Source organism: Acidaminococcus hominis (assembly GCF_022484025.1).
Taxonomy (GTDB): Bacteria; Bacillota; Negativicutes; order Acidaminococcales; family Acidaminococcaceae; genus Acidaminococcus; species Acidaminococcus hominis.
This window is the reverse complement of the sequence record NZ_JAKVMG010000001.1, coordinates 2,758,580-2,813,316: the sequence shown is the minus strand read 5'-3', so window position 1 is coordinate 2,813,316 and position 54,737 is coordinate 2,758,580. Positions and strand designations below refer to the sequence as shown.

The 54,737-nt window shown below is 52.5% G+C and carries 64 protein-coding genes (2 of these 64 running past the window's edge); 7 read left to right on the top strand and 57 right to left on the bottom strand.

Annotated elements, in window-relative coordinates; genetic code table 11:
- From LKE88_RS12860 to LKE88_RS12835, 6 genes are all read right to left on the bottom strand, one after another.
- Positions 1-3,825: the 5' portion of a hypothetical protein gene (locus LKE88_RS12860; protein WP_276803852.1), read on the bottom strand. It extends 26,523 nt beyond the left edge of the window; only the first 3,825 of its 30,348 coding nucleotides appear in the window; it begins with the start codon at positions 3,823-3,825; its stop codon lies off the left edge, out of view.
- A gap of 292 nt (positions 3,826-4,117) precedes the next feature.
- Positions 4,118-4,321, bottom strand: a complete 204-nt coding sequence (locus LKE88_RS12855; protein ID WP_276803851.1) for a hypothetical protein — start codon at positions 4,319-4,321, stop codon at positions 4,118-4,120.
- A 131-nt stretch (positions 4,322-4,452) separates the two neighbouring features.
- Positions 4,453-4,911, bottom strand: a complete 459-nt coding sequence (locus LKE88_RS12850; protein ID WP_276803850.1) for a peptidase M24 — start codon at positions 4,909-4,911, stop codon at positions 4,453-4,455.
- 12 nt (positions 4,912-4,923) lie between these two features.
- Positions 4,924-5,520, bottom strand: coding sequence for a peptidoglycan recognition protein family protein (locus LKE88_RS12845; protein WP_276803848.1), 597 nt, complete (start codon positions 5,518-5,520; stop codon positions 4,924-4,926).
- The gene (locus LKE88_RS12840; RefSeq protein ID WP_276802412.1) at positions 5,480-5,833 is read right to left on the bottom strand and encodes a hypothetical protein; all 354 of its coding nucleotides are present in this window, start codon (positions 5,831-5,833) and stop codon (positions 5,480-5,482) included. The genes LKE88_RS12845 and LKE88_RS12840 overlap by 41 nt, the downstream gene beginning before the upstream one ends.
- Positions 5,806-6,087 carry a hypothetical protein gene (locus tag LKE88_RS12835; protein ID WP_026385459.1) on the bottom strand — a complete coding sequence of 94 codons (282 nt, stop codon included), beginning with the start codon at positions 6,085-6,087 and terminating at the stop codon, positions 5,806-5,808. The genes LKE88_RS12840 and LKE88_RS12835 overlap by 28 nt, the downstream gene beginning before the upstream one ends.
- A 56-nt stretch (positions 6,088-6,143) precedes the next feature.
- On the opposite strand from LKE88_RS12835, the gene LKE88_RS12830 reads away from it, so the two are divergent.
- Positions 6,144-7,112, top strand: coding sequence for a tyrosine-type recombinase/integrase (locus LKE88_RS12830; RefSeq protein ID WP_276802410.1), 969 nt, complete (start codon positions 6,144-6,146; stop codon positions 7,110-7,112).
- 311 nt (positions 7,113-7,423) lie between these two features.
- Complete coding sequence (locus LKE88_RS12825; protein ID WP_276803847.1) at positions 7,424-7,669, top strand: hypothetical protein; 246 nt, start codon at positions 7,424-7,426, stop codon at positions 7,667-7,669.
- On the opposite strand, the gene LKE88_RS12820 is transcribed toward LKE88_RS12825, so the two are convergent.
- From LKE88_RS12820 to LKE88_RS12770, 11 genes are all read right to left on the bottom strand, one after another.
- Complete coding sequence (locus tag LKE88_RS12820; RefSeq protein ID WP_276803845.1) at positions 7,666-8,316, bottom strand: phage baseplate protein; 651 nt, start codon at positions 8,314-8,316, stop codon at positions 7,666-7,668. The genes LKE88_RS12825 and LKE88_RS12820 overlap by 4 nt on opposite strands.
- Positions 8,313-8,444, bottom strand: coding sequence for a hypothetical protein (locus LKE88_RS12815; protein ID WP_276802404.1), 132 nt, complete (start codon positions 8,442-8,444; stop codon positions 8,313-8,315). The genes LKE88_RS12820 and LKE88_RS12815 overlap by 4 nt, the downstream gene beginning before the upstream one ends.
- Entirely contained in the window at positions 8,419-8,886 is a 468-nt protein-coding gene (locus LKE88_RS12810) for a hypothetical protein (protein WP_276802402.1), read from the bottom strand. The genes LKE88_RS12815 and LKE88_RS12810 overlap by 26 nt, the downstream gene beginning before the upstream one ends.
- A 272-nt stretch (positions 8,887-9,158) precedes the next feature.
- The gene (locus LKE88_RS12805) at positions 9,159-10,361 is read right to left on the bottom strand and encodes a phage baseplate protein (protein WP_276803844.1); all 1,203 of its coding nucleotides are present in this window, start codon (positions 10,359-10,361) and stop codon (positions 9,159-9,161) included.
- Between the two features lie 16 nt (positions 10,362-10,377).
- On the bottom strand, positions 10,378-11,151 hold the full coding sequence (locus LKE88_RS12800; protein WP_276803842.1) for a putative phage tail protein: 774 nt from the start codon (positions 11,149-11,151) through the stop codon (positions 10,378-10,380).
- The gene (locus tag LKE88_RS12795; RefSeq protein ID WP_276803840.1) at positions 11,144-12,184 is read right to left on the bottom strand and encodes a baseplate J/gp47 family protein; all 1,041 of its coding nucleotides are present in this window, start codon (positions 12,182-12,184) and stop codon (positions 11,144-11,146) included. The genes LKE88_RS12800 and LKE88_RS12795 overlap by 8 nt, the downstream gene beginning before the upstream one ends.
- Before the next feature lie 2 nt (positions 12,185-12,186).
- Complete coding sequence (locus LKE88_RS12790; protein ID WP_026385467.1) at positions 12,187-12,645, bottom strand: DUF2634 domain-containing protein; 459 nt, start codon at positions 12,643-12,645, stop codon at positions 12,187-12,189.
- Complete coding sequence (locus tag LKE88_RS12785; protein WP_026385468.1) at positions 12,645-13,070, bottom strand: DUF2577 domain-containing protein; 426 nt, start codon at positions 13,068-13,070, stop codon at positions 12,645-12,647. Before LKE88_RS12785 ends, LKE88_RS12790 begins: the two co-directional genes overlap by 1 nt.
- Before the next feature lie 10 nt (positions 13,071-13,080).
- A complete protein-coding gene (locus LKE88_RS12780; RefSeq protein WP_276803837.1) occupies positions 13,081-14,472 on the bottom strand; it encodes an XkdQ/YqbQ family protein in 1,392 nt (463 codons plus the stop codon).
- A complete protein-coding gene (locus tag LKE88_RS12775) occupies positions 14,456-15,181 on the bottom strand; it encodes a hypothetical protein (RefSeq protein WP_276803836.1) in 726 nt (241 codons plus the stop codon). Before LKE88_RS12775 ends, LKE88_RS12780 begins: the two co-directional genes overlap by 17 nt.
- Positions 15,181-17,052 (bottom strand): phage tail tape measure protein, encoded by a 1,872-nt coding sequence (locus tag LKE88_RS12770; protein ID WP_276803926.1) that lies wholly within the window; start codon positions 17,050-17,052, stop codon positions 15,181-15,183. Before LKE88_RS12770 ends, LKE88_RS12775 begins: the two co-directional genes overlap by 1 nt.
- 169 nt (positions 17,053-17,221) lie before the next feature.
- On the opposite strand from LKE88_RS12770, the gene LKE88_RS12765 reads away from it, so the two are divergent.
- Positions 17,222-17,416 carry a hypothetical protein gene (locus LKE88_RS12765; RefSeq protein WP_276803835.1) on the top strand — a complete coding sequence of 65 codons (195 nt, stop codon included), beginning with the start codon at positions 17,222-17,224 and terminating at the stop codon, positions 17,414-17,416.
- Here LKE88_RS12765 and LKE88_RS12760 read toward each other — a convergent pair.
- The 30 genes from LKE88_RS12760 to LKE88_RS12615 form a co-directional block, all read right to left on the bottom strand.
- Entirely contained in the window at positions 17,413-17,829 is a 417-nt protein-coding gene (locus LKE88_RS12760) for a phage tail assembly chaperone (protein WP_276803833.1), read from the bottom strand. The genes LKE88_RS12765 and LKE88_RS12760 overlap by 4 nt on opposite strands.
- 10 nt (positions 17,830-17,839) lie before the next feature.
- Positions 17,840-18,277: a phage tail tube protein gene (locus LKE88_RS12755; protein WP_276803832.1), complete on the bottom strand. Its 438-nt coding sequence runs from the start codon at positions 18,275-18,277 to the stop codon at positions 17,840-17,842.
- Between the two features lie 14 nt (positions 18,278-18,291).
- Positions 18,292-19,374 carry a phage tail sheath subtilisin-like domain-containing protein gene (locus LKE88_RS12750; RefSeq protein ID WP_276803830.1) on the bottom strand — a complete coding sequence of 361 codons (1,083 nt, stop codon included), beginning with the start codon at positions 19,372-19,374 and terminating at the stop codon, positions 18,292-18,294.
- Positions 19,375-19,378: 4 nt separating this feature from the next.
- On the bottom strand, positions 19,379-19,834 hold the full coding sequence (locus tag LKE88_RS12745) for a phage tail terminator family protein (protein ID WP_276803829.1): 456 nt from the start codon (positions 19,832-19,834) through the stop codon (positions 19,379-19,381).
- A complete protein-coding gene (locus LKE88_RS12740; RefSeq protein WP_226828564.1) occupies positions 19,827-20,252 on the bottom strand; it encodes an HK97 gp10 family phage protein in 426 nt (141 codons plus the stop codon). The genes LKE88_RS12745 and LKE88_RS12740 overlap by 8 nt, the downstream gene beginning before the upstream one ends.
- 4 nt (positions 20,253-20,256) lie before the next feature.
- Entirely contained in the window at positions 20,257-20,622 is a 366-nt protein-coding gene (locus LKE88_RS12735) for a phage head closure protein (protein ID WP_226828565.1), read from the bottom strand.
- Positions 20,619-20,927 carry a head-tail connector protein gene (locus LKE88_RS12730; protein WP_276803823.1) on the bottom strand — a complete coding sequence of 103 codons (309 nt, stop codon included), beginning with the start codon at positions 20,925-20,927 and terminating at the stop codon, positions 20,619-20,621. The genes LKE88_RS12735 and LKE88_RS12730 overlap by 4 nt, the downstream gene beginning before the upstream one ends.
- Positions 20,928-20,959: 32 nt before the next feature.
- Positions 20,960-22,135 (bottom strand): phage major capsid protein, encoded by a 1,176-nt coding sequence (locus LKE88_RS12725; RefSeq protein ID WP_226828567.1) that lies wholly within the window; start codon positions 22,133-22,135, stop codon positions 20,960-20,962.
- Between the two features lie 28 nt (positions 22,136-22,163).
- Positions 22,164-22,736: an HK97 family phage prohead protease gene (locus LKE88_RS12720; RefSeq protein WP_276803819.1), complete on the bottom strand. Its 573-nt coding sequence runs from the start codon at positions 22,734-22,736 to the stop codon at positions 22,164-22,166.
- A complete protein-coding gene (locus tag LKE88_RS12715; protein ID WP_276803817.1) occupies positions 22,702-23,946 on the bottom strand; it encodes a phage portal protein in 1,245 nt (414 codons plus the stop codon). Before LKE88_RS12715 ends, LKE88_RS12720 begins: the two co-directional genes overlap by 35 nt.
- A gap of 15 nt (positions 23,947-23,961) precedes the next feature.
- Positions 23,962-25,434, bottom strand: coding sequence for a terminase large subunit (locus LKE88_RS12710; RefSeq protein ID WP_276803924.1), 1,473 nt, complete (start codon positions 25,432-25,434; stop codon positions 23,962-23,964).
- Positions 25,435-25,616: 182 nt separating this feature from the next.
- The gene (locus LKE88_RS12705; RefSeq protein ID WP_276803815.1) at positions 25,617-25,955 is read right to left on the bottom strand and encodes a hypothetical protein; all 339 of its coding nucleotides are present in this window, start codon (positions 25,953-25,955) and stop codon (positions 25,617-25,619) included.
- Between the two features lie 116 nt (positions 25,956-26,071).
- Positions 26,072-26,392 (bottom strand): HNH endonuclease, encoded by a 321-nt coding sequence (locus tag LKE88_RS12700; protein WP_276803812.1) that lies wholly within the window; start codon positions 26,390-26,392, stop codon positions 26,072-26,074.
- A gap of 322 nt (positions 26,393-26,714) precedes the next feature.
- Positions 26,715-26,972 carry a hypothetical protein gene (locus LKE88_RS12695; protein WP_026385480.1) on the bottom strand — a complete coding sequence of 86 codons (258 nt, stop codon included), beginning with the start codon at positions 26,970-26,972 and terminating at the stop codon, positions 26,715-26,717.
- 175 nt (positions 26,973-27,147) lie between these two features.
- Positions 27,148-27,681: a hypothetical protein gene (locus tag LKE88_RS12690; protein WP_248604836.1), complete on the bottom strand. Its 534-nt coding sequence runs from the start codon at positions 27,679-27,681 to the stop codon at positions 27,148-27,150.
- 16 nt (positions 27,682-27,697) lie between these two features.
- The gene (locus LKE88_RS12685) at positions 27,698-28,327 is read right to left on the bottom strand and encodes a DUF3310 domain-containing protein (protein WP_211219243.1); all 630 of its coding nucleotides are present in this window, start codon (positions 28,325-28,327) and stop codon (positions 27,698-27,700) included.
- Positions 28,328-28,505: 178 nt separating this feature from the next.
- Positions 28,506-28,730 (bottom strand): hypothetical protein, encoded by a 225-nt coding sequence (locus LKE88_RS12680; RefSeq protein ID WP_026385481.1) that lies wholly within the window; start codon positions 28,728-28,730, stop codon positions 28,506-28,508.
- Complete coding sequence (locus tag LKE88_RS12675) at positions 28,727-28,969, bottom strand: hypothetical protein (RefSeq protein ID WP_051201282.1); 243 nt, start codon at positions 28,967-28,969, stop codon at positions 28,727-28,729. Before LKE88_RS12675 ends, LKE88_RS12680 begins: the two co-directional genes overlap by 4 nt.
- A 129-nt stretch (positions 28,970-29,098) precedes the next feature.
- Positions 29,099-29,440: a hypothetical protein gene (locus LKE88_RS12670; RefSeq protein WP_276803809.1), complete on the bottom strand. Its 342-nt coding sequence runs from the start codon at positions 29,438-29,440 to the stop codon at positions 29,099-29,101.
- Positions 29,441-29,643: 203 nt separating this feature from the next.
- Complete coding sequence (locus tag LKE88_RS12665) at positions 29,644-31,704, bottom strand: AAA family ATPase (RefSeq protein ID WP_026385483.1); 2,061 nt, start codon at positions 31,702-31,704, stop codon at positions 29,644-29,646.
- Positions 31,691-33,298, bottom strand: coding sequence for a DEAD/DEAH box helicase (locus tag LKE88_RS12660; RefSeq protein WP_276803806.1), 1,608 nt, complete (start codon positions 33,296-33,298; stop codon positions 31,691-31,693). The genes LKE88_RS12665 and LKE88_RS12660 overlap by 14 nt, the downstream gene beginning before the upstream one ends.
- Entirely contained in the window at positions 33,299-33,823 is a 525-nt protein-coding gene (locus tag LKE88_RS12655) for a hypothetical protein (protein WP_016459815.1), read from the bottom strand. It abuts the gene before it with no gap.
- 12 nt (positions 33,824-33,835) lie between these two features.
- Positions 33,836-34,936 (bottom strand): ATP-binding protein, encoded by a 1,101-nt coding sequence (locus tag LKE88_RS12650; protein ID WP_276803803.1) that lies wholly within the window; start codon positions 34,934-34,936, stop codon positions 33,836-33,838.
- Positions 34,929-35,159 carry a hypothetical protein gene (locus tag LKE88_RS12645; protein ID WP_014128634.1) on the bottom strand — a complete coding sequence of 77 codons (231 nt, stop codon included), beginning with the start codon at positions 35,157-35,159 and terminating at the stop codon, positions 34,929-34,931. Before LKE88_RS12645 ends, LKE88_RS12650 begins: the two co-directional genes overlap by 8 nt.
- Positions 35,159-36,436 carry an AAA family ATPase gene (locus LKE88_RS12640; protein WP_276803799.1) on the bottom strand — a complete coding sequence of 426 codons (1,278 nt, stop codon included), beginning with the start codon at positions 36,434-36,436 and terminating at the stop codon, positions 35,159-35,161. Before LKE88_RS12640 ends, LKE88_RS12645 begins: the two co-directional genes overlap by 1 nt.
- Positions 36,437-36,538: 102 nt before the next feature.
- A complete protein-coding gene (locus LKE88_RS12635) occupies positions 36,539-36,664 on the bottom strand; it encodes a hypothetical protein (RefSeq protein WP_276802345.1) in 126 nt (41 codons plus the stop codon).
- On the bottom strand, positions 36,654-36,962 hold the full coding sequence (locus tag LKE88_RS12630) for a hypothetical protein (protein ID WP_276803797.1): 309 nt from the start codon (positions 36,960-36,962) through the stop codon (positions 36,654-36,656). The genes LKE88_RS12635 and LKE88_RS12630 overlap by 11 nt, the downstream gene beginning before the upstream one ends.
- Positions 36,952-37,302 (bottom strand): helix-turn-helix domain-containing protein, encoded by a 351-nt coding sequence (locus tag LKE88_RS12625; protein ID WP_276803795.1) that lies wholly within the window; start codon positions 37,300-37,302, stop codon positions 36,952-36,954. Before LKE88_RS12625 ends, LKE88_RS12630 begins: the two co-directional genes overlap by 11 nt.
- A gap of 110 nt (positions 37,303-37,412) precedes the next feature.
- Entirely contained in the window at positions 37,413-37,709 is a 297-nt protein-coding gene (locus LKE88_RS12620; RefSeq protein ID WP_276803793.1) for a helix-turn-helix domain-containing protein, read from the bottom strand.
- Positions 37,710-37,752: 43 nt separating this feature from the next.
- Positions 37,753-37,950, bottom strand: coding sequence for a helix-turn-helix transcriptional regulator (locus LKE88_RS12615; protein ID WP_276803791.1), 198 nt, complete (start codon positions 37,948-37,950; stop codon positions 37,753-37,755).
- A 143-nt stretch (positions 37,951-38,093) separates the two neighbouring features.
- Between LKE88_RS12615 and LKE88_RS12610 the strand changes: the two genes are divergently transcribed.
- The 4 genes from LKE88_RS12610 (at position 38,094) to LKE88_RS12595 (ending at position 40,485) form a co-directional block, all read left to right on the top strand.
- A complete protein-coding gene (locus tag LKE88_RS12610) occupies positions 38,094-38,456 on the top strand; it encodes a helix-turn-helix domain-containing protein (protein WP_276803789.1) in 363 nt (120 codons plus the stop codon).
- Positions 38,457-38,461: 5 nt separating this feature from the next.
- Positions 38,462-38,719: a M48 family metalloprotease gene (locus tag LKE88_RS12605; RefSeq protein ID WP_276803788.1), complete on the top strand. Its 258-nt coding sequence runs from the start codon at positions 38,462-38,464 to the stop codon at positions 38,717-38,719.
- A 14-nt stretch (positions 38,720-38,733) separates the two neighbouring features.
- Complete coding sequence (locus tag LKE88_RS12600) at positions 38,734-39,297, top strand: hypothetical protein (RefSeq protein WP_276803785.1); 564 nt, start codon at positions 38,734-38,736, stop codon at positions 39,295-39,297.
- Between the two features lie 63 nt (positions 39,298-39,360).
- Complete coding sequence (locus LKE88_RS12595; RefSeq protein WP_276803783.1) at positions 39,361-40,485, top strand: site-specific integrase; 1,125 nt, start codon at positions 39,361-39,363, stop codon at positions 40,483-40,485.
- On the opposite strand, the gene LKE88_RS12590 is transcribed toward LKE88_RS12595, so the two are convergent.
- The 10 genes from LKE88_RS12590 to LKE88_RS12545 form a co-directional block, all read right to left on the bottom strand.
- A complete protein-coding gene (locus tag LKE88_RS12590) occupies positions 40,427-41,218 on the bottom strand; it encodes a leukotoxin LktA family filamentous adhesin (RefSeq protein ID WP_276803781.1) in 792 nt (263 codons plus the stop codon). The genes LKE88_RS12595 and LKE88_RS12590 overlap by 59 nt on opposite strands.
- 12 nt (positions 41,219-41,230) lie before the next feature.
- Positions 41,231-42,907: a ShlB/FhaC/HecB family hemolysin secretion/activation protein gene (locus tag LKE88_RS12585; protein ID WP_118286967.1), complete on the bottom strand. Its 1,677-nt coding sequence runs from the start codon at positions 42,905-42,907 to the stop codon at positions 41,231-41,233.
- Between the two features lie 1,530 nt (positions 42,908-44,437).
- Positions 44,438-45,583, bottom strand: a complete 1,146-nt coding sequence (locus tag LKE88_RS12580; RefSeq protein ID WP_118286968.1) for an aldo/keto reductase — start codon at positions 45,581-45,583, stop codon at positions 44,438-44,440.
- A gap of 2 nt (positions 45,584-45,585) precedes the next feature.
- Positions 45,586-46,161 (bottom strand): flavodoxin family protein, encoded by a 576-nt coding sequence (locus LKE88_RS12575; RefSeq protein WP_118286969.1) that lies wholly within the window; start codon positions 46,159-46,161, stop codon positions 45,586-45,588.
- A gap of 1,064 nt (positions 46,162-47,225) precedes the next feature.
- Positions 47,226-47,882, bottom strand: coding sequence for a flavodoxin family protein (locus tag LKE88_RS12570; RefSeq protein ID WP_118286970.1), 657 nt, complete (start codon positions 47,880-47,882; stop codon positions 47,226-47,228).
- Between the two features lie 1,001 nt (positions 47,883-48,883).
- Positions 48,884-49,915, bottom strand: a complete 1,032-nt coding sequence (locus LKE88_RS12565; protein ID WP_231086898.1) for a hypothetical protein — start codon at positions 49,913-49,915, stop codon at positions 48,884-48,886.
- A 1-nt stretch (position 49,916) separates the two neighbouring features.
- Entirely contained in the window at positions 49,917-50,171 is a 255-nt protein-coding gene (locus tag LKE88_RS12560; RefSeq protein WP_231086896.1) for a hypothetical protein, read from the bottom strand.
- Between the two features lie 13 nt (positions 50,172-50,184).
- Positions 50,185-50,940 carry an outer membrane protein assembly factor BamE gene (locus LKE88_RS12555; RefSeq protein ID WP_231086893.1) on the bottom strand — a complete coding sequence of 252 codons (756 nt, stop codon included), beginning with the start codon at positions 50,938-50,940 and terminating at the stop codon, positions 50,185-50,187.
- Between the two features lie 13 nt (positions 50,941-50,953).
- Entirely contained in the window at positions 50,954-52,276 is a 1,323-nt protein-coding gene (locus LKE88_RS12550; RefSeq protein ID WP_276803779.1) for a hypothetical protein, read from the bottom strand.
- Positions 52,277-53,062: 786 nt separating this feature from the next.
- Positions 53,063-54,737 carry the 3' portion of a YadA-like family protein gene (locus tag LKE88_RS12545; protein WP_118286975.1) on the bottom strand. Its footprint extends 848 nt past the window's final position, so only the last 1,675 of its 2,523 coding nucleotides appear in the window; its start codon lies off the right edge, out of view; it ends in the stop codon at positions 53,063-53,065.

Below are 54,737 nucleotides of genomic sequence, written 5' to 3'. Positions count from 1 at the left end.
AACCGCACCAACGTTATTGATATTGCCTGCCGAGTCTTGCGTAATCGCCCCTGTTGTTGCCTTAATAGTGGAACTATTGGTAATGCTAGTCACAGCATCCTGATCAATACCAGTAGCTTGGACAGCGCCCGTATTGGTCAGGGTGGTATGTGCATCCTGGGTAAGGGTTGTACCGGCCGTGACGGTAGTATCATTTTGGATTTCCGCACCGGTAGAGGTCATCTTAACGGTGGTTCCAGCGCTGACAGCTTTCTCGTTCCACAGCTTGCCTCCAGCTTTCTGTTCAATGGCACCAGCAGTTGCCGTAACAGCACCTGTGTTGGTCAGGGTGGTACCAGCAGTTTCCGTTACGTCCTTACCTGCGCTGACAATATCCGAGTTGGAGATTGCACCAGCATCAGTATTCGTAGCAGTCATGCTTACAGAGCTATTATCGCCAATAGCCTGAACAGCACCAGTATTGGTGATGCCTGCATTGGTTGCAGTCATGGACACGGAACCAGCATTAGCCGTAACTGCAGTATTAGAGATAGATGTACCGGCATTCATGGTAACGCTTGTACCAGCGCTGATGGCTTCGGAGTTGGAGATGGCGCCAGCAGAACCGTTCGTGGCGCTCATGCTTACAGAACTGGAAGCACCGGTTGCCGTAACAGCACCGGTATTGGTGATGCCTGCATTGGTTGCAGTCATGCCGATGGAGCCGCCAGTAGCCTCAACGGTAGAACCGTTGGAAATACTGGTGCCTGCTTCCATGGTTATGCCAGTGGCTGCCTTGACGGCACCGGTATTTTTCAAGGTGGTTTCGGCTTTTTCCGTTAATGCTCCGCCTGCGGTAACAGCGCCGGTATTTTCGATACTGCCAGTCCCACTGGTTGCCGTATCCATGGAGATAGAACCGCCGGTGTTAACAATGTCATTGATAATACTTGTGCCAGCGGTCAGGCTGATGTCGCCACTTGTGCTGCTGACGGTGAGGTTGCTATTGCTGTTGTCAATGGCAGTGGAAGCCCCCATAGTAATGCCCGTGCCTGCAGTAACGTTAGCATCGTTCTGGATATCTGCACCCGTCGAGGTCATGTCGATGGTGCTTCCAGCTTGAACGGCTACCTTGTTCCACAGCTTGCCACCAGCATCTTGATCAATAGCGCCTTTAGAAGCCGTGACGGCGCCTGTATTGGTCAGGGTGGTACCAGCAGTTTCCGTTACGTCCTTGCCTGCGCTGACAATGCCGGAGTTGGAGATGGCACCGCTAACATTATTGGTGGCGGTCATGCTTATAGAGCTGGAATCACCAATAGCCTTAACATCGCCATTATTGGTGATACCTGCATTGGTTGCAGTCATGGAAACGGAGCCAGCATTACCCGTAACGGCAGCATTAGAGATAGATGTGCCGGCGGTCATGGTAACGCTTGTACCAGCGCTGACGGCTTCGGAGTTGGAGATGGCGCCAGCAGAACCGTTCGTGGCGCTCATGCTTACAGAGCTATTATCGCCAATAGCCTGAACTGCACCGTTATTGGTGATGCCATTATTGGTTGCGGTCATGGACACGGAACCAGCATTAGCCGTAACAGCGTCGTTGGTGATGCTGGTTCCGGCGGTCAGGGTAATGTCGCCGCTTGTACTGCTAACGACGAGGCTGCTATTGCTGTTGTCAATGGCTGTGTCAGCAGTCATGGTAATGCCATTGCCTGCTGTAACATTTGCATTGTTTGTAATAGCGCCAGCAGAACTATCCTTAGCAGTCAGGTTTACTGTGCTGGAAGTACCAAGAGCCTGAAGAGCACCATTATTGGTAATATTGCCCTTATTGGCAGTCATGGACACAGAGCCAGCAGATGCCGTAACAGCATCGTTGGTGATGCTGGTGCCTGCGGTTAGGCTGATGCCGCCCTTTGCACTGCTGACAAGAAGACTATTATTGCTGTTGTCAATGGTCGTGCCAGCAGTCATGGTAATGCCATTACCTGCCGTAACGTTGGCATCATTTTGGATGGCGCCAGCAGAAGTGTTCGTGGCACTCATGCTTACAGAGCTGGATTCACCTGTTGCCGTAACAGCGCCAGTATTGGTGATGCCGTTATTCGTTGCCGTCATGGCAATGGCGCCGCCAGTAGCCTCAACGGTAGAACCGTTGGAAATGCTGTTGCCTGCTTCCATGGTGATGCCAGTGGCAGCTTTGACGGCTGCGCTGTTGGTCAGGGTGGTTTTGGCTTTTTCCGTTAAAGTCCCGCCTGCCGTCACAGCGCCGGTATTTTCGATAGTGGTGCCGTTGTTTGTTACCGTATCCATAGATACAGCGCCACCTGCATTAACAATATCATTTTTGATATTTGTTCCGGCGGTCAGACTGATGCCGCCGCTTTTGCTGCTGACGGTAATCGGACTGTCATTGCTGTTATCAATAGCCGTCTTGGCAGACATGGTGATAGTACCTGTGCCTGCAGTAACGTTGGCATCATTCTGGATATCTGCATCGGTGGAAGTCATATCGATGGTGGTGCCAGCTTGAACGGTGTTTTTATTCCAGATTTTGCCGACCGCATCCTGGTCAACTTTACCGTTCTTTGCCTCGAGGGTGGAATTATTGGTCAGGGAAGTTTTTGCGTTTTGGGTAATGTTCGTCCCTGCATAAACAGCACCGGTGTTTGTAATGGTAGTGCCGTTATCGCTGTTTGCCGTATCCATGGTGATAGAGCCGGCGTTGGCGGTAACCGTATCATTGGTGAGGTACGTGCCAGCGGTGAGGCTGATGTCGCCCGTTGTACTGCTGACGGTAATATCACCTTCTGTGCTATTGTCAAGGGAAGTTCCAGCGGTCATGGTAATACCGTTGCCCGCGGTGACATTATTTTTGTTGAGGATATAGCCGTTAGAAGTGTTCTCCGCCGTCATAACTATGGAGCCCGTACCGGCTTCTACAGTGGAGTCGTTCCGAACACCATTGCCGCTGGAGGTCATTTCTATGCCGACTCCAGCGCTGACAGCAGCTTTATTCCACAGCATGCTTCCAGCTTCCTGATCAAGGGAACCAGCTGTTGCCGTGACGGCACCTGTATTCTGCAGGACGGTACCGGCAGTTTCCGTTACGTCCTTGCCTGCTTTGACAATGTCCGCGTTAGAGATAGAACCATTATCAGTATTTTTGGCGGTCATGCTTACAGAACTGGACTCACCTTTTGCTTCTACAGCGCCGCTGTTTTCGATGCTCGCCTTCGTTGCAGTCATGGACACAGAACCGGCATTAGCCGTGACAGCAGCATTTTTGATTTTTGTGCCTGCCTCTATGGTAACGCTTGAACCTGCGCTGACGGCATCTTTGTTTTCAATAGCACCGCTCGTTTCGTTCGTGGCACTCATAGTTACAGAACTGGAAGCACCTTTTGCCGTAACAGCGCCAGTATTGGTGATGCCGTTATTCGTTGCCGTCATGCCGATAGAGCCGCCAGTAGCCTCAACGGTAGAACCGTTGGAAATGCTGTTGCCTGCTTCCATGGTAATGCCGGTAGCTGCTTTGACGGCTGCGCTGTTGGTCAGGGTGGTTTTGGCTTTTTCCGTTAACGTTGTTCCTGCGGTCACAGCGCCGGTATTTTCGATACTGCCACTTCCATTGCTTGTATCCATGGAGATGGCACCGTTGGTAGCGGTTACGGCATCGTTGATGATGCTGGTGCCAGCGGTCAGGGTAATGTTGCCACCAGAACTGCTGATCGTTATATCGCCGCCTGTGCTGTTATCAATAGCCGTGCCGGCATTCATGGTGATGGCACTGGCTGCACTGACGTTGGCATTGTTGGTGATGGTGCCCGTAGAATTCATGGACACGGACCCGCCAGCGGTAACGGCTTCATTATTAGTGATAGAATTGGCAGCGGAAAGGATAATGTCCCCGGTGGTGGATAGGGTGACGGTTGTGTTATTTTCTCCTAGTATGCCCGTACAGCCTCGTTATTTCCTATGATTCTCTGGAACCGCATAAAACCTAGTTGTTTAAATTAATCACGAGTTTGCCATTTTCCGTAAGACACGGTATTTCACGGCGAATTTTTGCCGTATTTTTGCCGTTTTGGGGTCAGGAAGATCCCCGCACCGCAAGGCACGGGGATAGAAATTACTGGAAGTCGGCAACGGCATCGAGGTATTGGGCTACTTCTTCCAGATGTTTTGCACGGTCAGTAAGGTATAGAGCCTCGAATCGCAGGATTTCCTCCTGTTCTTCTTTGGTTTTGGCCTTCGCATAGTCGTTGGCAAAGGCTTCCATGACCTTTGCTGTGTTGTGCAGGTTGTCGACGAGTTGACTTTGGATTTTCTTCATGCTTATCATCCTCCTTCACTAGTAATAGGACAGTAGGATGATAGTTAAGTACTACTTTCCCAATTTTTTCTATGCTTTAAACAAAAAAGTACCCGTAAAGCCAGGCGTTTCCTGACTCTACGGGTTTTTCTTCATTTCGCTGCCCAGGCAAGTAAGAGCCCTGCGGCTACCGCTTCCCACGTATTGCGTTGCGCCTTAATGCGCAGCCTGGTCCGCTTTTCCTCTCTGGCGTACTCTTTCAAGGATTCGTTGGCTTGAGTCAATAAGGCTTCCTGCCTGGTCGATTTGGCCTGCAGCTCTGTCAGCTGACTCTGTAATGTCCTGGACAATTCCTCTGCTTTCGTCAATTTCACTTGTAATTCTGCCGCTTTGATCTGCTGCCCGCTGCAGGCCGTCCGTAATGCTTCGTTGATTGTCTTCAGCTCGGTTAAGTTGGTCTGTAACTGTGTCAGCTCCGTTTCCGTGATCGTATACGTCGGTTCGGCCGGCGTTGCGGAGGCCGCAAGCGTAACCTGTGCCGAAGCACACAGCAGCAAGCAGAGCAATAAGAGCCCAATGAGGGATACGGTCAATCTGCGTCTTGATTCCATTGAGTCTCCCCCTTATTTTCTCCATTCGTTCCTGTACCAATTTGCCTTCCCCCTCAACACGTTGCCGCCGGTATGGGGATCATTGTAGTCGGTAGTCCACTCTGGGCTCTCATCGGTGCCCAGGTACTGGAGATCCCACCGCTCGCAGGTGGTCTGGGGCCCGTACTCGTCACCCACGGGCAGCAGACCGTCGACGTTGTCCGCTGCCTCCGCATGGGTCAGCACCCGGTCCCGGTCAATGGTCAGCCACAGGGTCTTGGCCAGGACGGCCACCACCTGGGCCATAGTTTCAATCTGGGCCACCGTGGGCGGGTAGCCCCCCAAGTCGTCCGTAGTAGCCCCGTAGGCACAGCACAAGGCAACGCCGATAGCAGCGGTGTTTCGTTGCCAAGTATGGGCCAGGGTTTCGCCGAGGTCGTCCGTACTTGCCCAAAGGCTTCCATCTTCATCGATATTGATATGGTAGTCGTTAAACTTCTGGTCATACCGCCCCGCCGTCCAGTGCAGATATACCTTGACGTCACGGTCCATGTTCCGGGCATCCTTCCAGAGCTGAGCACGTGCAGCCTCAGCCATCGTCTGGATGTCTTCCAGCGTTACTTTTTTCATCAGATTTTTCCTCCTTTTCGTCCAGATCCGGGATCCCATCGCCGTTGGAGTCGGTCACCCGGGGCACGATGTTAAGCAGCCCGGAGACAACGGCTGGCCCCAGGACCTGATTCCCAATACGTAAAGCGGCGTCGATCATCTTAAAAAGCCATTCCTCGTGGAGACCTGTTACTAGGGCGAATACCCACAGAAAAAGGGACAGCGTAAAAGGCGCCAGCCCAATGAAAACGATAAAACGAAAAAGCCATACGGATTGAATCGTAAAGCGCAGCTGTTTCAGGCTCTTCAATTTACGAGAGATTTGTTCAAGCATTTTTTCTGTTGTTCCTCCAGGTCGTCAATCCTGTGAGTGTTACTTTTCCCCCTGGCTTCAATTGCTTCCAGCCGGATTTCAATCTGTTCCCGCCTGGCACGCTCCTTGCTGAGTGTTTCATCCAACTTGTCCAGGCTTTGTACCACCCGGTCCAGCAGGACCTTGAGTGGGCTAATGATCACGTGGATTACCCACACGAGGGCTCCGCCCAGGAGAGTCAGTACAGCTACAATGTCACCTAGTGATACATCCATAAGCCGCCTCCTTTTCGGTATAATGCTCCCTATATGAGATATAAGGAGATGTTTTCATGAGATTACCAAATGGTTATGGTTCCGTTTATAAGCTGTCAGGGCATCGGAGGCGACCGTACGTCGTCAAAAAGACCATCGATGGACGGCAGCGTGCCCTGGGATATTTTGAGTCGTATCAAGCTGCGTTTGAATTTCTCGTTGAGATTAATCACTGCACACCCACCCATCAAGTCACGTTTTCCGCCGTCTATGCCGCATGGAGTCAAAGGCATTTTCCGGATGTATCCCTGTCCAGCCGTCAGGCCTACTCCATCAGCTACAGGCATCTGAGTCCGCTCCATGCCATGCCTTTCGGCTCCATCTCCTATTCGGATTTACAGTCAGCCATTGACGCTGTCCCTGCTGGGTATTGCACCCGTAAGAAATGCCGCGTCCTGCTCTCACAGCTGTACAAGTACGCCATCAAAAATGGCATCGTCGACGCAGATTTGAGTCCCTACGTCGAATTGCCTAAGCATGTGCCAGTGTTTAAGAAAAAGCCTTTTACTGCCCGACAAATTGGCAAGCTCTGGCGCTCAACCGACGTCGACGGCGTTGTGGATGTCCTCATCCTCATCTATACAGGGATGCGCGTCGGTGAGTATCTCGCGCTGACTCCTGCCGACATCAAGCCGCGTCAGCGATACATCGACATCAAACACAGCAAAACGGCGGCAGGCATCCGCAAAATCCCCATCCATCACAAAATCTTACCGTACCTCATCGAGCGGAAAGCAAGCGGCCAGATTTGTCCTTGTGCGACTTATGACAGCTTCCGCCGTCTCTGGGATAGAGCCATGAACGCCGTAAAGATGAAACACACGCCGCATGAATGCCGCCATACGCTGGCTACCTTGCTTGACCGGGCAGAGGTCAACGAAACCACCATCCGGATGATATTGGGGCATGCCAGGCCTGGAATCACCAAAGGAGTCTACACGCATAAGACTCTGGCGGACCTGAGAAAGGCCATAGACCGTGTTTAATGCGTGAGTAACCCGGGCTAATAATATAGGTAGGAAACCGCTTTGGGATTAGCTGTGGCTGTGTGCTTAATACGGTTTTAACTGTCACTTGTCAAGGGGATAAAGTGAGATGAAATTGACATAAAATTGCTTTCTCAGGTATCCACCGATGAACTACCAGTCCCGTTGAATCGCATCAGATACAATGACGATTCGAAGTTTCACCCGATCTGGGAAGCTGACCCCAACCTGGAAAGCGTAATCGCAAATCGGAATTTGACCACAGCATCAGTGGCCCATGAAAACCTGCCTCCCTGTACAGCCGCTTATGCTTGGAAAAGAACGGCTTGACCACCGATGAGTTGCCCCAATTTACGCCAGCGTTTGATGGTGGTGGGACTGCACTTGTGGCCAATAATACAAAGCATACAGACACTACGGACGGTTTTACTAAAGGGTTGCTGTGGGGTAACACACCCAAAACACTAATTGCCCCTTTTAGCTCTATCGGTAATAATGTTCCTCACAACAACGTTCAGCCTTCTATCTGTGCCTACTGCTGGAAACGCACGGCCTAGGCGGTCCTGCGCCAGCCGTAGGAGGCAATCACGGGAGGGATGTTGTTGTGGGGTTGGTCGCCGCCAGTATTATCTATATTAAGGCTATGCTGATGATTTCCGGCTGTACTAGTAGTTCTATCGGTACTGCCAATACAATAGCCATCATAACTGTTCCCGTTTATTTTCCCGAAGCCATTAAAGGTTGTAACAGTATGGGAATGATCACCATTTGTGCTGGTTGATCCTGAATGCCCATGGGAGGCCTGTTCCTCGGTGGTGAGCTGATGCTTTCTCTCACCATATTTTTGACCTGCTGTATAGGTAAAACTCCCGAAAGAGTCGCTCCCGGAACCCTGTGCAATTAGTGTGTAACCGGGCGGCAGGGCTTCCCACGTGCCGCCAAACAGCGTGGCCGGGCTGGTGCTGTCGTTGCTCCAGTAGTAGGACCCAACGGGGTGGGCGTCCAGTTTGGCTTGTTTGTAGATTTCATCTTTCGCAGTCTTTATGGCATCAGCAACAATCGCCTGTACCCATGCCGTAGTTGGCACCTGGCCGCTGTTCTCCCCGCTGGCCGGGTCAGACGAGTAAATGGCGCCCCATTTAGCCGTAGAGGTGCCCAGGGAGCCTTCCCCATCGCCGTTCGGTACGATTGCTCTCGTTGTCATTTTGACTCACCTTCCTTCTTATCTTCAGCGGCCTTTTCTGGCTTGTAAGCGATGCAGGCCGGGTTGACGCACTTTCCATCCACCAGCTTATGGGCGCAATACTCACAGCGTTTCGGAATTTTGAACATTTTCAACCGCCTCCTTGTATGCTTTTTGCAGGTCAGAAAAGTCCGCCCGGATGCTCTCCTGGGCCGCAGTGTCCCCGGTCAAGAGGGCCACAGCCACGGAGTCAGTCAGCTCTTTGACAGCGCTGTCGTAGTCGGCTTTAAGGCTGGCTTTCTGCTCCTCTTGTCGCTCTTCTTCCGTCGGTTCAGTCGGTGGCACGTAGGTACGTTTAGTCTGGGTATCCAGCAGGTCCTGGATGCGGTCACAGTAGCCGCTGTAGGTGCCGTTGGGATAAGCTCGGAAATCGCCGTCTACAACACAGCACTCCTGGTCGTCGTCGTAGACTACTGATTCCGGGACGGATACTGCCCCGGCGTCGAGCAAAAAATTGTCGACGGTATCCGTATAGGTCCTGGAACCGTCGATGATCAAAACATTGTTTTTTAAAATCTGAAAAACACTCATTGGATCAGTCCTTTCTCTGCTGATGAGATGCCCAGTCATAATCACCTTGCCAGCTGTAGCACCAACGGCAATCACTATCATGGCTATAGCCGAACGACTACGGCGAATCCGGATAATGCGGCAACAGGTTCTAGTGCTGGGCACTGGGAAACCGTGGACACAGCCGCTGCAGGGAACCACTCTCATACAATCACAATCGCTTCTACAGGCGGCAACGGATTTCATGAAAACAGGCAACCGTACGTCGTGGTAAGCTTTTGGAGACGCACGGCCTAGGCGTTCCTGCGCCAGAAAGACACCACTTGATAAGGCATACGGTTTTCATGCAGGCCGTTTCCGCCGGTGCTGCCCATCGTTCCGGTTGGCGTAATTCCCTGGCTAAAGCTCAGCTCATCACGATACCAGGAACCAGCAGAAGAAGGCTCTACTGCGTTGCCAGAGTTGTGTTCTTTTCTAGTTACAACAGTGTTGCTCCCAGCGATTACGTTGGCGGCATCTTTAGATTGGGAGCGGATGGAGAAGCTGAACGAAATATTTTTAGTACCAAAGGCAAAGCTGTGGCTATGCGACGGCATCTCATCAGCAGTGAGTTGGTGTTTTACTTCGCCGCCGGTGGACCCGTTGGTGTAGGTGTAGGTCGTGCCATTTTCTACGTAGTTTCCGGCGCCCATCAGCACCCGGCCTGCAGCGTAGCGCTCCCACGTAGTGCCTGCCCACATCTGGTTCGGGTTCTGGTTGCCGGTAGTCGTATATACGCTGCCCACCGGATAGATGATGTCGATGATATCCTTGACGGACCGCTGCTTGACCTGCTTCCAGGAGCCGTCTGCGCCCAGATAATAGTTATCCTGCATGCCTTTTTTAGGCTGAGGAACAAACCCTCGGACGCCGTCGGACGTGATTGTGCAGCCGACCACATCGGAGTGGGCGTTTTTATCTGTCAGATGGGCGTTAAAGTCGGACCTACTGACGTTGTCTTCCTCGTTGATATAGACCGCAATGTTGGTGGCATTGGATACGGTAAAATAGGCACCCATCTGCAGGTCGTCCGTGGGCGTATCTTTGGACGGCAGCCAGTCTTCTTTCCCGGCGTCCGCATAAAAATAGCCGAAGAGCAAATTCTCTCCGGCATAACCATTCCAGCCGCTGTCCTGGTAATAGTTTGATTCGACGTGGGCAATCACGCCGACTTCCGACAATTTAAAGCCCGTTGTCACAGTGCTGTTGCTGTATTTGCCCAGAATGCGATAGCGGGCTTCGCTGACGTCTGCATTGGTGACCACTCCGATATCGGAGATGGACGCCTCGATGCGCTTGCTGACCACAGCGGTCAGGGACGCCATCTTGCTGGCATCCGTGGGTCTGCTATCCCCGATATCCATGCGGTCGAACACCAGGGGCTTCTGCATGGCGCTGGCCAGGGCTATTAGCTTCATTCCGTCATTGGTGACGGTAATATTATGGAATTCAGCCATTGTCTCACTCCTTTTTCTAGCTAATCGTTTTAATGTTCCCATCTTCGCTGACGTAGAAAATCCCGTCTGTGGCTCCGATGGGAGCGGATGAACAGGGGCTGATGGTCGTAGGCGTGGAATCCAGAACGGGGTTTGTCTTGACTCCATCCGGGGTTGTCTGGATTTGCCCATCCCCGTTGACGTAGTCGATGGATTGGTCCAGCCGGAGCACGCTCTGACCGGTCAGCTTGTCACCTTTCAGCCTGCCCATCTCCATGATCGTCCGGGCCGGACGGAGCACAGCCCCGATGTACTGGCTGCCGTTGACGTAGGTCTGATAGATGTATCGCCAGCCGATATGCGCTGGCATAAACGTCCGGATGGCCTTGTCCATCTCCTCAAAAGACAGCACGCCGCCGTTGGGCAGGTAGATATCAACGCTGTACTGGTCTGGATGGTCTACAACACGGCTGGATTTATCGGATGTGAAACTGTTGATGGTCCGTTCCAGGAATTCCTTGGTTACGGTCTGCGTGCCGTTCATCTTTGCGATGATTGCCGCCCGTCTCACTGTGTAGGACAGCTTTTCGTCCGTGGGAATTCCCAAAAAGGTTTCCCAGTCAGACAGGCCCCATGTGGCCTCATTCACGTAGAACTGCTTCCAGGCGTCGATGATGTCCAGCCAGATGCGCTTATGCTCCTCGCTCTGGGTATCCAGCCAGGCCTTGAAGGTGGGGTCGTTGATGAGAAACAGCGGGAGGTACCGGCTCACCTCCGGATCACTGTCCCTGAGCAATTTAAAGTTAGGCATTCAGCACCACCTCCACGACGCTCGGGATTTTGTCAGTATCTACACCGATATTGGCTGTGGCTCCATTGATGGTCAAATTATCGTAGTCTTCCACCTTGGTGGTGGCGGCGTTGTCGATGATGAGCTGGCCCACCTTGGCATAGCTGACCTTCTTCTCCGTGTATTGGCGGCTCAGGAAATAAGCATTCAGCACCTTCTTGATGGCCTCTGCGTCCCCGCCGCCCTTCGTAGGCGTGAGCGCAATGGTCAGGCCCAGGACGGACGGAGCGATAACGGACACGTCAGCCCCGATGGGGTGCATACTTTCCACTTTTTCTGTCACCCTGGACAAAAGGTCCGGGCTGGCCGGTTGGCCGTTAGAGTCAGTCACCAGCAGCTTCACAGTCCCATTGCCGTTCCAAAGAGGGACAACCGTGATGTGCCCCACGCCTTCCACGCTGGTTCCCCACTCGATGTAGTCGTTTATGTTGCCAGAGGTAGCCGGTTGGCGCACCTTAAACAGCAGCCGTTCCCGGAGCTCATCGTCCGTTTCTTCGTCAAATCCATCGTATGTGGCTTTGGCATTGGTTACCCGGGTGATGCCGGGGATGCTCATGGGGATGATCGTAATGGCCCCGGCGGCCGTGTTGCCTTTGGCACCATACTCCACAGCTTTCACGGGGATGTCTGCCATGGTGGTGACCTTGACGGTCTCCGTGGCCGTAAATTCCGTGCCGTCCTGGGTCTGGAACAGTGCACCCTGGGAGACAGTACCCGTGCCGGTCACAGTGACAGTTCCGATGGCCTGGACAGCTGCCCGTCTAAAGACGCCATGTTCTTCAGCGATGTTTTCCAGATAGTCTCCCCAGCTGGTCTGGGCAAATCCTGCCTGGTTCACCAGGGAGAGCTCTGCATAAGTTTTCTCAAATTCCACGCTGGTAGCATTAATGACGTCCCTGCCGAAGCTGCCTTCGATGGTGCTGTTTGGGTTCATGGCGGAAAGGTCCGCCGCCATGCGTTTCTGGATTTCGTCCTTGCTTTGTGTTTCAAACAATCCTATTCACCTCCTACTGTGATGGACGTACTGCCGTAGACGCTTGTCAGATTGACAGTCAGCGTCAGGTTTTCTCCATCCCTGACGGTTGTCTCGATGGCGTCCACGCTCTTGATGTATGGATTCACCAGGAGCCCATCTTTGATGTATCTCTTGATTTCCGTGGCGCTGATTTCGGAGTTGGACCTTGTGCCGATGAAACGTTCCAGTTCTGTACCATAGTTACCTTCGGCGTTGTAGTCGCCGTGGAGATAGGCCATGTAGCGATAGCGCTCCGTCTTCAGGGCTTTGTAGATCCAGACCTTCAAAGCCTCGTTCCCTGTGACCGTTTTCAAGCGGCCATCATTGTCGTGAACGAAGGTATCATGGGTAAAGTCCCATGCCAGTTCCTGGAGCTCCGGCAGGTTCGCCGTGTAGCTTTTGGCGGTCTGGGTGATAGGCCCGGCGATGAAAGGGTTCATTAAAATGCACCTCGATTCGGACGGACGATTTTGTCCAGGATAATGTATGTCTGGCTGGTGCCATCTTCGGATTCACACGGCATGATGGCAACCTTGTCACCAGGCTTCAGTGTATCCGTTGTAATCCAGGATTCCGAGTAGTAGTGATTGACTGTGTGGGCATGGCTTGCATATTGAGCGTCACCAGATCCTCCTGCTGCGTTTTCTGTGATTGTTTTTATATTCCCTTCTGCCGATCTCTTATATTGGGTCAGAAGATATTCACTTATATAACATTCGGCAGCTTCCAGAATGATGCTCTTGTATCTCACCTTGATGTTGGGCGGTGGCTCCAGGATGGTCCCGATCTGGATAACCGGGCTCTGGTTATTTCTCCCCACGCCGTTCATGATTCCAAGGAGCTCACTGTATGGGTTTTTCTTCATTGTGGCCTCCCTACATTCTCGACGTCTTGATGATTTTGCTCGGGGTCAAGTCGCCCATTTCGTTATAATCCGATCCATGGATGACCATATCCTGGCTGCTGCTGTTTCCAATGTAGCCGCCCTGGCCATCGTAAATGACCACATGGTCATTGTCTCCATAAACGATAACGTCGCCTTTTTCCAGCTGTGATGCGTCAAAATCGATTACTTGATCACCAGCATCGGCGCACAGCGTATCCACGTTGACAACCCCCGCTTGCTGCTCCTGTGCCAGGAACGGGCTGTAATAGCTGCCGACTTTCGTTGCTGCTTCCACACATCCTTCCGTTCCGTTATCCATGGTGGTTCCCAGCCAGGCATCAGCCCCCGTGTCTAATCCATCCGCATTTACAGTCGTACCACCAGTGCTTCCTTCTGTGGTGATCTCTAGACTTGCTTTCGGATCCAGATAACGCAGCGTCAGCTTCATCATGTGCCGATTACTCTCGATGGTATGGGAGTCAGACACGATCAGAAAGGTGCCTTTGAGCTGCTCTTCCTGGATTTCAACCGCATATCCGGCGATGCACTGGATGTTACCCAGGGCTTCTACTTCGCTATGCTCAGACACACTCTTGAGCATTGCTTTGGCGCTGGCCTGGGTGTCCTGTTTGTTGTCCACCTTATAAACGCCCTGGATAGTGCCGTAGGCTTTGACGTCATTGGAGTTGGTCACAGCTCCGATCACATGGCCGTCCTTGTCAGTGATTTCTACCCGGTTCACCATGTCCTCGATGCTGGCGCTGTGGCTGGCTGTAGTGAGGTTGGTCATATCGGTGATGGCATAGCCCTGGATGATTGTGTCAGCTCTGACGACGTTCAGCTTGTCCTGGGCATCCAGATAGATGTGATAGCTTTTTCCGGATTTTTTCCGTCCCTGTTCCAGGGCCTTCTTGATGATTTCAGTCCCGGTCATTCCATCGGCCACAAAGTCGACGGTATAGGTCAAATCATCGGCCACACGGCCCAGGGTCAGGCCAGCCTTGCTGGCCACCGTGGAAAGGACGTCCTTCACAGGCGCTTTTGAAAATTTCAGCGTGTATTTGGACTTCGCCAGATAAATCAGTTTATCGTAGGCAACAAATTCCATTTCATAAGAGCTGGATTCCCGGCTCTGCATGAAGATTTTCCCGTGGAAAAGGTCAAACTGCCCGCCTGCTGTAGGGTCGATACAGTAAAGCATAATCTCGTCCCCCAGGTTAATAGCTGGGTTCATCCAAGCATTATCTTTTGTCGTGTAGGCGATCTTAAAGTTAAGCTTCCGGCCTGCCTGTTCCAGGTCCCCGGACCACTCATAGGAAATGATCCAGGGAGTCAGGTCCACACCGGTGGTTACGTCGAGGAGATTAAATGATTCGGTCATTGACCATCACCCCCGATGCGGCCACCTTGATCAGATCACCCGGCTTCACGCCGCCTTTTTTACAGGCTCTCATGGCCGCTTCGATACAGCCCATGGGAGACGTCGTGCCGAATCTTACAGCACTGCCGATAGCCCGTCCAATATTCCCGGCCATATCTGTGCCGCTGGTTGCGGTCGTGCCGATGATACCACCAGTGCCCACCATGGTGTCGGGACGGGATTTGAGACCGGTCAGCCCGTTGATTTTGTCATTTGAAATCCCGGCGATGTAGCGATACTCACGGAAGGAGATGCTGAAATAGATGTCATGGGTTCCATCTTTGTATCCGTATTTCAGAGATTCGATTAGGAACGGCAGGTCGATGGGGCTGTCCGGCACAGTCAGCTGTACTACCTGGGCAGTTGACCGCCAGTTTTCCAGCTTATAAACATAGTCTTCCGGGCTTTCCGGGATAACATCCACGAAGCTGTAGTTCTGAGCCGGGAAAATCCCATCCAGGCTGATCTCATGGAGTCCCGTCTTGCCTGGCATGTTGTAGTCGCCATCAGCATTGATGGTCACAGTGCCGTTGTTCTGGGAGACGCTCGTTTCCACCGTTTCCGGCATGATCGGGAGCGTCATGGAGTCTCCATTGGCGCTCAGAATCACAGAGTTGACGTTCCCGGAAATGAGTCCGGCTATAAGCCCGCTCCAAAATTCATTCGCCATTAGATCGCCCCCTCCATGCGGTTGATGCTGAACTGCTTCAACTTAAATACAAGTTTTTCCATGATTCGGTCGACGTCTGCATCTTCCCGGACCACAATCTGATCAGCCAGCTTCGGGATGGTGATGCTCATGCCGCCTTTCCCGCTACCTTCTTTTCGGCCTCTCGCATATTCCTGCTTCAGGCTCTCAGAATGAGGAATAATTCGAGTGCCGGTGGGCAGGTCCATAATTTCGGGCCCTTGCTCGTGAATAAAAGTAGTTCCACCAGGAAGGCCCATAGTTCCGGTAGCGTGTCCTCCTAGGCTGAAGCTCGGCAGATGAATGCTGGACACGGCGCTCTTGATGCTCTCCACTTTGTCCAGGATCCAATCCAGCGCCCTGTGGGCTATCGTGGAGATCCCGTCAAAAGCCCCTTCGAAGATGGCTTTCATGGTGTTCCACCCATTGGTCCACATGGGGATCAGCGTCCCCGTGATCCAGTCAATCAGGGCGCTCAGTTTGCTCATAACGTTGGACACAACGCTGGTGACGACGGCATAGACCTGCGGGAAATTCTCCTTGACGTAGCTGACGATTTCATCCCAGTGGTTGTAGACAACAACAAGCAGCATCACCAGGGCTGTCAGGGCGAAGAAAACCGGGTTTGCGGCGACGGCAGCAGCGATACCACTCATGGCCGTTTTTACGATTCCAGCCATGCGCAGGAAGCCTCCGCCTACGAGACGAAGGGCGCCGGGAATGACCCGAAAGCCTTTCCCGATGAGGGAAGCAGCTCTCTGGATGTTTTTAAATGTCCGGGGCAGCCGGCTGATGAAGATGCTGAACCGCCCCAGTGCACTGATGGCCTTGCCGGTGGTCAGGGTAATTGCGCCGAAGGCAGCCACGGCCTGGATGGCGTGGACAACGAAGGTCTTCTGTCCGTCGCTGAGCCCGTTCCACCAGCCGGCGAAGGCTTTTACAGCCTGGGCTGTAGCCATGACGACGGGAGCGACAACACCACGGAGATCCATGAGGGCGTTCTTCATCTGGTTCATTGCGATCTTGTTTTTCTCCGCCGGGGTCAGCATCTTGTTGAATGCCAGCTCTGTAGCGCCCATAGAGTTACCCATGGCCGCCTGTGCATCTTTCAGCTGCCCCAAATCTTTGGTTAGGACTTTGAAAGCATTGGCCGCTTCGACACGTCCGAACAGGTGCTGGATGGCCGTCTGATCATCGCCGACTTTCGCTTTGACTTCTTCCAGGAATTTAATCCATCCGACTTGTCCCAGGTGTTCCGGCGTGAAGTCAATCCCCAGGGCTGCGGCTGTTTTAACCGTTTGCTGACTCTGTTTGGACACGGCGCTCAGGATGCCCTGGAAGCCAGTGAATGCCTCGGACGTCTGTACGCCGTTTTTAGTCAGGATGGCCATGCTGGCGAACAAATCGTCTGTGCTGACTTTGGCCAGGCTGGCTGCCGTGGCCACGGAACCAATGCCCTGAGCCAGGTCGCCGAAGGTGGTTTTGCCCAGGTTCTGCGTCATTAGCATCTGATCCGTGATTTTCCCGGCGTTTTCAGCACTCAGGCCGTAGGAGTTGAGCACTGTCGTCAGTCCGTCAATAGCCGTCGTCGTGTCGGTGAAGCCAGCCTTTGCGGCAATGGCTGCTGTCCGAACGAAGTCGGTCACGTGGGCCGTGTCAACGGAAGCGGAAATTGCCTGATATTCAGCTTCAGCCAGTTCGGTCACGCTCATGCCGGTTTCATCGGAGATCTGGCGAATCCCATTGGACAGTTGCTGAAGGCTGACTACGTTTGTATCCACCAGCGTGCTGACTTTAGCCATGCCACGTTCGAAGTCGCTGTGGAGCTTCAACCCGGCAGCGGCGGCAGCCATAATGGGCGCCATGGCCGTTGAAACCGTCGCTCCGACAGAAGACATTGTTCCGCCGATGCTCTTCAAATTCCTGCCGAATCGGTTTGTCATCTTTTCCGACTCCGTCAGGCTATTGCTGACTTGCTTCAGCACAGGGCTGAACTGATCATGGAGCCGGATGATAGCGTCAATGACTCGTGCCATGATCGTCCCCTCCTTTCTTCAAAGATTCTATTTCTGCATTTCGCTCTGCTATTTCGTAGGCGGCGAATGCCAGAAGGACCTGTTTCTCCCGGATTGGCATGCGTTCAACCCGGGCCGGGTCCATATCGTGGAACCGGAAGAGGAAGTACATCCTTTCGACTTCCCCGTCCGTCTCTATTAGTTTTTTACAGTTTCATCCGTTTCGTCCTGGCTCGTGTAGCCGTTGACCTTGCTAATTTCCTGGGAAATGTCGCTGATTTCACCAGCCAGGAACAGCTTTTTTACCAGGTCGTTAGGAGATGCCGCTCCGAATTTCTTCATCAAGCCCTTGTCTTTCATCGACGGGTCCTTGATGCCTTCGACACAGGTCCGAACGGACAGCGCATAGGTGTCGATGCTCTTCAGGCCGCCTTTCTTGTCCAGGTTTACAGCGCTTTCCTGGATCTCGGAATAAAGTTCCGGGTCGATTGGTTGCAGCTCCAATTCAAAAGGAGCCCCCAGGGCTGCGGAGAGCCTGGGGATTTCCATCTTTTTAGTCTGCTTTTCTTCAAATTTTTTTACGTCTGCATTAAGCAGCAGTGCGAGTACGCTCATGCTTTTCTCCTTATTCTTCGTCAATCAGGTCAAGCAGGTCGAAATCCTCAAAAGTGAAGTTCTGAGATTCCTCGCCAACCTTCCCCAATTCCCAGTTGATCAGGTCTACGGCGTCAAACATAACGCCGTACAGAGCAATCCGTTCAGCGCCCAGGGCGTTCGGGTCGTCCAGTTTGCTGATCAGCGTAAATTTTACCTGCTTCCCTTCCTTGATGGCCGGGGCCAGCTTTTTAATCAGGTAGGAGCTGACTTTGTGCAGCTTGATGCTGCCTTTGGCTTCGTAGCCAGTGGTCTTATATCCGTCAACCAGGTGACGGCTGCGCTTAATGGCCGTCTTTTGAGCGGTCAGGGTAGCCTTGCAGGACTCGATTTCTGCGATTTCGTCGCCGTCCAGCCATACCTGGCCATAGGAGCCATAGACGACTCGCTGAGTATCAACTTCGTGCATGTATGGTCACCTCCTCACTGAATCACGTTAGCCACTTCGATGTGTTCAATGGCATCCAGCATGGAAATAGTGGATTTAATGAACACATTCTCGCCGATGTTTGCCTTCTTGATGGCCAGATCGGACATGCTTTCCAGTTCGTCTCTCGTGTATTTCCCGTTTGCTTCCAGCCAGTTCTTCGTGGCCTCGATATCGATTTCCGCCAGGTTCTGGCCGACTTCCAGGAGCCCTTCTTTTTCCAGCTCATGGAAATAGCCGTTGATGGCGGTCACCAGCAGGCACCGGTTGTCGTAGCTGTTGGCGTATTTACCAATGTAGGAGTCGTGGCCAGTCTGTTTGATGTCGTCGTGGATCATGTCCATCAGATCCACCAGCTTGATTTTCTGGTAGGAGTTCAACTTCCCCTGGACGGTAGATACATAGGAGTTGACGCCCTTGCAGATCTTGATTTTTTCTCCGTCGTTAAAGAAGAACAGTTCTCCCTTGCCCACCTTGTCATCCCGTTCATCGCTGGTGTAGCTGTCGCATGCGATCAGCTCGGGAGCAGGGGCGTAGGTGCAGGAGATGGTCATGGGCGTGCCGCAGATGATACCGGCTACACGGGAGCAATACTGGGCGGCCGTATAGGTCTTGGTCTTGGTCTGAAGGGATGTGTTGGTAAAGTTCACCACGCCTTCGAAGTCAGCAGCTTCGTTGGGCAGGACAGCTTTCACGGCTTTGTCCTTGACGGTCCGCATGGATTTGATCCAGCTGGAGACAGTTTCCGCATTTTCAGCGGTGATTCCCGGGATAACCAGCCAGTCGAAACGGACGTTTTCCAACGTTTTGAGGATGTCCGTGTAGGTGGTGTCATTTACGGCATAGACCAGGATCTTTCTGGGGCTGGTCTGGTAGCCTTTCAGTGCTAACTGGATCTGCTCAATATTGTCGGCGGACAGCCCGGATTCTGGGATGTCGTCTACAGAGTAGATGGTCAGCGGATCCAGCGGTTGGGTTTCGGTCAGGATCATGGCCAGGATGCCACGCTGACTGCGCTGGATGGCCGTGATCCCACGTTCCTTAAACGTCACGATGACGCTAGGTGCTTTTTGAGCCATTTTCTCACTCCTTTAAAAGTTCAATATCTTGTTCGAGATTTCCGATGGTTGGGGGATCTTCTTCCGTGTCCTTGATGACGTCGTAGAAGGAAAAACTGAGAGTCGCAGAGAGGATATCTGCGTCTTTCCCATTCGTTTCTGTCTGAATTCCGTCGAAATTGAAGACCCTGTCGCCCACCTGGAGTCCGAAGGTAAAAAGTTCCCGGAGACGGCGGCGGACCTTATAGAGATCCACGGCAGAATTCCGGTTCTTCTGGGTAAAATAGTCGATGTGTAAGGTGCAGGACCTTTTCAGGCTCCTGCTGTAAACCATTTGAGGGCTGTCAAGCTCGAAGAAACGAAGGAAGAAGCACGGCAGCCGGAAGGACCTCTGGACATCGTCCAGGTTCACGTCCACGTCCGGCCACGCCGCCTTCAGCTGAGCTCTGACGGCCTTCAGGATATCTGTGTCGTCAATCATGAGCAATCTTCCTTTTAATTTCTGCTATGAATCTGTCCATCTCCTTGCCGACTTCATCCGATGCATTGAAAGCGTCACATGCCTTTTCAAAAAAGTGCCGCCCCTGGACGAAGCCGATGGTTTTTCCCTTCCGGGTTACCAGCTTGTGTCCCCGTTCCACCAGGTGATAGTGGGGCGATGTGTTCCGTAGCTGATATTCCAGGCTGTCAACAGTCATGCCCTCGATTTCCGATTTCCAGGACTTACTAAGCTTTCGCTTGTGATCGGTCCCAGAATCCGGGGTTTTCTCGATGGCTTTCTTTTTTAGCACATCACCGGTCTTTTTGAGGTGCTTTTCAACCTCTTTCGGGTAATGCTGAGCGGCTTCCAGGATATCGGTGTTTAGTTCTTCCATGCCCTTGATCGCAAAATCAGCCATAGCATCACGGCTCCCATCCATCCTGGACAGATTCCGGAGGATCACCACGAAGCCGTTCCACGCACATCAGCTCCAGGGATTCATGCTGCATGTCCGGGTCAGAAATGTAGGTCACCAGGTAGTGATGGTCTTTATATCGAACCCAACAGCCGTCCGTGATTCCCTTGCGATAGCGGATCACGATCTTGACAGTGGCGTCGTTCCGGTCGGTCCCATCCTCCTTGTACTGAAGGCCCCGGACAGGAGCGATCCAGGCAGAAACGTTGGAATACAGCACTCTATCTGTCTGAATGTCAAGGTCGGTCCCTGCCGTTACCGTTGGCCGATAGATGGTCACCTTTCTATTCAGTAGCCCAGGATTGCAGATCATTCCGTCCTCACCGCCTTTTCAGGGTATGCATCAGACATCTCAATCAAACGCAGCATGCTCGTAATGCTGTGGTTGTATTCCTGGACGTTGGATTTTGACACCAGTGCCCGGTCAGAGTACCAGTGCGCCACCAGGAGCTTAGCACAGGTCAGCATCAGAGGAGTGTCTGCGCGTTCCGTCCATTCCTTCCCCGTGCTGTTCACAATGTATTCTTTTGCAGAAGCCATCAGGGATTGGATGAGAGAGTCATCGTCCGTCAGATCAGAGTCGACATGGAGATAGTTTTTGAAATCTTTGAGTTCCATTCTCTTCCCTCCTCAAAAGAGGCGGGAGAGGGTTAGGCCCCCGCCTTGTTGATCAGCACCAGGCCGTTGGCGTCAACAACTTTGCCGTCATACAGGCCAATGCTCTGATAAATGCGGTTTCTGGTGGCGTTGTCGACGTAGGACACAAGGTCCATGGCATAAGCTACGTTCAGGATGTATTTGCTCATGTCAAAGGCAAAGGCAACAGTGTTCCCGGCTTCGGCGGTGTCCAGGGACGGCAGGAAGTCGGTGAAGACAACCGGCTTGCCCAGGATCCGTGCAGCAGGAGCGCCGTCGATACCGTAGTTGACGTGGGCGATGGGCTGGCCAGCGGTATCGGTGATCCCGGCAAAATCCAGGAAGGTGGATTCATTCATCACCAGCACAGAGCCGCTCTTGTATGCGGAAGGAATGGACTTCAGAATGCTGATCAGGAATTTGTAATCCGGAGCTTTGGTGGTCAATTTCGCAGCAGGAGTAGCTTTGATGATGCCGGTGGGCTTGCCAGTGCCGTCGCCGGAAATGATGGCTTCTTCTAGAGCCAGAGTCATCGCCTTAGATACGTCCTGGACCAGGGCCTGCTCGAAAATGGCCATGCTCTTGATTTGAGCCTGGAATGTCAGGCCGACAGCTGCAGCCAGCTGGTACCCAGCGAATGCCACGGAAGTGGTCTTTTTCCCGTCAGCAGCAATGGTGGCGCCTTCGTCTACCCACTTAGCAGTTGCTTCCAGAGTGGATGTAGGAACGGTCATACCGGCAGGATAGTTCAGGTGACGAACCAGAGGCAGGATGTTCCCGTATTTCATCATCTTTTCTACGATTTCGTTCAGTACGGGCACGGGGATCACAGCGCCGTTGTTTGCGGTAGTCGCAACAGCCCGGAACATGGGGTCCATCTTTCCTTCTAGTACATAGTCCATAAATGCCTGGCGATATTCAGGCGTGCTGGCGAAGGTTTTCGCATTCACAACAGGTGCCTTTTTCGGAGCACCTACATCAGCCAGGATGTTCCCGGCATAAGCACCGTTGTCCATCTGACTTGCGATGCTGTTTCTCAGCATTTCTGCATGCTGATCTTCCTGGGCCTTCTTCAGCTCAGCGTTCAGGCCTTCCATTTCCTTCTGGATGTTCTTCAGCTGTTCGACGGTTGCAGTCTTGGAGCGTTCCAGCAGTTCAGTTTTTTTCTGGATGATTTCAGTGATAGTCATTAAGCATTCCCTCTTTCTTTTTCAGGCATTAAAAAAGCGCTGCGATCTGGATCCGCATGCGCTCTTCAATCAGATTTTGTTCAGTTTTTCTAGCTTCTTCGAAGCTTCGCTGGACGGCCGCTAGGGAGGTCGCCTCATAGGCAGGAAAGTCAACGGCAGAGACGTCAAAAAGGTTCCGCATGGTCTTGATGTGCCGCACGTGGTTGTCCAGATCATAGTCCACCTCCTGGCTGTAGCCGCCGAAGCTCATTTTGTTGACATCGCCCCTCTTGATCAGAGCATACAGGTCCTTCCCGGCAGTTGTAGGTGCCAGTTTTGCCCGGATTTTCAAGCCGTTCTGGTCCGGAGTCACCTGCAGCGTGCCGTTTGTGGTCCTTGCCAGGACCATGCCTTCCGGGCTGTGGTTGTACCTCAGCACCACGTTGGACAGATCTGCTGCGGAGAACGCTCCTCTTTCAATGACCTCTTTGTACTGGGTGCCGTCTTCATCGGTCCATAGGACTGTAGGAGAGTCGTAGACAGCAGCATAGCCTTCAATGACCATGTCTTCGTCAGATGGTTTGACATCAATCTGCCGGATCATCAGTTGGTCCTTGTTCATCCTTCTCACCTCCCTTCTGGGACTGGCTCATCTGATACTGGCTCACGATATCCGTGTTGGCCACGTTCAGCGTCTGGACACGGTCGTCGCCGTCAGCGATGGGCGGCAGGTTCATGATTTCCAGGCTCTGGTTTGTTGTCAGAATGCCCAGAGGACGAAGCTGCCGGATCAGTTCCACTTTGGTATCCGTGCTGGCGTAGGTCAGCCGGTTGGCGTCGAACACGATTTCATTCCCAGCGGCAATCTCATCCGGAGTGAACAGCTTCCTGGTGAATTCTTGGCTCATCTGGATGGAGAATGGTTCGATGACGGATTCGAAGAATGCGCTCCAGGATGTTTCATCGTAGATGCCCTCAGCGATGGGTTTGGACACGCCAAAGTAGCGATAGATGTTGTCCCTGACGAATTCCAGCTGGGCCGTATCGGCCGCCTTCGGTTCGCTATCCACAGGAGTGAATTCCATAGTGCCATCAGTGACAACCATGCCGCCCTGGGCCGGGTCCTTCAGGTTTTCGTTGAGCATTTTGGCCTTGCTTTTCCAGGCTTCCGTCCCTGCCTGACCGGCAATCTTAGCGATGCCCCGGATCCGCCCAGAATTTTCCACCACATTTTCAAAGCTCTGCCCCAGCTTAGTCAGCAGGGCCATATGAGTCGCCAGATTATCGTCTGTATCGGCGAAAATTTCGCCCTGCTGGAACATACTCCGGAGATGAATCAGATCCGTGTATGGAATCGTCCTGGTGGAATGAGTACCACCATATCGGAACATAATGTAGAGATTTCCATGATCGTCTTCTCGGGCTTCACAGCTCTGGTATTCCATTGGCCACAGGCTGATAACATTTCGCTGTCGGTCTCTCTTGATGTAGGCAAATGCATTCTTGTTTGCCACAGCCTTCGTGGCCAGGTTATACAAGAAGCTGTAGGCATTCATATACGGGTTCGGGCTGAGGGCCAGCAGAGTTTGAAGCTGGCTGTTTTTCGCCGGTTGCTTCTTTCCCTTCTTCATTACCACATGGTTCGGGTGCAGCTTCGCCACATGAGTGGCTACACGGTCGATGCAGGTCTTGATCAGGATGTCTTTGGAGTAGTCTTCCATTGGAACGAAGACGTTGCTCCATCCGTTGATCATCTGGAACTGCGTGGTGGTCTTTGGCTCTTTAGTACCTCCGAAGACAGCATCAAAAGCGCTTCTCAGGATTCCTTTCATAGTCTCACCTCCTTCCTAGATTTCATCTTTATGGTCTAGATACACACAAAACGCATCCAGCAGGCTGCTGTAGCCGTCGATGCGTTTCCTTAAATTTCTGTTTTTATACGGTTTGACGTTTCCCTGTGTGTCCGTAACCGCTTCTGTATTGAGCAAGCACCACAGGAGCACCGGGTTGTAGTTGTACACGATTTTCCGCTTCTTGAACCAGGCTTTTGAGAGGTACATCTGCGAAGACAAGCCCTTGAAGTTCTGCTGGACTTTTTCTGTTAGATCCTTCCCGAAGTTTTCTTCCAGGTCTTTGGTCAAGTACTGGGCGTTGTAGGCATCGTAGCCTATTTTATAGGCGTATACATTGTGCTCTGCCTGAAGTTCCTGGAACCAGTTGACGACTTCTTTTTGGTCAATAACATTCCCTGGGCAGGTTCTCACCCATCCGTTGCGGATCCAAACGTCGTAGGGCACTTTATCCTTTTCGATGTGCTCCTGAAGGGTATCTTCGGGGATCCAATACATCTGATGAACCATCAGCTTGGGTTCATCCGTCTCCGGATCATTCACAGGGAAGGCAGCGGTCGCACATGTGAGGTCAGTGGTCTCGGACAGGTCGACGCCGCCAAAGAAATACATCCCTGAGAGATCGTCCAGGTTGAATGTCTCTTTGTTTTCCACATCTTCCAGGTTGAAGAAGGTATCCCGGGCGTTCTCCCTGAAGTTGAACTGCTTCACCAGCAGGTCACGCATGGTTTTTTCATCCAGGGTTGCACGGTTAAATTCCCGTTCCAGCTGCTCTGGATTCTTGCTGACGCCCAGGTTCGGGTTGGCCTTTATCCAGTTGGACGGATCCACGACTTCTTCTTTGGAATCCAGCTCGTAGATGATCGGAAGGGTTGACTCGTCGACATATCTGCCGGTGCTGTAGCCGTCGATAATACTCATGTATTCGCTGTATTTGGTGTCGAACAGGCTGTCCTGCTCGTAGTAACCGCCGGTTGACATGATTACAGTCAAAGGCTGGCTCCGTGCGTAGGTGCCGCCCTTCAGGACGTCGTACATATTCCGGTCCTTGATGGCATGGAGTTCATCCAGAAACATTCCGGAGACGTTTAGCCCATCCAGGGAGCCGGAGTTCTTTGACAGCGGGACGAATTTTCCGCCATTTTCCTTGCATTCAATCAGATTGACCTTGGGCCGGAGGTATTTTTTTAAGCTGGCGTCATGGTTGATCATCGAGATGGCGTATTCCCAGACCACTTTCGCCTGGGATCTGTCCGTCGCTGCCGTATAAATTTCCGGTCCATCTTCGCCATCAACTAGTAAAAGATAAAGGGCCATAGCTGCGCCCAGGATTGATTTTGCGTTCTTTCGACCGATAAAAAGAAAAACCTCTCGGTATTGCCGGAGGTTCTGGTCATCGACGAAGCCGAACGTCGCTTCCACCAGGGCTTTTTGCCAAAGTTCTAATTTAAATCGAGGGGTTCCCCGCATCTTTGGAATGCAGCAGAAAGTCTCGATGAATGTCACAGCTCTGTCAGCTGCCTTTTGGTCAAAATGGAATTTTCCAGGATGCTGGATGTTTTTCGCCAAATGTTGATAGACTGCTTTCAGCTTTTTACAGGCCTTGATTTTTCCTGATTGGAGCACATCATTGTATTCCTCAATTGCGGATGTCATTTGTTCAAGAAAGCTTTCAGCTCATCTGCCCCTTCCTGGCTCGGAGCGATGTCTTCCAGTTTCTTCAGCGTGGCCAGGAGGCCATCCATGGATAGCTTGTATGCTTTGAGGGATGCCGATGCCATCGTACCGGATTGATTCCGTCCGTTTTTATATACGTCGACATACCCTTCTTTCTGGATGATGTGCTCCAGCTCATCCAGAGATGCCAGGAAAAACGCTGCTCTTTTGATGAGGAGAACCGCTTCCGCTTGTCTCGGGGATCCGCTGAATATTTTTTTCAGTTGATTGATATATCGTGTTTGGGCTCCTCGCCTTGTTTTCTCGTCCGCCATCCATTTCGCCTCCTTTCACGTTGATTACACCCCCTCCGGAAACTGCCTGTATCGCACGCAAGAGTGGGGCGCGGGTCGTTTTGCCCCCGCCGAAAAAGCTACCCCGGGGGGGTGGGTCAGCGCCGCCGCTCCTTTTCCCGAACAGCCACCACATGCCCCTCGCTGTCGTAGCTGTAGCTTCTGCTGCTGGCTCCCTGCTCGAAGCGATGGTGCAGCTTGTTGTGGCAGTCGTTGCAAAGCAGCATCAGGTTCCTCGGGTTGAGGCTGATGCTCGGGTTGTTGATGTTGTCCGGAGTCAGCTCAATGATGTGGTGCACCTGATGTGCTCCAGGTCTTCCGCATTTATCGCAGATAAAATGTTTCTTTTCTCGAATCAGCCTGGCTAAATCCTTCCACGCTTTTGAATCATAAAACCGTTTTGAAAAATCTCTTGCCATTTTCTTTTCCCAAAAAATCCTTTCTAAAAAATCCCTCCACGAAAAAAACCCCCGCAAATGCGAGGGCCGTTTCCGGTACGTTGCTTAAATCTTAGAAAGGAGGTGAACATCATGCGAAGCAGGGACGAGGGTCGTTTTGTCTCTCAATTCCACAGCTTAATGATATCACGAGAGACTACTACGATTCACTACGCACTTTTTCTCTCTCATCAAAAATCCTATCAAAGACATTGAGTCCTTTTTTGTGGAGCAGATAAGTCTGGCTCTCTTCATAGCCAATTCGCCGCCCTGGATGTTGTCTCCACCGTTGCCAAAGCAGTCATCAAATCTTCCCTATCTTCTTACCTTCAGCTTCAATGATTTCCAGGATGAGAGTTTGCAGTTTCTCGTATTGTTTCCTCAGTTCATCATCAACCAATGGATATCTGGCTATAGCTTCACTCATATCCAGCAGGATGCCAATCCGTTTTCCGGAGCATTTGGCTGTCAGCCATTGCTCTGCTTTCACTTTGTCCATCATGTCCATCTCTCCCGTCAAGGAAATAAAAAAGACGCCCTGACGGACGTCTTCAATAAGCATATGAAGAAGGGGCCCATGCCAGGCCCCTTTCCTCCTAGGTTGTGGATCTCAGGAGGCATTGAGTAGGAAGTGCAGGAGCTCGGCAGATTTCAAGTCTGCTGCCCCCCAAACTTTCACACTACTATTGTACCATGTTAAAAGCGGCATTTCTGTCGATTTCTGTCGAAATGTGTGCCTAGAGAATTTCACCCTGTTCCTCGCTGGTATCCAGCTCCAGTACTCCCTGGATAGGAGAAGCCTCTGCCCCGTAAACAATTCCCGTTAGGATGTCCAGGGCCCTGCTGTACTGTCGCCGACAGTAGCTGGTGTCCTCTTCTCCCAGCCGGTTGGCGATCTGTACCCAGGTCAGCCGGCGGGTCTTGTATCCGCTCTTCCATCGAAGAATCCTGGCATAGTCTCCCGGCATCCGTTGGAGGCCTTTGTCCACCCGTTCCATCAGCAGCTTTTGGTCATAGAACTTTTTCTTTTTGGCTTCCAGCCGGGTTTCCAGTTCTTCCTGGCGCAGGCAGAAGGATTCTTCCGGGCTGGCCTTGGAACCCCCGCCATTTTCGCTGTCAGGGCCATATCTGGTTGTTTTCGGTCCCGGGATAGTATGGAGTGCAGCCGTATCCTGGATGATTTCTTCCTTGAGGATCTCCAGATTGGCTTGCAGTTCATAGCTGCATTCCAGGGCATATTTGATTCTCTTTCGATATTTCTCCTGCACCATCCTGGGGATGCACCTCCTATTTTTTGTCTTCTTTGCCGTACAGATATTCTCGCAGCATCTTGATACACTGGATGGCTTTGTCCAAATCCTGCTTCCCGTTTTTACGGGGATAGCGGTACAGGTATTTGACCGCGCATCCCAGTAGGTAAGCCTCCACACCGGTGGCCGTAGACGTCATGATTTTCACCACTTCGATGGCTTCCACTCCACGAAAGGTATAGTGATCCGGGTGCTTGATCATATCCCCTTCCCGTTTTTTCGGGGGGTCGGTATATTCTTCCCGTAACATTTTAATGCACTCAATCGCCAGGTCCAGGTCATGTGTTCTGTTCCTTCGAGGATAGCGGTAGAGCAATTTTATGATGGCTCTCATCAGATAGCCATCTTTACTTTCGGCTTCCCCGTCCATGATTCGGACAGCCTCGATGGCTTCCCTGCCCCTGAAAGTGTATTGGTCCGGGTGCCGGATTAAATCTCCCATAGGCTTTTTCATCTTGAGATGGTAGGGACATTTGGCCGCAGCCTTCTGGATGGTGTCCCGATAAATCCGACAGCGATAGAGGACGCAGAGCCTCTTGCCGTCCCAGAAGAAATCTTCAAGGTCACAGTAGTCACATTTCACACAGCGTTCCTGTTCAGTGTTCATCGAATATGATTCCTCCTCATAAAATCCCGCATGCACCGGTAGGTGCAGAATCTTTTTACCTGGCGCATGTAGTAAATCCTCCAGGGCCATTTGCCTGTAGTACCTTCGAAGTAGGTCAATTGGCAGTTGGCACACTGGTGGAAAGTACCCACATAGCTCAGCTTGTAAGGGTTTTCACTCATAAGCAGCTCAACTCCCTTGAGATGACATTCTCCTCATTTTTCAACCTTTCCCGCAGCTTGCTGATCCGGTCCAGTGCCTGGATTAGCACGTCATGTTCCTGGCTCCTGGTGGCCGTTGGATTAATTTTCATGGACAGATAGGCAAACTCTGCTTCCGCAGTCCCCAATGCATTGCTAATGTTTTGAAGATTGACTTTGAGTTCCAGAAGGGTATCATTCATTTATTTTCCTCCTTTGCAAATTCAGCCATAACCTTTGCAATATGGTCAGTCACCCTCTTAAGCCGGACGTCCCCGAACCCGAATTCCGCCCTCAGGGCATCCCGGCAATCACTGATGCCCAGGTTATAGATCTGGCTGCTATACTCAAGCAGCCAGAGGCGGAACGCTGGCAGGCTCATAGCCTTGATACGCTTCAGCTCCTGACGGCTCACGCCGGGGATCCTGATTCCCTGTTCCATTATGACAGCGCCTCCTTCATTTTCCGCCAAACAAAAGGAAAAGGACCAGAAAGTCCATAATGATAAACCATAGGACCAGCAGCGCAACGGCTGCTGCAGCTATTATGGGCATCCATTTCCAGCATTGATTCATGGCTTCCCTCCCGCTTCCCATTCCCGGTAGAGCCGGAACCAGTCATCGGCTCCCATAGTCACCTTCCAGCTGGTCCCGTTTTTCCGGTGGAACACAGCCGGGATGTTTCCAGTAGTCTTCCCTGCGTCTCTGGAAGCCTGGGCCAGAGCATCGTCAATGTTGAGGTGCTCCACACGCTTAACCTCGATATGGATACCGGGCAGCCCAACCACGTCAGCAGTGCCTTCGGGATTATTACCACAAAACTGAGCTGAGCGGCGGGCGTCGTACCCTTCGGCCTTACATAATCGTACGACCTCAAGTTCCCCGTACTTGCCCTTCCTCTTTCCATTTGTCATTGCTACACCTTCATTTCCTAGTTTTTAACTTCTGTTTTGACTTTTAAACTTTTAAAATTCAATTCAGAACCACTGTCCATATGTCTGAAGAAGTAGGGAGAGGGGAAATGTGTGTGGGAAACGTAGTCCCACACATTTACCCCCTACTTCCTGACATATGCAGTAATGGAAACACTATATATATAACTGTATTTCCAAATTCTTTAGCACTCTAAATCGCTAATTCTTTCAACGAGCCCATTTTTAACTTTGAACCCACCATTTTGGTTTATATAATTTTTCACGGTTCGTTCAGACTTAGAAAAATACCTTGCCATATCCGACAGTTTCGCTTTCCCCGCCTCGTTCGCATACGCTTCAAAAGCGATTTCCACACTGTCAACATTCTTGGCGGCTTCTTCCTTCTTCGCCTTGTTCGACTGTTCCCTACCCTTGTGATAGACATCAGCCAGGCTGCCCTCTTCCATGGCGTCCTTGAGCATGCCCGCGTCATCAGCCACATGGACGGGATAGCGAAAGAAAACATTGACTGGAGGAAAGGACGGAAACTCTCTTAGCGTCCCTGAGATGCGCCAAGCCGTCGCAATATCGTCCGGGTCCTGGTCCTTCACCTTGAGCTGGATCATGTCCAGCATGGCGTCCGGATCACGGGCGAAAACGCCGGACCCGCTGGCGCGGTCCATGGACTTCTTGAGCCCTTGACCGCCCTTGCTGTGATGGTGGCAGTAAATGACAGCACAGCCGAGTTCCGTGCAAATTTTGTCAAATTGGTTGCAAAAATGGGCCATCTGGTCAGCGCTGTTTTCGTCCCCTGTAATGACTTTATAAATGGGGTCAATGATGATGGCTATGTAATCCGATTCCTGCGCCCTGGCAATGATTTTGGGCGCTAGCTTGTCCATCGGGACACTTTTCCCGCGCAGGTTCCAAATTTCAACGTTATAATCAGCCTCGTGACCAATGCCAAGGGCCTTCCCCACAACGTCAAAGCGGTCAAAGCAGGATGGCTCATCAATCTCAAGGTTGACGTAGAGGACCTTTCCTTTTTCACAAGGAAAATGTCCCAGCCACGTCGTACCCGATGCGATGGCCATGGCTAGCTCGATGAGGGCAAAGCTCTTTCCGGCCTTTGAAGGTCCTGCAATGAGCATCTTGTGTCCCTGCCTCAAAACCCCGTGGATGAGTTCGTCTGCTTTGGGTGGAAGCCCCTTGTCTTTTGCCTCTCCAAGATTCTTGATGAAGGGCATGTCGTCATTGGTATTCTCGATCCATTCCCGCCACTCGTCCCAGGATTCCTTTCCAAGGTTTGTGCCAATAAGGAACTGTTTCTTGCCGCCTCGTTTGACGCCAGGAAGCCGGGAAAGCCTAGATGGATTCTTATTGGCCGTGTCGATGGTAAGGCCGTTCTTTTCGCAGATTTTGTACAGAAAATCAATACGCTGCCGATATTCTTCCGCATTAGCTGCATCGACCTTCACAATGGCATGAATGCTTTTTGCGCCGCTGTAGGTCAGGGTTGCCACCGGCAGCTGCAGTTTTCTGATAGCCTCGTTCTGCTTAGCCAGGGAAAGGTCGTCGCATTCGACCAGGGCGTATTTAAAGGCGGTCACATTTTCGTTTTTGACGCCGTGTCCATCCAGGGCATTGATGCGGATCCACATCCCCGCCTGCGGGTTATAATCTCCAAAGACAGCGCCAATGTCGCCGTTGCACTTTTCAAGCTGCGTGATGAGCGTGCCGCTTGTCCTGCTCGTATAACCACTATTGGCGGGAATGAATTTGTCCGTGTCATCCTTACGCATACTTTCGTTGACGTAGCCGACATGGTCTGAAGCATCGAAGAGTGTACGGAGAAAGGTGATGATTTCCTGTACCGGTTTCCAGTCCCCCTGTGGCTCCCTAAATGCCTCACCTTCAAGGAGTTTCGGATTGATGATGATCCCGCTTGATGGATCTTGACGAATTTCATCATCCCACGAAAGGGCGCGCCCTGCTTCCCGCTCCTTTGGCTTCCATCCTCTCTCCTTTGCCATCATGGTGATGGTGGCTCCCGTTACGGGATTGGGAGAGCCGCGAAAGCCCTCCCATTTCTTGCTGCATTCACCGGAGTGGTAACGGACACTGTCAAGGGCGCTCCAGTTGTCCCACGCACTAAGAGGATAGCCTTCTTTCTGGAGGGCCATCCCTACCTGCAGCCATTCCTGGTAAGAGCAGGAAGTTGGATCAATAAAATTGAGCACGCCTAAAAGGTCAAATTGCTTCATGATTCATTCCTTCTTGAGGATTGTAGGCAGCGGGGATGATGCCAGACGGGATGCGCCAATCATTTTCCGCGATACGGCCAATCATGCTGCTTGCCGCGGAAAAGCTCCAAGTCCCAACATGAGAAAAGCCTTTGCGTTCCAGAAAACGGATCTGCTTTGGCGTTGAAAGGCCATTCTGTTGGCGCATCTTGAGCCGTTCAATAAGCTGCGTTGCAAGGCCTGCATTTTCTACCGTGTCCGGTGCGATTCCGTGGGCTTCAAGGTATTGCAGCTGCTTTTGCGTCGCAGGGCCCTTTTCCCACATGAATGTCGGTTCGTATCCAGCAAGATCCCCTGCTTCGATGGAAAAGAAATATTGAATTGGGTCCACCAGCTTACGTTTGCGTTCACGCATGGCCTTGAGCTCCTTGGCTAGACTAGCTTCCCGCTCAGCTACAGCATCCCTTTCTGCTTCATCTGCAGCTTCTTCAATATCAAGGGCCATCCCAGCGCTGTCTTCAAGGCGCTTTGTCATCTTTTCTGCAACCTTTTCGTCCTTGCAAACGAGAGATGCTGGCCTGCAGAGGTTATGACGCTCAGTAAGCCATAAAAAATCCAAGAGGAGTAAATCCTTTTTCCCTGGCGCAAGTCTGCTCCCCCGCCCCACCATTTGCTGGTAAAGGCTGCGTATCTTTGTTGGACGAAGGACGACAACACAATCCACTGCGGGACAGTCCCATCCTTCCGTGAGGAGCATGGCGTTGCAGAGCACGTTGTATTCCCCGCGTTCATAGGCATCAAGGACTTCGGCACGGTCTGCACTGTTTCCATTGACTTCTGCCGCCTTAAATCCATGGCGGTTCAGGATATCCCGGAAAGCCTTGCTCGTTGCCACAAGCGGCAGGAAAACAACGGTCTTCCGATTCTTGCAATATTGCTCCATTTCGGTGGCAATGGCTTCAAGATATGGTGACAGGGCATCCCCCAAATCACCTGCTGCGTAGTCCCCGTTTGCCATCTTGACGCCCCCAAGATCGATATTGAGTGGCACTGTAAGGGCCTTGATAGGTGACAGGTATCCTTCCTTGATGGCTTGCGGGAGGGAATATTCATAAGCGATGTTGTCAAAATACTCGCCCAGGCACGCCACATTTTGCCTCTCAGGCGTTGCCGTGACGCCTAGGACTTCCGCATTAGGGAAGTGATTTAAAACCGTCTGGTAGCCATTTGCAAGGGCGTGGTGGGCTTCGTCTACAATGATGGTCTGGAAGGTATCAGCGGGAAAGCGGTTTAAGCGTTTTTCCCGCTGCATGGTCTGGACGCTGCCGACAGTGATCCGAAAAAAGCTATCCAGTGAAGTTCCGCTTGCCTTTTCTTTGCTTGTCATAAGGCCCGTTGCTTTTAGGATCTTATCCTGGGCTTGAGTCAATAGCTCATCCCGGTGGGCAAGGATGAGGACCTTTTTGCCACGGGCCACGGCTCGTTTGGCCACGTTTGCAAAAACGATGGTCTTGCCGCATCCCGTAGGAAGAACAAGGAGCGTGCGCCTGTGTCCACGCTCCCAGTCTTGTTCAATGGCCTCAATCGCTTGCTGCTGATATGGCCGGAGTTCCACTTAGAAGGCCCCTGGTGTGAAGCTTGCCCCGTTCACAGGCTTTGGAGCAGGCATATGTGGGTCCCGTTTAGGGGCTTTGTCAGGTTCGATGAAGTAGGCCACGTTGTTGTAGGTCTTGTCGTTAAATTCGCGCGGAGCCATGTGGCACCAGCCTTCAAGGCCTTGGAGGTTCCAGCGCATATGGAGTGGTTCATGTTTCTTCTTGACGCCAATGGCAAGGAAGAAGGTGGCAAGCTTCCATTCCTGGCTGCTGTGAAGGAAGAGATTTGTGGTCACTTCCACTGGCTCCGTCGCTGCGGGATCATTCGGGATGACCATCAAATGAATGATGGCCTTCGGACATGGTGGAATCTTGCTGTTCGGATTTTTTGGCTCATACATAGAGCGTTCCACTTCTTTGATAACGAAGGGGTAATCCCCTTCTTCAAGGAGGGTGTAACTTTTGTTCCCGCCTTCAGCGGTGATTTCGTCTTCCCAACCAAATACCTTATCTTCAACCACGGTTCCCATATTTTCAAAACTCATTTTCATTTCCTCCTAAATTTTATTAGCAACAATAAACGATTTAAGCTGCGGCCAGGCACCAAGGATGACGCCTTTCAAAAATTCGATGTCATAGTCCATGATACTGGTTTCTTCCGGGTAGTAGCCCCGCGCAGCAACGGCGCGGCGAACATCTGTTTCTTTCATGCCTTCCGTTTTTAAAAGGTCAAATACCTGCTTGATGACAGCTTGCTTTGGATCTGCTGCAGCAACTTGAGCAGCTGTTGCAATGACTTCTGACTGTGGGGCGGGTCCAGATGCTTCGGCAGGATTGTCCTGGACATCCCAGAATGCCTCTTCTTCAGGTGAAGGATCTGGCGGCAATGGAACACTGCCCTGAGGTGAATCAATGACCACAGGCGGCTCTCCAAGGTCAGGGATATAGGGCGCAATGCTTGCATATTCGAAGGGCACTTCTGGGGGCAAGCACCAGCGATTCTTGGCGTCCCATGTGCTTGCATGCTGGGTGTACATGACCCGCTTTCCGCCGACCCCTTTCTTCTTGTTGGTCGTCTGGTCCGTCATGATGATGGTCTTATAGTTCGCAAAAAGCAGGGCATCGGCCCATTCCTTCACGATGGCTGCCGTCTTGTTTGTGGTCTTGCTGTTGAGTTTCAGTTCCCACCGATCATAGGCTCCCATCTCATCCGGCTGCTCAAACTTCCGGATCTGGGCATGAGCGTTAAGGACAACGTTGATGCCTGCCTTTGTTACGCCATTCAGGGCCTCCAGGAAGCGGGCAAAGGCTTCCATGAGCTTTGTATAGCCGCTCCCGTAGGCAAAGTCCTCGATGGAGCTTTTCTTTGCTTGGGCACAGACATATTGGATGCAGAGTTTTTCTGCCCAATCCACCGTGTCAATAACAAGGGTCTTGCAGGGTTTTTCCTTCGTAACCTCCTCAATGATTCCCATGAGCATGGCCCAGGAATTGATGTCTGGGATGCGCTTGACGTCAAGCTGGCTGGTACTGTCTTCAATATCCAGAAAAAGCGGGTCTGGGAAATGGCTCGCGAAGGTAGATTTTCCGATGCCTTCAGGCCCATAAACAACGACTTTCTGGGGCCGTAAAACAATTCCTTTGCTGATATTAAGCATGCTGCTTTCCTCCTTTTTCGTTCATGTATGCTCTAAGCTCATCATTGACGCGCTGGTATTCCTGTTCCTTGTGAGCAAGGATCCCTTTCATGTATTCAACCTCGTTTGGCCAAAGCAGAGGATTCTTCAGTTGGTATTGAGCTTCCCGTAAGTCTTCCCAAGCCTTCTTCTGTTCAATCATGAGCGCCTTGAGCTTCAAATCTTTTTCCTTCAGCAGCTTCATTAGAATGTCCCTGCCTTCCAGGCCGGCTTAGCAGCGGCTTCTTCGCCTTTGACCATGCCGTCTTCAATGATGACGCTGCATTCATCGCCCGTAGATACGCGGGTGGCAATCACTTGCAGCCCTTCCCGCTCAAGCCAGGCTCCGAAGTCCTGGAGCGTGTCCGTGTCCATCTGTTCCAATTTATCCATAAGGACAAAACCACAGTTAGGATTGAGTTTCCTCACGATGGCAGTCGACACCTTAAGTTGCTCGCTGGCGCTCATGCCATCCCAAGGGAGACCCTTATAAAGGAGCTTGCCATCTTCCACAGAAAGCCCAGGGAGCGGCAGGTCAGCTCCATCAAGCAGGGAACGACGGTCAGCGCGAAGCCGCTCCAACTTGCCTGTAAGCTCTGCATATTCATTCCCATACCGCTCTGCTTCTTCGACTGCCTTCTTGTGTTCCGCATTCTTTCGAATCTGGGCATTGATCATCTCGACCTGCTGCAGGTTTTTCTCGATCTCTTCCGTGGACTCGTCCTGGAGAGTAGCAACGTCCTTGCCTGCGGTTTCAACATCACGGTCAATGATTTCCTTTTGGCTTCTTGCCTGTTCCAGTTCACTCATAAGAGCGTTGATGCGATTGGCAAGGTCCGTCTGTTTGCGCTGAAGATCAGAGAGATGGAACCGTTTTTTCTGGTTTTCCCCATTCCTTGCCAGGATGGCCTGCTGCCGTTGGATAAGCTCAAAGGCGCTGATGGGGTCTTCCGGTGCCCCAGGGAAAGTCTGCATATCGGCAGCTGCCTTTTCCTTGCGTTCTTTGATGCGTCCTACTTCGGTGCGTTGATAATAGACCTTGCGGATATTTTCGTCGATAGCTTGGAGCTGGTCTCCTACACCGATGATCTGCAGCAGCGTGTCCGCTTTTTCCTTGTCTGTCGCTTTTAAAAAGCTTGGTAGGTCCAGTGCCAACTGACTGATAAACTCCTTGAGGAGAGACTGCCCACTCTTATTACCATTGCTGTCGATGACCTTGAGGGCGCTGTTCTTGCCCTTCCTCTCCACGATGATGCCGTTGTCCAATTCAATATGGATTGCAGGCGGCACCAAGGCCCCTTCCCTTGCGGGTACTGACGGTTTGTAGCGGTCGCCGCCCAGGCCCCAAGCAATGGCATCAAGGACGCTGGTCTTTCCCTGGCCATTTTTCCCACCGATGATGGTAAGCCCATTGGGACTTGGCTCCAGCTTGACCGCCTTCACCCGTTTGACGTTCTCGATTTCCAGCGTATTGATTTTCATACTCTTTCCTCCGTGGTATACTAGAGGTGAATCGGGATAGATTCACCAGGTCCGCCAGCACTGCCATGCTGACGGGCCTCTTTGTTTCCGTTCATCATTGGCTTACCCCCAGATTGCCAGGTTGATGGCGACAATAAGCAGGCTGATTGCCCCGAAGAAGCCAATCACGATTCCCTGGAACCGGGGACCCAGGACGTCAAATCCGTCAGTCAATGTATCAATCAGCATCAGGATCACATCCAAAGCCATCCGGATTATCAAATACGGCAGCAGGATCATCGTCACCAGAATTGGCGCATTCTTTGGTTGTTTCTTCATCTTCTTCATCCTTTCCATATTCAGGGAATCCGTCTTCCATAGCGTCGCAAACCCGGACCGCATTGTCCCGAACCAACTCGAAACGCTTGAGTTCAACCAGAGTAACCCCGGAAGCGGTCATGGGGTCTGCGTGCTGGGACATCTCCATCACGGAGTCCAGAAGCCGGTCCACACAATCCAGGAATTCGTCAGTGATCTTATACGTCATCTTCATGGCTCCCTATCAATTTCCGCAGATCCATAAACAGGGAATCTGCAATTTTCCACCAGGTTTTGATACTGAAATTTCCGTGGCCATTGAGGACTTTGTTGTAATGACCCTCGCTAAGACCCAGGTACAGACTAAACTGTCTCTTTGATAATCCTCTATGGTGCCGGATCTTTTCCAGATTTTCCATTCCAATCCGATGTTCTTCGGGGCTGAGATACAGCAGTAGGTTGGGTTCTGTCTTGACCAGGTCACTGAGCCGAAGTCCCAGGGCATGGGCCAGCTTGATCAGGTCAGCCGGTTTCGGCTTTTGGATTGCTCCTGCTTCGAACTGCTGCACTCAGCTGGCATCGTGGCCTATAGCCTCACCGATATAGGTACCTGACATGCCATTGGCCAGTCGATAATATCGGGCATTGGCCCGGATGGTTTCCATCATTGCATCATCCATCACATTCCCTCCTCTGAAATCGCTGTCAAAAGAGCCAGGGCAGCAGAACGGATTCTCTGGTTCCTTGCCCTTTCGTTGGCCAGCTCAGTCTGGAGCTGCCGGAACTGGTATGGGCTGTACTCTTCCTGGTTCTGTTTGAGTTTGGCCAGAGCATAGACGTCCTGAGCCCGGAAACGGAGCCCCGGCAGTTTCTTGATTCTGGGAAGAATCCCACGGTCACAGAGATCGTAGACCGTCGATTTCCCCACGTTGAGGACCTCGGCCGCCTCGTCGGCCTTCATGACTAACTTTTCCATGAGTGGCCTCCTTTCTGTTCGCCACATTTCGTGGCCGATTTGGTCAATAAAAAATTGACTCGACCGTCTTACCGTAAAATTTCGCCAGTCTGACTTTGATTTCGTCTCGTGGCACCCTTATCCCATTTTCATACATGGACACAGCAGAAACGCTGATGCCGCATCTCTGAGCCACGGTACTACGGTCGATTTCGCCACGGAGCTTCCGTAAGCGTTCACCAATTTCTTTCGGTTCCGGCACTTCACTCACCTCCTTTCTCCACGTTTCGTGGCACAAGTATAGTATAACTTACAACACGTTCCGTGTCAACACGTTTCGTGCTATTTTCTCTACTTTTCCATCACGTTTCGTGATATAATAGAGCCATGACAGGAGGGATGGCCATGAAATTTAAGGATAGATTGAGAGAGCTGAGAACGTCACGGGGATTGACTCAGGATGATTTTGCCAAAGCGACAGGGCTTACCAGAAGTGCAATTAGTATGTACGAGTCCGGGAAACGGGAGCCAAATTTCGAAGTTCTGGAAATGATCGCTGACTTTTTTAATGTTGATATGAACTATTTGCTGGGGAAAAACGAAAACAGCACCTACTATCTCAATCCTGAAACCGCCAGAATCGCCCAGGAAATCAAAGACACCCCGGGTCAGAGAGTTCTCTTTGACGCTGCCCGTGACCTGTCCCCTGAAGACATTAAGGTCGTGATGGCCGTCATCGAAGGCCTGAAAGCTAAAGAAAAGAGATGATCCATATGACTGTCGTTGTCACATATCAAAATCTACCGAAGAAAACCAACTCCCTCGCCGTGGCCAATGGTGACGGCAGCTTTACCATCATCGTCAACCGTTCCCTGGATGATCAAGAACGGAAGAAGGCCGTCGCTCATGAAATCCGGCACATTTCCAAGAACGATTTTGTCTGTCCAGATGCCGGCGTTGCCGAACTTCTGTGTCATGAATCGGAAGAATTTCAGATGCCATCCGACATTGAAATATTTTATAAAGACTGAAAGGAGCAAAAATTATGAAAATCAAAGCACTGACCATTCTGCTGTCCGCCCTGCTGGCCTGCTCCCTGCTTGTCTCCGGCTGTGGAGATGACAAAAAGCAGGAGTCAAAGCCTGCTGCCGTCACGTCCATCAAAATCGATACCAGCACGGACGAAGGGAAACTCCAGCAGAAAATCGCTGATGCCGTGGCTGCTTTAAAGACTGGACATGACTCCATCTCTGAAATCCAGGTGGCTCAGTCCCTGTCCGGTGATAGCACCAACGTCAACGTGACCGTGGACCTGGCTCATATCGATGATCCGAAGATCACGCTCCAGGAGTGCATGGAGCTGACTAAGACCATCGCCAAAGCTGCTTATACCAGCGGAAGCCCGTACAAGATCGCCAACGTCACCATCATCTGCCGGACGTCGCTCACGGACACCAGGAATGGCAAGGAATCCATGGATAAGGTCTATAGCTACACGCTACCGGCCGAAACCGTGAAAGGATGGAATTGGGACAACATCAAGGCCATCAACCTGGCCAACGTCCAGGGCAAAGGCATCTTCGTTCATCCTGTCCTGCAAAAGAAATAAAAAAGACGCCCGGTGCTGGGAACACCGAACGTCTCTACACAAACACGCCATGTCAATGGGAGTTTGCATGATCATTATACCATGCCCGCCCCCTCTTTGCCAGAAAAGGAGGCTTTTCTTATGGAATACAGGTTTTCGTACAGAGAAAAGAATGGATCCATCTGCCTGATTCTTTCATACAAGGTGGGACGCCGCTGGAAACAGAAGACGAAGCAGGGCTTTAAAACGCAGCGTGAGGCCAGACGCTACCAGGACACCTTATTGGCCCAGGTGAAAGAAACTGCGGGGCTCACAGATGACATTCGTATGAAAGATATTTCCCTGCGAGACTTCTTCCCGATTTTCGAGCGGGATAAGCAGAAAATCTTTGCCTACAATACTCTGTTGAATTATGGCAATGCTGTTTCCCGTTTGGGATCCGCAGCCGATATCCCCATCCGGGAACTGACGCCGGCCGACATTGCCAATGCACTTTTAAAACTGAAAGTGAAGTCTTCCACCAGGAAAGGATTTTTATGCAATATTTCCGCAGTGCTGGAGCATGCCCGCAAAATGTATAAAATTATCAAAGTCAACCCCGCACAGGGTATCCAGATGCCTAAAGATAAAACTCCGGCAGTGCTCCGTGCATTTTCAAGGGTAGAGCTGGCCCAACTGCTGAAGATCTTGGAGCCCTGGCCGCTTGGAAAGATGGTAGTCGTACTGGCCGCCAACACCGGCATGCGGTACGGGGAAATTTCCGGCCTGCCCTGGGACGCCATCGACTGGGAAAAACAGACTATCACCGTCCGGCAGCAGCTGTCCAGGACGTCTGCTGGGAAAATCGGAATCAAACAATGTAAGACTGTCAGGAGCAATCGGACTATTCCAGCCTCTATTATTGTCCTGCGTGCATTGCAGGAATGGAAGTTCTCTAATCCCATTAACTTTTCCGGAACAGTGTTCCCGTTGGAACAGATGGAAACCGCTCATAAACGGCTCAGCAGGATCATCAGCACTCATTTTCCTGGCCGCTCGGTTCATGCTTTGCGTCACACTTTCGCGACTCTTTTACTATCGGAAACCGGGGACGTGAGCCTGGTAGCACACATTTTGGGAGACACCATTGCTACAGTGTCCAGTGTCTATCTTAACTATACGTCAGATATCCACCAGGTGGCGGCAAAAGCAATCGCAAACCTGTATTAATTTTTGCCGTATTTTTGCCGTCTGAAGGAGAAAGCGCTTTATTACTGGGGTTCTGGACATAAATCATACTTTCTCCTAAAGTAACACTGCCCCCGGCCAGGGTTACGTTGCTGGCGCTAATAGTACCCAAAACAGAAATGGTAGTAGAAGAACCACTCAGAGGAACGGTGCCGCTGGTCAGAGTGCTTACATCAGCGGAATCGTTCGTTGTGAAATTAGTTTTCAGGGTTCCATATTCAGCATCTGTAGGCGCAATAACATACAGGGATCCGGCGTTAATGGCGCCGTTAGCGCCCACGGCCATGCCGTTAGGGCTCAGGAAGAACAGGTTGCCGCCATTCTGGCCACCTAGACCACCTTGGATAGCGTTGACTGTACCGTTGATGCTGATTTGAGCGTCAACGAAGTTCAACAGATTGGCAACGTCTGCACCTTCTTGGGTTGTTCTAAAATACAGATTGGCGATATCGTTTTCACCCAGGGAAAATTGAGAAAATTGGTTGATGGCGTTACTGCCCTTGATCTGCTGGGCGTAGATGTTAAACGTATTGTCAGCGCCTGCTTCATACGTGTGTCCACCGCCGCTGCCATCTGTAATGGTAGATACTGCTTCTACGTCCTTAACCCCCGTGAAAAATCCTGCGGTGGCTATGGACAGTAAGACCTGCAGCGCCAGGCGGCCTGTGGACCGTTGCTGACTGCTGTGGTGTTTGTTATGCTTTTTACTGCTCATATTCAGGCCTCCTTAAAAAGCGCTGTTGAAGGAAAAGTGAATCCGGGTCCGGCTTTGGTTCTCGCTGTTGATGGTGCGGATCAGGGGGAAAGCCAGGGCGGTATTCAGGGACATATGGGGGTTGATTTCCCATTTGATGCCTGCGCCGGCGCCCATGAGGTTCCGGTCGCCGTAAGCGCTGTCGCCCCAGATGTGGCCGCCGTCCAGGAAGACGTAGCCTTTGACTTTCCGTTTCGTATCCATGGGCATGGTGTATTCCACGCTGCCGGAGAAGCCGCTGTCGCCGGCGATGAGGCTTTCTTTGTAGCCTCGGACACTGTACATACCGCCCAGGTAGTACATTTCGGCGGAGGGCAGGTACTGGGTGCTGGAAACCTGGCCGTCCAGGCGTACCAGCCATTCCTGGCCGTGTTTGATATGACGCTGGTACAGACCGTTAAATTCGAAAATGCCGAAATCGCGGGTCTTGTTATAGAGGTTTTCGTACCGGCCGAAGCGGTAGCCGTACTTCTGGTACATTACGTAGGAGGTACCGTAGTTCAGCTGGTCGTAATAGCCCATCACGGTATCCAGAGTATCGTTGGCCCAGCGGATCCGGTTGCGGTAGTTGGTACCCAGATCGGTTTGGGACCGCTGGTGACCGTATTCCAGGCCCCATTCGGATTTGTAGTTTTCGGTGGTTTCGATGGGGTTTACCAGGAAGCCGGTGAACAAATAGGAGTGGCCTTTGACGCCCAGGGCTTCAAAGGGGCCGTCGGTAATGTGCACGCTGTTGGTGGTGTAGCTGACCCCGGCCCGGGTGCCCCGGGTATTGACGGGGGTATTGTAGCTGGCGGCCACGGCTTTGGTGCCCTGGGAACGGAGTGTGCTGATAAAGAGGTGGTCCCGGTTGCCCAGCAGGTTCCGATCCTGCCAGTACATGCCGACCCGGTATTCGCCGCTGGTTTTGTTGCCGGCGTCATCGACAAAGACTCCGGTGACCTGGTCCTGGGGCTCCCGGACGGCGATGACGTAGTCGGTGGTGCCGGGCTCTTTGCCGGCCTTGAGGATGATGTGGAGCTGGGCGTCGTTGGTGGCGTTAAAGCGGAGGATATCTTTGTTCAGCTGGTTCATATTCTGGATTTCCCCAGGCTGGATATGCAGCCGATCCCGAATATAGCCTTTCCTGGTGGTTTTGCGCCCGGAAAATTCCAGTTCTCCGTTTTTGCCTTCATACAGGTCGATTTTCACATGGCCCTGGTGTATGGTCTGGGGGGCCAGGTAGGCTCTGCAGGTCATATACCCTTTTTCCTGGTAGAGTTTGTTGATTTTGCCTACCAGGGCGTACAGGTCATTGATGCTGATTTCTTTGCCTTTGTACTCCTGTATAATGGTCTGGAGCTCTTCAGGCTTCAGGACCTGGGAGGCTGGGATTTCTACTTCAGACAGCACGAAACGGACAGCGTCTGCTTCTCTTTTTTCGGAAGCTGCTGTCCCTTCTACGGTATTCTTTTCCCAGCCCTCTTGTATCTTGCGGGCTATGTTCTGGCGTTCCAGGTATTCTCTGGTGCGATTGAGCTGTGCCCCGGAATCGGTATTCCCCGCCGGCCTTGCGGCGTCGTTGGCTGCCGCCTGGGCCAGTGGGATCGGTATGCTGCTCCCCAGAGCTAGTGCAAGCAGCAAACGGGTAAGAAGCAACTTATCTTTCATAAGAATCTCCCCTTCTCCACTAAACTTTCCTCTTTTCTTCCATCTGGTGTTCCTCGTTAGTTAGGTGAATAGGAATTTTTCTGAATATTCAGTTTACGTTTTTGTGCATAACTAAGTATTCCCGTCATTTCCTATATATAATTTTATTTAACTATCATTGATAGTTAACTTTTATAAACAGTATAGCATTTAAAAAATAAAAAACAATTATACGAAAGTATACTCTTTTGCAGTTTTGTACCAGTTATTTTTGACAGTATTGTCAAAAATAACTGGTGTGTAGGAAAAACTATGTAGTAAAATCGGGTTGGTGCGGTCAGCGAACCTGAAGTGTGCTGGTGCCGGGAATCCCCGCTCAGTCAGCCACTAAAGTGGCTGACAGCTCCCCCCAGCGGTTCGCGGCTCGCTGCGCAGCTGCGTCCTACGGACTTGCTTTGCAGGCCGCTATCGCATGGGCCTTATTAACCAAACAGCCTCTTGCAGAATTTGTTGGGCTGTTTGGATGCGGCCGCATAAAGGTAGGAGCCTTTAAATGGTCGTGCGGTCCACGGGAATGGGAGGTGACCGGGCCCGAAAAGCGGGCAGGAACATATGCCCCTATTGGCACCTGCGGTGCCATTTTCCCCCCAAAGGGGAAACGCTTGTCCCCTTTTGGTGCTAGTGCGGCGAGAATGGTAGCTCAACGAGGTCAAAGTTTCCAACGTAATTACTTTTTGCTGCAGAAAACTCTGTACCGGATTTTTGGTCGATATTCTCAACGGGTGTAGTGCAGGTATCCTACTTTTGAACCCCATCCCGGCCGCGCTCTTGCCCTTGAATAGCGTGACCACCCTTCCCCTTTTCCTGTTCACATAGCGCAGGACCTCTCCGGGTCCACGCTTTTTATTTTTTTGCGTGGACCCACCTCCCCTTTGGGGCGCATTCGCCAAGGTTTTCAAGTACTGACAAAGTCAGCATTGAAAGCCCTTGGATGCGCCTGCCAATGAGGAGGCTTTAAGTGGAAGGCAGACGCGGCGCTAGCGCCGCGAAAGACCGTGTAAACTTCCTCCGTCAGCCTTTGGCTGACACCTACCACAGTGGTTCGCTGCTAGCCAGTCATTTTCGCCCTACGGGATCAATTCCTGGGCAGCTATCACATGGGTCGCGTGTACCAAACAGCTTCTGGAATACCTGTAACGCTGTTTGGACGCGACCGCAACGCTTGCAGAAGGCTTTCAGGCCACTACTGGTCAATTGTTAATCGTTACTATAGCGTCACCACTACATTCACTATCAAAAACACTTACAGAACCGGCCAGCACGTCCTCTGCCCTCCCCGCCTACCAGGAAGGGGAGGGACGGGCCATACCATGCATTCAAGGGCCCGGGTGGGGAAGGTTCCTTTTGCGGCGCTGGCGCCGCCCATATATTCTAAAAAAACACCGCTCCCCCATTCTCCCCCCTCTCCCCTACAAAAAAAATCACCTGCTCCAAGGGAACAGGTGATTTTTATCCATATTTCGTTCTAGCGGCGCTGCTTTCCGTACATCTTTATTTTGCTTTTTCAAAATAGGCGGCGACTTTTTTCAAGTCTTCTATAATGGGCAGGTGCTGGGGGCAGACTTTTTCGCACTGGCCGCAGGCGACACAGTCGCTGGCCTTGCCGAAGGTTTTGGTGAGGCGGTCGTAATATTCGCCGTGGGGGGTCCAGGTTTTGCTGGTGACTTCTTGTTTATCGGCGTTGTACAGGGAGAAGTATTTGGGGATGGCGATGTGTTTGGGGCAGCCGGGGGCGCAATAGGAGCAGCCGGTGCAGGGGATTTCGATGCTGGCGTTGATGGTCTTGACGGCTTCTTTCACGATGGCCAGTTCTTCCTGGGTCAGGGGCTGGAAGTTTTCCATATAGCCGGTGTTGTCCAGGAGCTGTTCCATATTGCTCATGCCGCTGAGGACGATTTTGACGTTGGGCAGGGAGGCTGCAAAGCGGACGGCCCAGGAGGGTACGGACATATCGGGGTGGTAGGCTTTGAAGGCTTCAGTGACTTTATCAGGGACGTTGGCCAGGGTGCCGCCTTTGACGGGTTCCATGACGATCACGGGTTTGCCGTGTTTGACGGCGACTTCATAGCATTTCCGGGACTGGACGCCTTCGCTGTCCCAATCCAGGTAGTTCAGCTGGAGCTGGACGAATTCCATTTCGGGGTGGGCGGTGAGGACTTTGTCCAGGACGTCGGCGTTGTCGTGGAAGGAGAAGCCCATGTGTTTCACCAGGCCCTGGCGTTTCTTTTCGGCCAGCCAGTTGAAGCAGTCCAGTTTGGTATAGATTTCGTAATGGTCCACGCCCATGTCGTGGAGCAGGTAGTAATCAAAGTAGCCGGCGCCGGTTTTCCGCAGTTGTTCCTGGAAGACTTTGTCCCGGTCTTCTTTGGTTTTGATAAAGCCGGCATGGAGCTTGGTGGCCAGGGTGAAGCTTTCCCGGGGGTAGCGGTTCACCAGGACTTCTTTGGCGGCTTCTTCGCTTTTGAAGTTGCAATACATCCAGGCCGTGTCGTAGTACGTAAAGCCTCGTTCCATAAATACATCCACCATTTTTTTGGTGGTTTCCAGGTCGATGCTGCCGGCATCGTTGGGATCGAGCAGCGGCAGGCGCATAAGGCCAAAGCCGAGTTTTTTCTTGCTGGTAAAGATGTCTTCCATAGTTATTTCTCCCCTTTTACGGCCTTGAGCAGGAACACCAGGTTCTGCCCCAGGTTTTTCATATTGGCCATGCCTTCGGCGTCCTGGCGGACGTCGCCGGGCAGTTGGCCGTAAACCATATTCCAGTAGGTGGAGCCTACTACAAACATTTCGTGATTCAGGAAAAAGTGGTTCATGGTATCCACGGCTTCCAGGGCGCCGCCCCGCCGGGCTGCTGCCACTGAGGCGCCGATTTTATGGGTCATGAGGCCGGGGTTCATGTCGGCCACTACGGCGCTGCGCTCCAGAAAGGCCTGCATATTGGCGCTGACGTTGGCGGAGTACACGGGGGAGCCCAGGACGAGGGCGTCTGCCTGGGTGACTTTGGCGAAGATTTCCTGGAACTGGTCGTGATGGTGCACGCAGTTCCGTTTGCCGCCACAGGCCCAGCAGGCTTTGCAGGGTTCGATGATGGTGCCGCCGAATTGGATCAGTTCGGTCTCCAGGCCGGCTGCCCGGCACTCCTCCAGTACTGTATTCAGCAAAATCGCTGTGTTGCCGTCTCTCCGGGCGCTGCCATTGATTGCGATTACTTTCATTGTAATACTCCCCTTTCTGTGTTCTGCTGCGATTGCCTGCCTTGGCACGGGCCGGGCAGGTGTTGTGGGTGTGCGGTCAACAAGGGTCTTGCAAAAGACCGCGTTACTTCTATTTTACATGGTTGAAAAGAGAAAGAAAATAGGGTGGAGGGAAAAATGGTAGGCTTTTTTGGGTCGTGCGGTCGGCGAACCTGAAGTGATGTGGTGCCGGGAATCCTGGTTTTGAACTCCATCCGCCGGTGATTCCACCGGCACCTTCCTCTTCTCCTGTTCGCATAGCGAACAGGTAAGTGGAAGGCAATGCGGCGCTAGCGCCGCGAAAACCGAGTTAAACTTCCTCCGTCAGCCTTCGGCTGACACCTCCTTCACTTTTGAAGGCGGCTTCCAAGCTACTACTGGTCAATTGTTAATCGTTACCATAGACGTTATCACTACATTCACTATCAAAAACACCTGCAGAACCGGTCATCACGTCCTCTGCCCTCCCCGCCTACCAGGAAGGGGAGGGACGGGCCATACCATGCATTCAAGGGCCCGGGGTGGGGAAGGCTCCTTCTGCGGCGCTGGCGCCGCTATAGCAGAACAGGTCCTGACCTTATTTGGGGGCAGGACCTGTTCTGCCTTATATTCTATCTTGATTCCTCAACAACTTGAAGCCTGTTTTTAGGCTTCAAGTTGTTGGACGTTATCCCCTTCCACCATTGCCGCAGCTTATAGTGATTCGATTTCCCCTGACCGCACGCAAAAGTGGTCCTCTTTTGCCAATTTAACTGTGAGAGTGCTCCTTCTGCGGCCAAGGGCCGCCTATTTATTCTCAAAAACACTTCTCCAATTTTTACAAAAAACTGGAGTACGTTCTCTGCTTCCGTTATTACTGCTGCTTATCTTGATTTCATTCCCTCGTCTGCTTTCAAAAGTGGTCCACTTCTGCCAATTTAGCTGTGGAGGTTCCTTCCGCTTCCTGCCGCAGCTGCTCTCCTCCATTCTCCTTTTCTTTCCAACATACAAAAGACATACTGCTCAGTTCCTGTTTCTGGGCAGTATGTCTTTTCCATTCTCTTTTTCTAGAAATATCTTCTGTCGTTGTCTGCGGGGCGGAGGTTATTGCGGGGCTGGCCAAAGGCGGCGGGTCTGCGGGCTTTGAGGGCTCTCAGGGTTTCGGCGTCTTTCAAAAAGTGGGCCAGGTTCTGGCCGAGTTTTTTCAGGTTTCCCATGCCTTCTACGTCCATTCTGACGTCGCCGGGCAGTTGTCCATAGACGACGTTCCAATGGGCGGAGCCTACGATATACATTTCGTGGTCCAGGAAGAAGTGGTTCATGATGTCGATGGTCTGGAGGGCGCCGCCTCGTCTGGCGGCGGCTACGGCGGCTCCGATTTTATGGTTGAACAGGCCGGGGTTCATATCGGCTACCATGGCGGAGCGTTCCAAAAAGGCCTGCATGTTGGCGCTGACGTTGGCGGCGTAGGCGGGGGATCCCAGCAGGATGCCGTCGGCTTTGGTCATTTTGGTGAATACGTCCTGGAACTGGTCGTGGTGGTGGACGCAGTTGCCTTTGCCTCCGCAGGCCCAGCAGGCTTTGCAGGGTTCGATGATGCTGCCTCCGAATTGGATCAGTTCGGTGTCGATGCCGGCTTTCCGGCATTCTTCCAGTACGGTGTTTAGTAATATGGCTGTGTTGCCATCTCGTCTTGCGCTCCCATTAATTGCTAACACTTTCATTTTCCCCATCCCCTTTATCTGTGTGGTCACAGCCTATCGGCACCTGTTAGCTATGCAGATAGTATGGTGATTTCTTTTTTGTTGTAAAGAACTAATAACTTCTATTGCTTGATAGTTTATTTTATTCTACATGAGATGAAAAATTCCTGTTTTTTTCTTAAAAACATTTTAAATTTTTTTGGAAAAAATTATTTATACAAAGGGTTCTCTTTACGCTGCAAAAAAGGGGGTGAAAAATGGGGATGTGAAAAAATGAAACTTCTATCGTCGTTCGTTCCTTATTGCCTTCAACATTTGAGAGTCGCATCCGGTCGTCCAGTGCAATGTAATAATGGAGGACCGGCTAATGCGACCTCTGTGATAGCATTCCAAGAAGCAAGCTCGTAGAGCGAAGCTGATTGGTACAATGCGAACCACTATGGGGAAGGTGCCGCACAATGTGCGGCGGAAAGGGGCGGCGACACTTCCTGAGCGGTTCGCCGTACTCCAGTCAGTTTCGCCCACAGGGCTCACTTCCTGGACGGCTATCGCATGGGCCTTATTAACCAAACAGCCTCTTGCAGAATTTGTTGGGCTGTTTGGATGCGGCCGCAATGCTTGCAGGAAGCATTCTATGCGCTACTGGTCAAGTAATAAAGTCAGGTAGTGCAGATATTTACAAACTATGTTGCTTTGCTATACCCCATTTTGCACGTGACTCGTATAGGCCTAAGAATTGCCCCTGACTTGACTCTTTGATGTGAGCGCAATGCTTGCAGAGGCCATTCATAGCCATAAGGATTCCAGTGCTTATCCATACTGGCACTACAGTCAAGACTTTAGTTGACTAGCAATGGTCTAGTGTGCCGCCTTCAAGCGTGAAGGAGGTGGGGTCCGCAGGGCCTCGGAGGAAGTTTTGATATTCGGATATAGCTGAAACAAATGAACGCTAAAGAAGGGAGTGTGAAAAAATGAAAGCTCATTTCTTCACAGCCTCTTCTGCTTCCGTATTTTGTTTTGTCTTAGTTTTGGAATTTGTCCGCCAGTACTTTTTTGGAATCGTGGATGGATTTTTGGATGGCGGTGGTATTGATGGTATTGGGTTCGTCTTCGTCCTGGCTTTTCAGCACCAGCTGGACTTTGCACATGCTGTAGAGGAGTCCTACCAGGAGGACGGTGTTCTCCACCAGGAGTTTCTGGTCCGGGGTGTACTGCTGCCAGTTGGTTTTTCTCTGGTCCCGGACCAGGTGGGAAAGCTGCTTCAGATGGGTGGCATAGATGGTTTGGACTTTCTTCAGCTGGGTATGGTATTTTTTTGCGGTGCTTTCCAGGTCATTCAGGTAGCTTTCTGCGGAGTCTATTTTCCACAGGATATCATCCAGCTGTTCTTCGATTTCATCGGCTTTTTTGGTCATGCTGTCGCCGGTCAGGCTGACCACAAAGCCGCCTACCAATAGGCCCACTCCCAAGGTGCCGGCTCCCAGCAGGGCGCTGCCCAGGGCTATGCCTCCGCCGCCTGCGGCCAGGGCTCCTCCGCCTAGGGCGGCCAGGGTAGCGTTGGTGGCAGCGGCGCCGCTCAAGGAGGCGATGGCGGTCCCGGTGGAGGCGGTACCCAGGGCGGCAACGGCGGCGGTGGTGGCTCCTGCAGCGGCAAGTCCTCCGGCTGCGCCCAGACCTGCTCCGCCCAGTCCGCTCAGGAGTACTTCTGCGCCTACGGATACGTCTTGCAGTTTCTGCTGGCTCACGTTGGGCAGCTTTACGTTGTTTCTTTCGTAGGGTGCAAAGGTGGGTTTGTTTTTGATTTTGGCAAAGAGCTGGGAAAATTCTTCAAAGCTGCGGAGGATTTCCAGCTCCCGCTCCCCCAGTTGGTCCATGGCCTGGACGGCTGCGCTCTGGGCGTCTTCTAGTTCAAACTTGGCGTCCTGGTACTGGGTTTTGGCTTCTTCCACCCGTTCGTTGGCTTCTTTCATCTTGGTAACGCCTTCAGCAGCGCTTTTTACCCCGGCGGCTCCGGCCAGCAGGGCAGCGGCGCCTAATAAAAATGGCAATGGCATTTTACTTCCCCCTTAGTTTTTTCAGTTCCCTGCAGCTTTCGTAATTGCGCTGCAGGTAGTCTTCGTAGCTCATGAGATCCTTGAAAAATACCTGGTAGCAGGCGTCCACCCGGCACAGCAGGGGTCTTTGTTCGTAGATGGAGTACAGGTTTCCTTTAAGATAGCGGCAGACGCCGCTGCCGTCGTGGAGGTCTTTGTACAGCTCCGACCGCTGGAGATTCCGGCAGCACTGGCCGCATTGGTCACACTGGAACATGGCACGCTTCCTTTCAAAAGGCTCGAATGGTCAGGGTTACCTGGCCGACGTTTTTGCCCAGGCTCAGGTACTCGCCCTGGCCGATGCTCAGGCAGCCGTTGAAGGCCCAATCTACCTGGGGCACTTTGTCCCAATGGTAGAACTGGGCAAAGGCCTGAGGGCTGTCCCCGCTGCCCAGGCCGGACTGCTGCAGTTTCACGGGGCTGCCGGGCAGGAGGACGATTTGGGAAACGGTATCGCCCTGAAACTGCACCACCAGCTTTTGGGGTGCGTAGTACCAGCCGTCCTGGGGATAGATGGGCAGCAGGTGGCCGGATTTGTCGGGCTGGCCCAGGGTGCGAGCTACCTGCTCCACGCTCATGCCCAGGTGGAGGCCTGCGGCGGATTCGTAATAGGGCAGCTGGGGCAGGCGGTGCAGGGTCTGCTGGCCGTTCAGGGTGAGATAATCCTGGTTGTTGCCCAATAGCTGCCAGTTGAAATACAGGGACCGGAGGCCGATGCTTTCCAGGATTTCCAGCCGGCCGCTGGCCAGGGCTCTGCCTCCGGTAAAGTCCCAGCCGCTCTCCACCTGGCAGCCGTTGATGGTGCCGGCTTTGATGTCCAGAACCAGGTTCCCGTTGGCATCGTACCAGGGGCCTTCCATGGCCTGAAGCAGCACGTTCACGGTTTCTGGGGTCTGTTTAGTCAGGGCCTGGGCTTTTGGTGCCGGGGCCTGACCCCAGAGCAGCAGGGCCGCCAACAGGGCTGCCAGGGCTGTGTTTTTCTTCATAGGACTCCCCTCCTCACTTAAATTCCAGGACTGCGTCCTTGTCTTCCATAAAGCTGTCGAAGGTGCCCTGGTACGGCAGGGCAAGGCCCAGGGCCGCATACTGGCTGCGGAGGGCCTGGTTCAGGGCCTTGGGGGTGGTCGCCTGCTGCAGCATCTCCGCCAGCTCCTGGTACCGGGCGGTTTCCTGGCGGAACCGGTCATAATCCAGCCGTTCCAGCTGGGCCAGGTAATGTTTCAGGCTGGCATTGATGCGCCGGTAGGCGTCCAGCTGTTTCTGGAGGGGGGAGGCAATGCCCAGGCGCAGGGCTGCTTCTTTCACCACTAGCCAGGCCAGCCGGACCCAGGCTATCAGGTTCAGGCGCAAGATGAACAGGACCCAGTTGCCGCCGGATTTAATCAGGGCATCTGCTCCGTCCAGCAGGCAGAGGGCGGCGTGGCCCAAAAGCAGCATGAGCCGCAGGTCCTTGTGGCTGTCGTCGGGAACACAGTCCGACCAGGGCACGCCTTTGCCAAAGTGGCGGCGCAGGACCCAGAGCAGCCGGATGGACAGGTCGCACAGGGCCACGGGTATGGCCATAGTCAGGCCAAAGCGGGCGTCGTAGCCTTCCTGGAACACTTTGGTGGCCACGGTAGCCACGGTATTCCGGTACTGGCCTACGGGCAGGCTGCCAAAGTCGCACAGCTGGAAAAATTCGTAGAAGGGTATCACCAGGCCGCTGCCCCGTTTTGCTGCGCCAGAGCTGCCGGCTACGTCGGACATCAGGTGACCGAACCAGTTGGCTGTGCCGCAAAACAGTTTGGCAAGGAGGCTGCCGCCCTGGAGTTCGCCGGACTCGCTGCGCAGGGTAATCAGCTGGCCTTCTGACAAAAAGGTGGAGGTGCCGGTAAACTGGTCCAGTAGGGAAAAGAACAGACCTGCCAGGCCCGGGGCGTGGGCCAGGGATTTCATGTGGTGGTTTTTGGCCGCCATGGAGGAGAGGCCTGGCACTTTTTGGGCGTAGGGCTGGTCGTAATTCACCGGGAAGGTCCGCTCCAGAAAGCCGATGGCGCTGGCCACGCTGTGCTCTTTCCCCTGCCGGGGCGACCAGCCGCACAGGTCGGCAAAGCCCATGACCGCCTTGTCCACCTGGGCGTCCGTCCAGGGCAGCAGGGCGCTGTCCGCCGGCGAACCCACCAGGAAAATATCCACCAGCCCCGCCAGGACGCCGCAGGCTGCTGCGGCAATATAGTCCGTGGTGTCGCAGCTATCCTCTGCAAAATACGACGTGCTGTCCCCCTCCGCCCCATCAGGTTGGAGGGGGACCTGGCCGGTAAAGCGCTGATAGAAATGGGTCATGGCGGTCTGCTCCTTGTTAGTGTTGTTGGTATATGGTTATTGTAGCAAATTTCTGTAAATTGAGGAAGAGGGGGGAGGGGCAGCGGAGGTTAGGCGTGGGGCGGGGCCGGTGGGAAGGCTGGTTTTAAACTCCATCCGCCGGTGATTCCACCAGCACCTTCCTCTTCTCCTGTTCGCATAGCGAACAGGTAAGCGGAAGGCAGTAGCGGCGCTAGCGCTGCAAATAAGCTTGATTAAACTTCTATCGTCGCCTATGGCGACACTTCCTTCACCCTTGAAGGAAGCTTCCAGGCCCCCACTGGTTAATTGTTAATCGTTACTATAGCATTACTACTATATGAGTTATCAAAAACACCTACAGAACCGGCCAGCACGTTCCCATGCCCTCCCCGCCTACCAGGAAGGGGAGGGACGGGCCATACCAAAAATCCACGGGCCCTGGGTGGGGAAGGTTCCTTCTGCGGCCAAGGGCCGCTTGTATATTCTAAAAAAGCACCGCACAGTTTCGTAGAAACTGTAGCACGTTCTACTTTTTCTTCAACGCCTACTGCAATACCCTTGCTTATCCCCCATTATCACAAAAACTATTCCCATTTGCCAATTTAACCGTGAAAGGTCCTCTCGTCTTTCTTCTCTATAAACGAAGTACCGGGCGCTTCTTTTAGGGAAGCGTCCGGTACTTCAATGAGCTGCACAACTTGACTTGGGGTTGGATAGGCTGCTATAGGGTTTCACCGTGCAAATGCGCTGGGGTTAGTGCTGCTCAGTTGCTGCTATAGGCTGGTGCTATTGTCTTTGGGCCAAGAGCTGGGCAATCTGGGCCTTCATTTGGTCGATTTCGGCCTGCTGCTGGTTCAGCTTGGCTTCCTGGGCGGCTCTGGCTTTCTTCACTTGGTCCAGTTCGGCCTGGAGCTGAAGGATTTTCTTGGCGGCGGCTTTTCTGCTATAGTTTACGGCGTTGCCGGTTTTGCCCAGTTTGAAGGTGACGCCTACGTTGACCATGTTGTTGTCGTTGCCCATAGTGGTGCCCAGGCTGAAGATGGTGGATTCGTTGGGATGGTAATAGGCACCGACTGCAATGGCGTTGGCCGACCGGTAGTTGCCGTAGCCCATGGAAAAGTCCCATTTGTTATCCGGATCGAAGTCCGTTGGATGCAGGGCGGCCAAGGCGGCTGCACCAGCGCCTACTTTATCTATCCGGGAATCCAGGCCGTTGATCCGGTCACTGAGGCCATTGACCTGATTGCTGAATTGGTTCTGGAGCTGGTAGACCTGCCCGCCGTTCACGGCCTCTCTGGAGCCTTCGGCAATGGTGCCATCGGCAACGTTGGTGATTTTCTGGTTGTTCATATCGATGCCGTTCTCATTGATGGTGGGTCCGTTATTCACGTTCACGCTGCTGACTGCAAGGTCTTTGTTCAGGCTGACTATCAGGTTGGTTCCAGAAGCAGTGGTGGTGATGTTGGTTTTATCGCCAATGATGCTCAGCTCATCCGTCTTGTCAGGGGTCGTCAGTTCTCCTGTATCATCGGAAATCCGGGTACCAATCACCGTAGCTGCACCCGCATCGACTGTAGTCGGGGCCACAGCCATGGCCGCCTTCAAAACAACTGCCGGGGTGCCCGGGCTAAGAGGGTCGCTGGTCCCCGTATCGGAAGTAGTGGGCAATTTTACCGTACTATTGGGCGTAAAAGCAACTACGTTGGTACCGGTATTCTGGAAGTTAGCGCTGATGGTATAGGACCCATCCACATTGTTCTTCACCAGCCGGATGCCGTTGCCTGCCTTTAAGCTCACATTGGAGCTGCCGGTCTTGGATTCTACTGCTTTTAATTGGGCTACGTTTACCGCATCCGTATCGGCGGTACCGGCTGCTACGCCGGTAATCTGCCGGGTAATGCCGTTATTGGCGTCCCCTACAGAAACGGCGCCCCGGGTGGAAGTCCATACGTACGCTTCGCCGCTTTGGGTCACGCCGCTGGGTACATAGCCAGCCACGCCGGCATCCACAGAGGCAATAGATTCAGAGCCAAGGGCCACGCCGCCAGCAGCCGAAGCATTGGCGTTATAGCCCAGAATGGTTACGTTGTCCACGTTGGTAGTCAGGGTATCTGCTGCCGAGCCCAGAACCACGGAATTGTCCACGTCCGTCAGGGTCCGGTTGTCGCCCAGCAGCTGGGTATAGCTGGAATCCGTCAGCACGTTGGTGGAACCAATGGCCAGGGCGTTCTGGGATTTGGTGGAACTGTTGCCCACGCCGTCCAGGAACATCGCCGAGTCATTGGTGGACTGGTTGTTCACACCCATAACCTGGGTATTGGTGGAGGAATCAATCTCGTTGCCGCCGCCGACAACCAGGGCAGCACCGCCGGGGCTGGTACGAACACCCTCGATAAGTTTTTCCTGCATGGCTGATACAGAATCAGTTATCGTATCATAGGCGCCAATGGATACCTTTCCC

What these genes read in the sequence shown, in the direction of transcription:
- LKE88_RS12755 (WP_276803832.1), bottom strand. Translation starts at nt 18,277, where the DNA reads ATGCACGAAGTTGATACTCAGCGAGTCGTCTATGGCTCCTATGGCCAG.
- LKE88_RS12570 (WP_118286970.1), bottom strand. Translation starts at nt 47,882, where the DNA reads ATGAAAGTGTTAGCAATTAATGGGAGCGCAAGACGAGATGGCAACACA.
- LKE88_RS12695 (WP_026385480.1), bottom strand. Translation starts at nt 26,972, where the DNA reads ATGCTTATTGAAGACGTCCGTCAGGGCGTCTTTTTTATTTCCTTGACG.
- LKE88_RS12670 (WP_276803809.1), bottom strand. Translation starts at nt 29,440, where the DNA reads ATGACAAATGGAAAGAGGAAGGGCAAGTACGGGGAACTTGAGGTCGTA.
- LKE88_RS12805 (WP_276803844.1), bottom strand. Translation starts at nt 10,361, where the DNA reads ATGGCTGAATTCCATAATATTACCGTCACCAATGACGGAATGAAGCTA.
- LKE88_RS12785 (WP_026385468.1), bottom strand. Translation starts at nt 13,070, where the DNA reads ATGAAGAAAAACCCATACAGTGAGCTCCTTGGAATCATGAACGGCGTG.
- LKE88_RS12655 (WP_016459815.1), bottom strand. Translation starts at nt 33,823, where the DNA reads ATGAGTTTTGAAAATATGGGAACCGTGGTTGAAGATAAGGTATTTGGT.
- LKE88_RS12745 (WP_276803829.1), bottom strand. Translation starts at nt 19,834, where the DNA reads ATGATTGACGACACAGATATCCTGAAGGCCGTCAGAGCTCAGCTGAAG.
- LKE88_RS12645 (WP_014128634.1), bottom strand. Translation starts at nt 35,159, where the DNA reads ATGAAGCTGCTGAAGGAAAAAGATTTGAAGCTCAAGGCGCTCATGATT.
- LKE88_RS12750 (WP_276803830.1), bottom strand. Translation starts at nt 19,374, where the DNA reads ATGGCTCAAAAAGCACCTAGCGTCATCGTGACGTTTAAGGAACGTGGG.
- LKE88_RS12715 (WP_276803817.1), bottom strand. Translation starts at nt 23,946, where the DNA reads ATGAAAGGAATCCTGAGAAGCGCTTTTGATGCTGTCTTCGGAGGTACT.
- LKE88_RS12700 (WP_276803812.1), bottom strand. Translation starts at nt 26,392, where the DNA reads ATGGCAAGAGATTTTTCAAAACGGTTTTATGATTCAAAAGCGTGGAAG.
- LKE88_RS12815 (WP_276802404.1), bottom strand. Translation starts at nt 8,444, where the DNA reads ATGTTCAAAATTCCGAAACGCTGTGAGTATTGCGCCCATAAGCTGGTG.
- LKE88_RS12565 (WP_231086898.1), bottom strand. Translation starts at nt 49,915, where the DNA reads ATGCCATTGCCATTTTTATTAGGCGCCGCTGCCCTGCTGGCCGGAGCC.
- LKE88_RS12640 (WP_276803799.1), bottom strand. Translation starts at nt 36,436, where the DNA reads ATGAAAATCAATACGCTGGAAATCGAGAACGTCAAACGGGTGAAGGCG.
- LKE88_RS12605 (WP_276803788.1), top strand. Translation starts at nt 38,462, where the DNA reads ATGACTGTCGTTGTCACATATCAAAATCTACCGAAGAAAACCAACTCC.
- LKE88_RS12635 (WP_276802345.1), bottom strand. Translation starts at nt 36,664, where the DNA reads ATGCTGATTGATACATTGACTGACGGATTTGACGTCCTGGGTCCCCGG.
- LKE88_RS12630 (WP_276803797.1), bottom strand. Translation starts at nt 36,962, where the DNA reads ATGACGTATAAGATCACTGACGAATTCCTGGATTGTGTGGACCGGCTT.
- LKE88_RS12840 (WP_276802412.1), bottom strand. Translation starts at nt 5,833, where the DNA reads ATGCTTGAACAAATCTCTCGTAAATTGAAGAGCCTGAAACAGCTGCGC.
- LKE88_RS12555 (WP_231086893.1), bottom strand. Translation starts at nt 50,940, where the DNA reads ATGAAGAAAAACACAGCCCTGGCAGCCCTGTTGGCGGCCCTGCTGCTC.
- LKE88_RS12850 (WP_276803850.1), bottom strand. Translation starts at nt 4,911, where the DNA reads ATGGAATCAAGACGCAGATTGACCGTATCCCTCATTGGGCTCTTATTG.
- LKE88_RS12800 (WP_276803842.1), bottom strand. Translation starts at nt 11,151, where the DNA reads ATGCCTAACTTTAAATTGCTCAGGGACAGTGATCCGGAGGTGAGCCGG.
- LKE88_RS12765 (WP_276803835.1), top strand. Translation starts at nt 17,222, where the DNA reads ATGACTCGTGCCATGATCGTCCCCTCCTTTCTTCAAAGATTCTATTTC.
- LKE88_RS12725 (WP_226828567.1), bottom strand. Translation starts at nt 22,135, where the DNA reads ATGACTATCACTGAAATCATCCAGAAAAAAACTGAACTGCTGGAACGC.
- LKE88_RS12770 (WP_276803926.1), bottom strand. Translation starts at nt 17,052, where the DNA reads ATGGCTGCCGCCGCTGCCGGGTTGAAGCTCCACAGCGACTTCGAACGT.
- LKE88_RS12855 (WP_276803851.1), bottom strand. Translation starts at nt 4,321, where the DNA reads ATGAAGAAAATCCAAAGTCAACTCGTCGACAACCTGCACAACACAGCA.
- LKE88_RS12845 (WP_276803848.1), bottom strand. Translation starts at nt 5,520, where the DNA reads ATGAAAAAAGTAACGCTGGAAGACATCCAGACGATGGCTGAGGCTGCA.
- LKE88_RS12830 (WP_276802410.1), top strand. Translation starts at nt 6,144, where the DNA reads ATGAGATTACCAAATGGTTATGGTTCCGTTTATAAGCTGTCAGGGCAT.
- LKE88_RS12580 (WP_118286968.1), bottom strand. Translation starts at nt 45,583, where the DNA reads ATGGAAGACATCTTTACCAGCAAGAAAAAACTCGGCTTTGGCCTTATG.
- LKE88_RS12610 (WP_276803789.1), top strand. Translation starts at nt 38,094, where the DNA reads ATGAAATTTAAGGATAGATTGAGAGAGCTGAGAACGTCACGGGGATTG.
- LKE88_RS12680 (WP_026385481.1), bottom strand. Translation starts at nt 28,730, where the DNA reads ATGAATGATACCCTTCTGGAACTCAAAGTCAATCTTCAAAACATTAGC.
- LKE88_RS12675 (WP_051201282.1), bottom strand. Translation starts at nt 28,969, where the DNA reads ATGGAACAGGGAATCAGGATCCCCGGCGTGAGCCGTCAGGAGCTGAAG.
- LKE88_RS12790 (WP_026385467.1), bottom strand. Translation starts at nt 12,645, where the DNA reads ATGAACCCTTTCATCGCCGGGCCTATCACCCAGACCGCCAAAAGCTAC.
- LKE88_RS12590 (WP_276803781.1), bottom strand. Translation starts at nt 41,218, where the DNA reads ATGAGCAGTAAAAAGCATAACAAACACCACAGCAGTCAGCAACGGTCC.
- LKE88_RS12685 (WP_211219243.1), bottom strand. Translation starts at nt 28,327, where the DNA reads ATGAACACTGAACAGGAACGCTGTGTGAAATGTGACTACTGTGACCTT.
- LKE88_RS12780 (WP_276803837.1), bottom strand. Translation starts at nt 14,472, where the DNA reads ATGACCGAATCATTTAATCTCCTCGACGTAACCACCGGTGTGGACCTG.
- LKE88_RS12730 (WP_276803823.1), bottom strand. Translation starts at nt 20,927, where the DNA reads ATGGAACTCAAAGATTTCAAAAACTATCTCCATGTCGACTCTGATCTG.
- LKE88_RS12775 (WP_276803836.1), bottom strand. Translation starts at nt 15,181, where the DNA reads ATGGCGAATGAATTTTGGAGCGGGCTTATAGCCGGACTCATTTCCGGG.
- LKE88_RS12710 (WP_276803924.1), bottom strand. Translation starts at nt 25,434, where the DNA reads ATGCGGGGAACCCCTCGATTTAAATTAGAACTTTGGCAAAAAGCCCTG.
- LKE88_RS12740 (WP_226828564.1), bottom strand. Translation starts at nt 20,252, where the DNA reads ATGGCTGATTTTGCGATCAAGGGCATGGAAGAACTAAACACCGATATC.
- LKE88_RS12810 (WP_276802402.1), bottom strand. Translation starts at nt 8,886, where the DNA reads ATGAGTGTTTTTCAGATTTTAAAAAACAATGTTTTGATCATCGACGGT.
- LKE88_RS12690 (WP_248604836.1), bottom strand. Translation starts at nt 27,681, where the DNA reads ATGGTGCAGGAGAAATATCGAAAGAGAATCAAATATGCCCTGGAATGC.
- LKE88_RS12735 (WP_226828565.1), bottom strand. Translation starts at nt 20,622, where the DNA reads ATGATCTGCAATCCTGGGCTACTGAATAGAAAGGTGACCATCTATCGG.
- LKE88_RS12835 (WP_026385459.1), bottom strand. Translation starts at nt 6,087, where the DNA reads ATGGATGTATCACTAGGTGACATTGTAGCTGTACTGACTCTCCTGGGC.
- LKE88_RS12600 (WP_276803785.1), top strand. Translation starts at nt 38,734, where the DNA reads ATGAAAATCAAAGCACTGACCATTCTGCTGTCCGCCCTGCTGGCCTGC.
- LKE88_RS12720 (WP_276803819.1), bottom strand. Translation starts at nt 22,736, where the DNA reads ATGAACAAGGACCAACTGATGATCCGGCAGATTGATGTCAAACCATCT.
- LKE88_RS12820 (WP_276803845.1), bottom strand. Translation starts at nt 8,316, where the DNA reads ATGACAACGAGAGCAATCGTACCGAACGGCGATGGGGAAGGCTCCCTG.
- LKE88_RS12550 (WP_276803779.1), bottom strand. Translation starts at nt 52,276, where the DNA reads ATGACCCATTTCTATCAGCGCTTTACCGGCCAGGTCCCCCTCCAACCT.
- LKE88_RS12705 (WP_276803815.1), bottom strand. Translation starts at nt 25,955, where the DNA reads ATGGCGGACGAGAAAACAAGGCGAGGAGCCCAAACACGATATATCAAT.
- LKE88_RS12620 (WP_276803793.1), bottom strand. Translation starts at nt 37,709, where the DNA reads ATGGAAAAGTTAGTCATGAAGGCCGACGAGGCGGCCGAGGTCCTCAAC.
- LKE88_RS12650 (WP_276803803.1), bottom strand. Translation starts at nt 34,936, where the DNA reads ATGCTTAATATCAGCAAAGGAATTGTTTTACGGCCCCAGAAAGTCGTT.
- LKE88_RS12665 (WP_026385483.1), bottom strand. Translation starts at nt 31,704, where the DNA reads ATGAAGCAATTTGACCTTTTAGGCGTGCTCAATTTTATTGATCCAACT.
- LKE88_RS12560 (WP_231086896.1), bottom strand. Translation starts at nt 50,171, where the DNA reads ATGTTCCAGTGTGACCAATGCGGCCAGTGCTGCCGGAATCTCCAGCGG.
- LKE88_RS12585 (WP_118286967.1), bottom strand. Translation starts at nt 42,907, where the DNA reads ATGAAAGATAAGTTGCTTCTTACCCGTTTGCTGCTTGCACTAGCTCTG.
- LKE88_RS12575 (WP_118286969.1), bottom strand. Translation starts at nt 46,161, where the DNA reads ATGAAAGTAATCGCAATCAATGGCAGCGCCCGGAGAGACGGCAACACA.
- LKE88_RS12760 (WP_276803833.1), bottom strand. Translation starts at nt 17,829, where the DNA reads ATGAGCGTACTCGCACTGCTGCTTAATGCAGACGTAAAAAAATTTGAA.